Annotated in this window: 61 protein-coding genes and 3 tRNA genes (2 of these 64 running past the window's edge); 19 read left to right on the top strand and 45 right to left on the bottom strand. The window is 62.7% G+C overall.

Translation table 11 applies throughout. The features are described 5' to 3' along the window. Positions 1–903, bottom strand: partial view of a DNA primase gene (gene dnaG, locus C6V82_RS01280; RefSeq protein WP_102589088.1) — the start only. Its footprint begins 930 nt before the window's first position; only the first 903 of its 1,833 coding nucleotides appear in the window; its start codon is at positions 901–903; its stop codon lies off the left edge, out of view. A gap of 155 nt (positions 904–1,058) precedes the next feature. Continuing rightward, positions 1,059–1,274 (bottom strand): 30S ribosomal protein S21, encoded by a 216-nt coding sequence (gene rpsU / locus C6V82_RS01275; RefSeq protein ID WP_086622362.1) that lies wholly within the window; start codon positions 1,272–1,274, stop codon positions 1,059–1,061. 280 nt (positions 1,275–1,554) lie between these two features. Between rpsU and tsaD the strand changes: the two genes are divergently transcribed. Further along, entirely contained in the window at positions 1,555–2,583 is a 1,029-nt protein-coding gene (gene tsaD, locus C6V82_RS01270; protein ID WP_102589087.1) for a tRNA (adenosine(37)-N6)-threonylcarbamoyltransferase complex transferase subunit TsaD, read from the top strand. Positions 2,584–2,623: 40 nt separating this feature from the next. Here tsaD and plsY read toward each other — a convergent pair whose 3' ends face one another. Beyond that, the gene (gene plsY / locus C6V82_RS01265) at positions 2,624–3,211 is read right to left on the bottom strand and encodes a glycerol-3-phosphate 1-O-acyltransferase PlsY (protein ID WP_180978322.1); all 588 of its coding nucleotides are present in this window, start codon (positions 3,209–3,211) and stop codon (positions 2,624–2,626) included. 143 nt (positions 3,212–3,354) lie between these two features. Here plsY and folB point away from each other — a divergent pair, with 143 nt between their 5' ends. Beyond that, positions 3,355–3,720, top strand: coding sequence for a dihydroneopterin aldolase (gene folB, locus C6V82_RS01260; RefSeq protein WP_102589086.1), 366 nt, complete (start codon positions 3,355–3,357; stop codon positions 3,718–3,720). Continuing rightward, a complete protein-coding gene (gene folK / locus C6V82_RS01255; protein ID WP_102589085.1) occupies positions 3,720–4,235 on the top strand; it encodes a 2-amino-4-hydroxy-6-hydroxymethyldihydropteridine diphosphokinase in 516 nt (171 codons plus the stop codon). The genes folB and folK overlap by 1 nt, the downstream gene beginning before the upstream one ends. Positions 4,236–4,241: 6 nt before the next feature. Here folK and C6V82_RS01250 read toward each other — a convergent pair whose 3' ends face one another. The 8 genes from C6V82_RS01250 to C6V82_RS01215 form a co-directional block, all read right to left on the bottom strand. Next, positions 4,242–5,396, bottom strand: coding sequence for a tRNA nucleotidyltransferase/poly(A) polymerase-related protein (locus tag C6V82_RS01250; protein ID WP_102589084.1), 1,155 nt, complete (start codon positions 5,394–5,396; stop codon positions 4,242–4,244). A 3-nt stretch (positions 5,397–5,399) separates the two neighbouring features. Next, on the bottom strand, positions 5,400–5,729 hold the full coding sequence (gene glpE, locus C6V82_RS01245; protein WP_102589083.1) for a thiosulfate sulfurtransferase GlpE: 330 nt from the start codon (positions 5,727–5,729) through the stop codon (positions 5,400–5,402). Positions 5,730–5,736: 7 nt separating this feature from the next. Further along, positions 5,737–6,567: a symmetrical bis(5'-nucleosyl)-tetraphosphatase gene (locus C6V82_RS01240; protein ID WP_102589082.1), complete on the bottom strand. Its 831-nt coding sequence runs from the start codon at positions 6,565–6,567 to the stop codon at positions 5,737–5,739. Positions 6,568–6,602: 35 nt separating this feature from the next. Beyond that, a complete protein-coding gene (gene apaG / locus C6V82_RS01235) occupies positions 6,603–7,001 on the bottom strand; it encodes a Co2+/Mg2+ efflux protein ApaG (protein WP_180978321.1) in 399 nt (132 codons plus the stop codon). Continuing rightward, positions 6,998–7,819, bottom strand: a complete 822-nt coding sequence (rsmA, locus tag C6V82_RS01230; protein WP_102589081.1) for a 16S rRNA (adenine(1518)-N(6)/adenine(1519)-N(6))-dimethyltransferase RsmA — start codon at positions 7,817–7,819, stop codon at positions 6,998–7,000. The genes apaG and rsmA overlap by 4 nt, the downstream gene beginning before the upstream one ends. 188 nt (positions 7,820–8,007) lie before the next feature. Beyond that, positions 8,008–9,105 (bottom strand): 4-hydroxythreonine-4-phosphate dehydrogenase PdxA, encoded by a 1,098-nt coding sequence (gene pdxA, locus C6V82_RS01225; RefSeq protein WP_102589080.1) that lies wholly within the window; start codon positions 9,103–9,105, stop codon positions 8,008–8,010. Continuing rightward, the gene (locus C6V82_RS01220) at positions 9,105–9,761 is read right to left on the bottom strand and encodes a SurA N-terminal domain-containing protein (RefSeq protein ID WP_102589079.1); all 657 of its coding nucleotides are present in this window, start codon (positions 9,759–9,761) and stop codon (positions 9,105–9,107) included. Before C6V82_RS01220 ends, pdxA begins: the two co-directional genes overlap by 1 nt. Positions 9,762–9,811: 50 nt before the next feature. Next, positions 9,812–12,244 (bottom strand): LPS-assembly protein LptD, encoded by a 2,433-nt coding sequence (locus tag C6V82_RS01215; protein ID WP_102589078.1) that lies wholly within the window; start codon positions 12,242–12,244, stop codon positions 9,812–9,814. A gap of 115 nt (positions 12,245–12,359) precedes the next feature. On the opposite strand from C6V82_RS01215, the gene C6V82_RS01210 reads away from it, so the two are divergent. The 3 genes from C6V82_RS01210 to C6V82_RS01200 all read left to right on the top strand — a co-directional run bounded on the left by C6V82_RS01210 (position 12,360) and on the right by C6V82_RS01200 (position 14,676). After that, positions 12,360–13,382, top strand: coding sequence for an aminoglycoside phosphotransferase family protein (locus C6V82_RS01210; protein ID WP_102589077.1), 1,023 nt, complete (start codon positions 12,360–12,362; stop codon positions 13,380–13,382). Further along, entirely contained in the window at positions 13,379–14,041 is a 663-nt protein-coding gene (gene murU, locus C6V82_RS01205; RefSeq protein ID WP_102589076.1) for an N-acetylmuramate alpha-1-phosphate uridylyltransferase MurU, read from the top strand. Before C6V82_RS01210 ends, murU begins: the two co-directional genes overlap by 4 nt. Positions 14,042–14,256: 215 nt before the next feature. Continuing rightward, positions 14,257–14,676 carry an OsmC family protein gene (locus tag C6V82_RS01200; RefSeq protein WP_102589075.1) on the top strand — a complete coding sequence of 140 codons (420 nt, stop codon included), beginning with the start codon at positions 14,257–14,259 and terminating at the stop codon, positions 14,674–14,676. Between the two features lie 19 nt (positions 14,677–14,695). Here C6V82_RS01200 and coq7 read toward each other — a convergent pair whose 3' ends face one another. The 6 genes from coq7 to phaR all read right to left on the bottom strand — a co-directional run bounded on the left by coq7 (position 14,696) and on the right by phaR (position 19,181). Beyond that, on the bottom strand, positions 14,696–15,340 hold the full coding sequence (gene coq7 / locus C6V82_RS01195; protein ID WP_102589074.1) for a 2-polyprenyl-3-methyl-6-methoxy-1,4-benzoquinone monooxygenase: 645 nt from the start codon (positions 15,338–15,340) through the stop codon (positions 14,696–14,698). A 154-nt stretch (positions 15,341–15,494) separates the two neighbouring features. Beyond that, positions 15,495–15,836: a histidine triad nucleotide-binding protein gene (locus C6V82_RS01190; protein ID WP_102589073.1), complete on the bottom strand. Its 342-nt coding sequence runs from the start codon at positions 15,834–15,836 to the stop codon at positions 15,495–15,497. 39 nt (positions 15,837–15,875) lie between these two features. Then, positions 15,876–16,748 (bottom strand): phosphoribulokinase, encoded by an 873-nt coding sequence (locus C6V82_RS01185; protein ID WP_102589072.1) that lies wholly within the window; start codon positions 16,746–16,748, stop codon positions 15,876–15,878. Then, a complete protein-coding gene (locus tag C6V82_RS01180) occupies positions 16,748–17,188 on the bottom strand; it encodes an acyl-CoA thioesterase (protein ID WP_102589071.1) in 441 nt (146 codons plus the stop codon). Before C6V82_RS01180 ends, C6V82_RS01185 begins: the two co-directional genes overlap by 1 nt. 45 nt (positions 17,189–17,233) lie before the next feature. Continuing rightward, the gene (purD, locus tag C6V82_RS01175; RefSeq protein ID WP_102589070.1) at positions 17,234–18,526 is read right to left on the bottom strand and encodes a phosphoribosylamine--glycine ligase; all 1,293 of its coding nucleotides are present in this window, start codon (positions 18,524–18,526) and stop codon (positions 17,234–17,236) included. Positions 18,527–18,692: 166 nt separating this feature from the next. Next, a complete protein-coding gene (gene phaR, locus C6V82_RS01170) occupies positions 18,693–19,181 on the bottom strand; it encodes a polyhydroxyalkanoate synthesis repressor PhaR (protein WP_102589069.1) in 489 nt (162 codons plus the stop codon). Positions 19,182–19,310: 129 nt separating this feature from the next. Here phaR and C6V82_RS01165 point away from each other — a divergent pair, with 129 nt between their 5' ends. Beyond that, positions 19,311–20,024, top strand: a complete 714-nt coding sequence (locus C6V82_RS01165; RefSeq protein WP_102589068.1) for a 16S rRNA (uracil(1498)-N(3))-methyltransferase — start codon at positions 19,311–19,313, stop codon at positions 20,022–20,024. Between the two features lie 60 nt (positions 20,025–20,084). On the opposite strand, the gene rloA3 is transcribed toward C6V82_RS01165, so the two are convergent. From rloA3 to C6V82_RS01105, 12 genes are all read right to left on the bottom strand, one after another. Next, entirely contained in the window at positions 20,085–20,651 is a 567-nt protein-coding gene (rloA3, locus tag C6V82_RS01160; RefSeq protein ID WP_229843077.1) for a retropepsin-like aspartic peptidase RloA3, read from the bottom strand. An 18-nt stretch (positions 20,652–20,669) separates the two neighbouring features. Next, positions 20,670–21,986, bottom strand: coding sequence for a lytic murein transglycosylase (locus tag C6V82_RS01155; RefSeq protein WP_229843078.1), 1,317 nt, complete (start codon positions 21,984–21,986; stop codon positions 20,670–20,672). 96 nt (positions 21,987–22,082) lie between these two features. Beyond that, positions 22,083–22,535 (bottom strand): DUF3429 domain-containing protein, encoded by a 453-nt coding sequence (locus tag C6V82_RS01150; protein WP_102589067.1) that lies wholly within the window; start codon positions 22,533–22,535, stop codon positions 22,083–22,085. 34 nt (positions 22,536–22,569) lie between these two features. Then, positions 22,570–23,979, bottom strand: coding sequence for a DASH family cryptochrome (locus tag C6V82_RS01145; RefSeq protein WP_102589066.1), 1,410 nt, complete (start codon positions 23,977–23,979; stop codon positions 22,570–22,572). Then, entirely contained in the window at positions 23,976–24,152 is a 177-nt protein-coding gene (locus tag C6V82_RS01140; RefSeq protein ID WP_180978320.1) for a DUF2256 domain-containing protein, read from the bottom strand. The genes C6V82_RS01145 and C6V82_RS01140 overlap by 4 nt, the downstream gene beginning before the upstream one ends. A gap of 121 nt (positions 24,153–24,273) precedes the next feature. Beyond that, positions 24,274–24,678: a monovalent cation/H(+) antiporter subunit G gene (mnhG, locus tag C6V82_RS01135; RefSeq protein ID WP_102589064.1), complete on the bottom strand. Its 405-nt coding sequence runs from the start codon at positions 24,676–24,678 to the stop codon at positions 24,274–24,276. Then, positions 24,671–24,940: an MrpF/PhaF family protein gene (locus C6V82_RS01130; protein ID WP_102589063.1), complete on the bottom strand. Its 270-nt coding sequence runs from the start codon at positions 24,938–24,940 to the stop codon at positions 24,671–24,673. Before C6V82_RS01130 ends, mnhG begins: the two co-directional genes overlap by 8 nt. A gap of 24 nt (positions 24,941–24,964) precedes the next feature. Further along, a complete protein-coding gene (locus C6V82_RS01125) occupies positions 24,965–25,438 on the bottom strand; it encodes a Na+/H+ antiporter subunit E (RefSeq protein WP_102589062.1) in 474 nt (157 codons plus the stop codon). Then, complete coding sequence (locus C6V82_RS01120) at positions 25,435–27,009, bottom strand: Na+/H+ antiporter subunit D (protein WP_102589061.1); 1,575 nt, start codon at positions 27,007–27,009, stop codon at positions 25,435–25,437. Before C6V82_RS01120 ends, C6V82_RS01125 begins: the two co-directional genes overlap by 4 nt. Further along, positions 27,006–27,353: a Na+/H+ antiporter subunit C gene (locus tag C6V82_RS01115; protein ID WP_102589060.1), complete on the bottom strand. Its 348-nt coding sequence runs from the start codon at positions 27,351–27,353 to the stop codon at positions 27,006–27,008. Before C6V82_RS01115 ends, C6V82_RS01120 begins: the two co-directional genes overlap by 4 nt. 60 nt (positions 27,354–27,413) lie before the next feature. Next, positions 27,414–27,845 (bottom strand): Na+/H+ antiporter subunit B, encoded by a 432-nt coding sequence (locus tag C6V82_RS01110; RefSeq protein WP_102589059.1) that lies wholly within the window; start codon positions 27,843–27,845, stop codon positions 27,414–27,416. Beyond that, on the bottom strand, positions 27,838–30,168 hold the full coding sequence (locus tag C6V82_RS01105; protein WP_102589058.1) for a putative monovalent cation/H+ antiporter subunit A: 2,331 nt from the start codon (positions 30,166–30,168) through the stop codon (positions 27,838–27,840). Before C6V82_RS01105 ends, C6V82_RS01110 begins: the two co-directional genes overlap by 8 nt. 250 nt (positions 30,169–30,418) lie before the next feature. Here C6V82_RS01105 and C6V82_RS01100 point away from each other — a divergent pair, with 250 nt between their 5' ends. The 6 genes from C6V82_RS01100 to C6V82_RS01075 are packed head-to-tail and all read left to right on the top strand — an operon-like array spanning position 30,419 to position 36,272. Further along, the gene (locus C6V82_RS01100) at positions 30,419–33,253 is read left to right on the top strand and encodes a monovalent cation/H+ antiporter subunit A (RefSeq protein ID WP_102589057.1); all 2,835 of its coding nucleotides are present in this window, start codon (positions 30,419–30,421) and stop codon (positions 33,251–33,253) included. Next, entirely contained in the window at positions 33,253–33,597 is a 345-nt protein-coding gene (locus C6V82_RS01095) for a Na+/H+ antiporter subunit C (RefSeq protein ID WP_102589056.1), read from the top strand. Before C6V82_RS01100 ends, C6V82_RS01095 begins: the two co-directional genes overlap by 1 nt. After that, positions 33,594–35,117: a monovalent cation/H+ antiporter subunit D gene (locus C6V82_RS01090; RefSeq protein WP_102589055.1), complete on the top strand. Its 1,524-nt coding sequence runs from the start codon at positions 33,594–33,596 to the stop codon at positions 35,115–35,117. The genes C6V82_RS01095 and C6V82_RS01090 overlap by 4 nt, the downstream gene beginning before the upstream one ends. Next, a complete protein-coding gene (locus C6V82_RS01085) occupies positions 35,114–35,611 on the top strand; it encodes a Na+/H+ antiporter subunit E (protein WP_102589054.1) in 498 nt (165 codons plus the stop codon). Before C6V82_RS01090 ends, C6V82_RS01085 begins: the two co-directional genes overlap by 4 nt. Beyond that, the gene (locus C6V82_RS01080) at positions 35,605–35,874 is read left to right on the top strand and encodes a K+/H+ antiporter subunit F (protein ID WP_102589053.1); all 270 of its coding nucleotides are present in this window, start codon (positions 35,605–35,607) and stop codon (positions 35,872–35,874) included. The genes C6V82_RS01085 and C6V82_RS01080 overlap by 7 nt, the downstream gene beginning before the upstream one ends. Positions 35,875–35,882: 8 nt before the next feature. Beyond that, positions 35,883–36,272: a Na+/H+ antiporter subunit G gene (locus C6V82_RS01075; protein WP_102589052.1), complete on the top strand. Its 390-nt coding sequence runs from the start codon at positions 35,883–35,885 to the stop codon at positions 36,270–36,272. Between the two features lie 33 nt (positions 36,273–36,305). Here C6V82_RS01075 and hemH read toward each other — a convergent pair whose 3' ends face one another. Then, positions 36,306–37,379, bottom strand: coding sequence for a ferrochelatase (gene hemH, locus C6V82_RS01070; protein WP_102589051.1), 1,074 nt, complete (start codon positions 37,377–37,379; stop codon positions 36,306–36,308). A 138-nt stretch (positions 37,380–37,517) separates the two neighbouring features. On the opposite strand from hemH, the gene C6V82_RS01065 reads away from it, so the two are divergent. Continuing rightward, positions 37,518–39,116, top strand: a complete 1,599-nt coding sequence (locus C6V82_RS01065; protein ID WP_102589050.1) for a cryptochrome/photolyase family protein — start codon at positions 37,518–37,520, stop codon at positions 39,114–39,116. After that, a complete protein-coding gene (locus C6V82_RS01060) occupies positions 39,113–39,508 on the top strand; it encodes a thiol-disulfide oxidoreductase DCC family protein (RefSeq protein WP_102589049.1) in 396 nt (131 codons plus the stop codon). Before C6V82_RS01065 ends, C6V82_RS01060 begins: the two co-directional genes overlap by 4 nt. A 53-nt stretch (positions 39,509–39,561) precedes the next feature. Here the strand turns inward: C6V82_RS01060 and C6V82_RS01055 are convergent, their stop codons facing one another. From C6V82_RS01055 to rnr, 9 genes are all read right to left on the bottom strand, one after another. Beyond that, positions 39,562–39,864: a DUF6482 family protein gene (locus C6V82_RS01055; RefSeq protein WP_102589048.1), complete on the bottom strand. Its 303-nt coding sequence runs from the start codon at positions 39,862–39,864 to the stop codon at positions 39,562–39,564. A 144-nt stretch (positions 39,865–40,008) separates the two neighbouring features. Further along, complete coding sequence (locus tag C6V82_RS01050; RefSeq protein WP_102589047.1) at positions 40,009–40,302, bottom strand: hypothetical protein; 294 nt, start codon at positions 40,300–40,302, stop codon at positions 40,009–40,011. Positions 40,303–40,393: 91 nt separating this feature from the next. Next, entirely contained in the window at positions 40,394–41,782 is a 1,389-nt protein-coding gene (gene dnaB / locus C6V82_RS01045) for a replicative DNA helicase (protein ID WP_102589046.1), read from the bottom strand. 258 nt (positions 41,783–42,040) lie between these two features. After that, positions 42,041–42,487 (bottom strand): 50S ribosomal protein L9, encoded by a 447-nt coding sequence (gene rplI, locus C6V82_RS01040; RefSeq protein WP_102589045.1) that lies wholly within the window; start codon positions 42,485–42,487, stop codon positions 42,041–42,043. A gap of 15 nt (positions 42,488–42,502) precedes the next feature. After that, entirely contained in the window at positions 42,503–43,354 is an 852-nt protein-coding gene (locus C6V82_RS01035) for a hypothetical protein (RefSeq protein ID WP_102589044.1), read from the bottom strand. Between the two features lie 12 nt (positions 43,355–43,366). Continuing rightward, entirely contained in the window at positions 43,367–43,594 is a 228-nt protein-coding gene (gene rpsR, locus C6V82_RS01030; protein WP_023004506.1) for a 30S ribosomal protein S18, read from the bottom strand. Positions 43,595–43,627: 33 nt separating this feature from the next. Continuing rightward, entirely contained in the window at positions 43,628–43,996 is a 369-nt protein-coding gene (rpsF, locus tag C6V82_RS01025; RefSeq protein WP_102589043.1) for a 30S ribosomal protein S6, read from the bottom strand. A 428-nt stretch (positions 43,997–44,424) separates the two neighbouring features. Next, on the bottom strand, positions 44,425–45,237 hold the full coding sequence (gene rlmB / locus C6V82_RS01020; RefSeq protein WP_102589042.1) for a 23S rRNA (guanosine(2251)-2'-O)-methyltransferase RlmB: 813 nt from the start codon (positions 45,235–45,237) through the stop codon (positions 44,425–44,427). 103 nt (positions 45,238–45,340) lie between these two features. Continuing rightward, a complete protein-coding gene (gene rnr / locus C6V82_RS01015) occupies positions 45,341–47,752 on the bottom strand; it encodes a ribonuclease R (RefSeq protein WP_102589041.1) in 2,412 nt (803 codons plus the stop codon). 233 nt (positions 47,753–47,985) lie between these two features. Here rnr and C6V82_RS01010 point away from each other — a divergent pair. The 3 genes from C6V82_RS01010 (at position 47,986) to C6V82_RS01000 (ending at position 48,438) form a co-directional block, all read left to right on the top strand. Then, positions 47,986–48,072: transfer RNA gene (locus C6V82_RS01010), tRNA-Leu, on the top strand. Between the two features lie 114 nt (positions 48,073–48,186). Then, positions 48,187–48,273, top strand: a tRNA-Leu gene (locus C6V82_RS01005). Between the two features lie 78 nt (positions 48,274–48,351). Continuing rightward, positions 48,352–48,438: transfer RNA gene (locus C6V82_RS01000), tRNA-Leu, on the top strand. 93 nt (positions 48,439–48,531) lie between these two features. On the opposite strand, the gene C6V82_RS00995 is transcribed toward C6V82_RS01000, so the two are convergent. The 3 genes from C6V82_RS00995 to C6V82_RS00985 all read right to left on the bottom strand — a co-directional run bounded on the left by C6V82_RS00995 (position 48,532) and on the right by C6V82_RS00985 (position 50,416). Beyond that, positions 48,532–49,392, bottom strand: coding sequence for a DNA/RNA non-specific endonuclease (locus C6V82_RS00995; RefSeq protein WP_102588410.1), 861 nt, complete (start codon positions 49,390–49,392; stop codon positions 48,532–48,534). A gap of 127 nt (positions 49,393–49,519) precedes the next feature. Beyond that, a complete protein-coding gene (locus tag C6V82_RS00990) occupies positions 49,520–49,795 on the bottom strand; it encodes an Lrp/AsnC family transcriptional regulator (RefSeq protein WP_102588411.1) in 276 nt (91 codons plus the stop codon). 156 nt (positions 49,796–49,951) lie between these two features. After that, positions 49,952–50,416, bottom strand: coding sequence for a methylated-DNA--[protein]-cysteine S-methyltransferase (locus C6V82_RS00985; protein ID WP_102588463.1), 465 nt, complete (start codon positions 50,414–50,416; stop codon positions 49,952–49,954). Between the two features lie 251 nt (positions 50,417–50,667). On the opposite strand from C6V82_RS00985, the gene C6V82_RS00980 reads away from it, so the two are divergent. Beyond that, a complete protein-coding gene (locus tag C6V82_RS00980; protein WP_102588412.1) occupies positions 50,668–50,982 on the top strand; it encodes a high-potential iron-sulfur protein in 315 nt (104 codons plus the stop codon). A 152-nt stretch (positions 50,983–51,134) separates the two neighbouring features. Here C6V82_RS00980 and C6V82_RS00975 read toward each other — a convergent pair whose 3' ends face one another. The 3 genes in view from C6V82_RS00975 to C6V82_RS00965 are tightly spaced (at most 29 nt apart) and all read right to left on the bottom strand, a layout consistent with a single transcriptional unit that may run on beyond the window. Then, positions 51,135–52,685 (bottom strand): SpoVR family protein, encoded by a 1,551-nt coding sequence (locus tag C6V82_RS00975; protein ID WP_102588413.1) that lies wholly within the window; start codon positions 52,683–52,685, stop codon positions 51,135–51,137. Positions 52,686–52,712: 27 nt separating this feature from the next. Then, a complete protein-coding gene (locus C6V82_RS00970; RefSeq protein WP_102588414.1) occupies positions 52,713–53,999 on the bottom strand; it encodes a YeaH/YhbH family protein in 1,287 nt (428 codons plus the stop codon). Positions 54,000–54,028: 29 nt separating this feature from the next. After that, positions 54,029–54,350 carry the 3' end of a PrkA family serine protein kinase gene (locus C6V82_RS00965; RefSeq protein WP_102588415.1) on the bottom strand. The gene runs 1,601 nt beyond the window's last position, so only the last 322 of its 1,923 coding nucleotides appear in the window; its start codon lies beyond the right edge, outside the window; it ends in the stop codon at positions 54,029–54,031.

Here is a 54,350-nt window from a genome sequence, read left to right as displayed (position 1 = left end):
ACGGAACAGGCGACTCAAGTGATCTTCACTGGTCGAGGTGCCGAGCGTTGCCACGGCATTACGAATGCCGAACTGCGCCAGCGCTACCACATCCATGTAGCCTTCGACGATCACCAGGCGCTCCAGGCGATGATCCGCCTGGCGCGCCTCATGCAGCCCGTACAGCTCGCGCCCCTTGTGGAACACCGGCGTCTCGGGCGAATTCAGGTACTTGGGTTTGGCATCGCCGAGCACCCGGCCGCCAAAGGCGATGGTGCGTCCCTTGATATCGCGTATCGGGAACATCACCCGATCGCGAAAGCGATCGTAGGTACGCCCGCTCTCCTCGCGATGCACCAACAGGCCGTATTCCACCTGCACCGCCTCGCTGACACCCCGCTCGGTCAGGTGGCGCTTCAGCGCCTCCCAGTCATCGGGGGCATAGCCAATACCGAATATCTGCTGCACATCCGTCGAGAGGCCGCGTGTTGCCAGGTATTCCCTGGCGCCGCTGGCTTCCGGCATCTTCAAACGCTCGCGAAAGAAAGCGGCCGACAACTCGAGCAGGTTGACCCCTTCCTTGCGCTTGCGCTCGCGGGCCTGGGCCTGGGGGTCATCGGCCCCTTCACGAGGCACCTCCATCGCCAGGCGAGCCGCCAGTTGCTCCACCGCCTCGGGGAAACGCAACTTGTCGTACTCCATCAGGAAGCGCAACGCGTTGCCGTGGGCCCCACAACCGAAGCAATGATAGAACTGCTTGTCGGCACTTACCGTGAACGACGGTGTCTTTTCCTGGTGAAAGGGACACAGCCCCGAGTAGTTGCGCCCGGCCTTCTTGAGCTGCACGCGCTCACCCACCACCTCGACCACATCGACACGGGCGAGCAGGTCATCGACGAAACGCTGGGGGATTTGTCCGGCCATGCGGGTGAATCACCTCGTAAGGCTGCGACATCCAGGGGAGATGCGCAGTGACAGGCGCTTGCCCCTTCAATAAACAAGCGGCCACCTGATGGCGGCCGCTTGGCATCCCTCTTGAGGCCGCCTGGGCAAATCACCCAGGCTGCCCCCAGTACGGATCAATAGAGCCGTTCGAAACGCTTGCGCTCACGCTGGAGCTTCTTGGCGTGACGCTTGACGGCAGCCGCCGCCTTGCGCTTGCGCTCCGCAGTCGGCTTCTCGTAGTTCTCGCGACGACGAACTTCGGAGAGAACACCGGCTTTTTCACAGGAACGCTTGAAGCGACGCAGTGCGACGTCAAACGGCTCGTTATCACGTACTTTGACAGAAGGCATTAAGCACTCACCTACCTTAGGTAACTAGAGTTCGGTTAGTACGCACACCCCTGCGGGTGGCAGTGACCGAGAAACGACACATCACCCGATACTCGTCTGGCGAGCAGGGCGAAAGGCATTTCACGGGATTCGCCACCTGGGTGCACGACCCAGTGTTGCAGCGCACAGAATTCTAGACGTGACACCCTGGCTTTGCAAACTCTTTCGAGCCCCCTGACCCTGCCGTCGCACCGGCAAAAGGCGTAGGATAGGCGGTTTAACGCACTACGAGCCTCCCCTTATGCGCGTATTGGGCATCGAGACTTCCTGCGACGAGACCGGCGTCGCCCTGTTCGACAGCAAACGCGGCCTGCTGGCCGATGCACTCTACAGCCAGATCGCCATGCATGCCGAGTATGGTGGCGTGGTGCCCGAGCTCGCCTCCCGCGATCACACAAGGCGGCTGCTGCCACTGATCCAGCAGGTGCTGGACGAGGCCGGGCTAGCCCGTGGCGATCTCGACGCTATCGCCTACACGGCAGGCCCGGGGCTGGTCGGCGCCCTGATGGTTGGCGCAAGCACCGCCCATGGCATGGCCCGCGCGCTGGGAATCCCGGTGCTTGGCGTACATCACATGGAAGGCCACTTGCTTGCGCCGATGCTCGAGGAAAGCCCTCCCGATTTCCCCTTCGTGGCGCTGCTCGTATCGGGTGGGCATACCCAACTGGTGGAAGTCAGCGGCCTCGGGACATATCGCCTGCTGGGGGAGTCGGTGGATGACGCCGCCGGCGAAGCCTTCGACAAGGCGGCCAAGATGCTCGGCCTGGATTACCCTGGCGGACCGCATGTGGCGCGCCTGGCGGAAAGCGGCGACCCCGCCCGGATGCGCTTCCCGCGCCCGATGACCGACCGCCCGGGGCTGGATTTCAGCTTCTCGGGGCTCAAGACCCACACCCTGACGGCCATCCGCCAGCTAGAAGCGTCCGACGAGCTGGATGACCAGGCTCGCGCCGATGTGGCGCGGGCGTTCGAAGAAGCGGTGGTGGACACGCTGGTGATCAAGTGTCGTCGCGCGCTGGATCAGACCGGCCTTAAGCGCCTGGTGGTGGCTGGCGGGGTAAGCGCCAATTCACGGCTGCGCGAGCGCCTGGCCCATGAAACCGCCAAGCGGGGCGCTCGCGCTTTCTATCCGCGCGGCAGGTTCTGCACCGACAACGGCGCGATGATCGCTTATGTGGGCGCCCTGCGCCTGCTGGCCGGCGAGCACGACGAGGTCGGCATCATGAAGGCGGTACCGCGCTGGCCGATGGATACCCTGCGGGAACCGTGAGTCGTGAGTCGTGAGTCGTGAGTCGTGAGTCGCGATGGTGTCATAAACCCGGCTCATTGCCCCGGCCCAGGCGCTGGATATTGAGCACATGGCGGGCCAGCACCAGTGCGGTAAAGGCGATCACCACGCCGGTGTACTCGGGGGCCAGCCACACACTGGCCAACGGTGCCAGGGCGGCGCTGACCAGCGAGGCCACGGCCGCGGTTCGCACCCGCCAGGCCAACAACGCCCAGCAGGCGGCACATACCAGCGCCACCCAGGGGGCCAGCACCAGCATCACCCCGAAGGCGCTGGCCACCGCCTTGCCACCACGAAAGCGGTGCCACACTGGATAGCTGTGGCCCAGCAGCACGCCAAGCCCCACCACGCCCTGCGCCCAGGGAGGGAATCCCAGGCCCATGGCCAGCCACAGTACCGGCATGCCCTTGACGGCATCCAACAGCAGGGTGGCAAATGCCAGGCGCAGGCCATACAGCCGCAGCACGTTCGAGACCCCTGGATTGCAGGAGCCTGCCAACCGCGGATCACCCCGGCCCGCCAGCCGACACACCGTCAGCGAACCCAGCCAGCTGCCGCTGAGATAGCCCAGCGCCACCAGTGGCAGCAGCAGTTCCAGTGGTACCGCCATCGCTGACCTCCATGAATGAATGCCCTATTCTGACAGCGGACAACTGACGCGCACAGTCGGTATCGGTGTCGTCATTGCGGTGTCAAGCGCCGTGGTGCTCGCGTACAATCGCCGCCACACCCGTCTACTGCCCGGATGTTTGCATGGATCTTGTGCTGATCGAGTCGCTTGGCGTCGACACCGTGATCGGAGTCTACGACTGGGAACGTACCATCACCCAACGGCTGGTCCTCGACCTCGAACTCGCCACCGACATCCGCCCTGCCGCGGCAAGTGACGATATCGCCCAGACGCTGGACTACGCGGCGATCAGCCAGCGTATCGCAGGGTTCGCCACCGAACACGCTTTCGCGCTGGTCGAAACCTTTGCCGAACGCCTGGCGACCACCCTGCGCGAGGAGTTCGGGATCGCCTGGCTGCGTCTTACCGTGAGAAAGCCGGGCGCGGTGGCTGCCGCCGCCGCGGTCGGCGTGACAATCGTGCGTGGCACTCGCCCGGAGGCAACCTGATGGCCACCGTCAGCGTCAGCATCGGCAGCAACATCGACCGCGACCACCACGTTCGCACCTGCCTGGATGCGCTTGCCGCAAGCTTCGGTGAGCTTGCGATTTCACGCGTATTCGAGAGCGAACCCGTGGGGTTCGAGGACGGACGAAATTTCTACAATCTGGTGGTGGTGTTCGAATGCGGCTGGCCGGTGGGAGAGCTGCAGGCATGGTGCAAGCGCCTGGAATTCGCCAATGGACGCCGCAAGGATAGCCCCAAGTTCAGTCCGCGCACCCTGGACATCGACCTGTTGACGGTAGGCGAACTCACCGGCATGCACGACGGCGTCGAACTGCCGCGCGACGAGATTCTCCATCACGCCTTCGTGCTTCAGCCCATGGCGGAATTGCTGCCCAAGGCTCGCCATCCGCTCACCGGCGACACCTATGCCGACCTCTGGGCAGCCTTCGATGCCACCGACCAGATCCTCTGGCCGGTGGCTTTCCGCTGGTCAGGAAAGCTGATCTCGCGGGCCTGACCCACTTCAGCGTTCGCCCGCCACCAGTGCCGCCTCGATCGCCGACAGGCGCCTGTGGGCGAGCTCTTCGCCCAGCGCCTTGCCCTTGAAGCCCTCATCGACCAGCGTGCTGGCCAGCACTTGCTGAGCCAGCCGCCAGGCAAGAGCGAGGTCGGCGGCCAGGGTCGCATCGTCCAGGCTGACCAGGCTGATCAACGGGGCCACCCGCTCACTACGCCGCCACGCGTCGATGGTATCCAGCCAGGCCAGCACCTGCCGTCCATCGAGCCCTTGAGACTCGCTCGTCAGCCGCAAGGTGCGCGTCACTGCCGCCTGCCTTGCCAGTGCCGCATGCGCCTTGGGCAAGCGCAGCCGCTCACCCAGTGCCGCACGGGCCTCGTCATCGAGGTGCTCAAACAGCCTGGCCAGCCGCCAGCGCACCGTGGCATCACTGTGGATGTCCTCAGGCAGGCGGTGCAGTCGGCCCAGAGCCTCGTCCAGGGCTTCACGATCCACGACCAGCTCCGGCATCAGAACCCCCAGCGCACCGCATTCATCGAGCGCCTGGAAATAGACTTCCGGCCAAGGCTCACTCAGGGCCTTCTCGGTCTCGACCCATACCCGTTCGGCGACCAGGTGAGCGAGTTCACCACTGTCCGAAAGCTGCGTCATCAGCGCCCGGGTCGCTTCACAGATCACGAAACCAAGCCCTGCATAGCGCGCCAGGAACCGCGCGGTACGTAGCACCCGCAAGGGATCCTCGACGAATGCAGGTGAGACATGTCGCAACACCCTTGCGTCCAGGTCGGCCATGCCGCCGTAGGGGTCGACCAGCTCGCCTTCCGGTGTCTCGGCCATGGCGTTGATCGTCAGGTCACGACGGGCCAGGTCTTCCTCGAGAGTCACCGATGGATCGGCATGCACCACGAAGCCCGTGTAGCCATGCCCGGCCTTGCGCTCGGTACGCGCCAGAGCATATTCCTCATGGGATTGCGGGTGCAGGAACACCGGAAAATCGCGGCCAACGGGCTTGAATCCACGCCGCCGCATGGTCTCTGGAGTAGCGCCCACCACGACCCAATCGTGGTCGTAGACCGGCCAACCCAGGGCCGCATCGCGAACCGCGCCCCCCACCCGGTAGACCTCGAGCCCGGCGATGGCCGGATCACGCGTACACGCCATGATTCAGCGCTCGACCCGATCCGGGTAACGGTTCTGCCACTCGGTGAAACCGCCATCCAGGCTGTAGACCTCCTTGAACCCCTGGCCAGCAAGCCAGGCGGCAGCCTGCTGGCTGGAATTACCGTGGTAGCAGACCACCACCAGCGGCAACTCTCGTGAGGCTTGCTCGAGCAGTGTCGGCACGCTCTCGTTGTCGAGGTGCCGACATCCTGGAAGATGGCCCATGGCGTAGCTTGCGGGATCACGGATGTCGACCAGCGTCATCGCTCGCTGGTCGGCAAGCCAGCCGTCGAGCGTCGGGATATCGAGATGTTGAAACGTCGCGGAGATCATAAGACCTCTAGGAATCTGTCGTCAATCGATGGCTTTGCACATGCGTTCGCTCACCACTATCGAGATTCAAGGCAGTGAGCGAGCCACCCCACACGCAGCCGGTATCCAGTGCCTCGGCGTTGACCCGGCTGCCGGGCACCCGGCCCTCCAAGGCTGCCCAATGGCCGAACAGCAGGCGAACCCTGTCGCCACGTGGGTAACGGAACCAGGGCGCGAACCCCGCGGGTGCGCTGTCGAGCCCCTCCTTGGCGGCGAAATCGAGACAACCATCAGCATCGATGAAGCGCATGCGCGTCAGGACATTGACGATCACTCGCAGGCGGTCGATGCCTTCGAGATCATCATGCCAGCAGGCTGGTGCGTTACCGTACATGCGCTCGAGAAAGGCGCCGGAACGTTCGCTCGCCAGACACGCCTCGACTTCTGCGGCGAGTCCTGCGGCTTTATCAAGCGTCCACTGGGGCAACAGGCCCGCATGGGTCATCACGGTAGGTGCCTGGCCAGCCTCACGCACCAGCAGCGCTCGGGCCTGAAGCCAGTCGAGCAGTCTCTCTCGATCGGCAGCGGCGAGAATGTCGTCCAGCGTATCCTTGCGGTTCAGACGCGCCCCGCCACGCGCCACGGCAAGCAGATGCAGGTCGTGGTTGCCAAGTATCACCTTGGCGGCGTCACCCAGCGCCATGACCTCGCGCAGACAGGCAAGCGAACCGGGACCGCGATTGACCAGATCACCGGCCACCCACAGCGTATCGCGGCGTGGGTCGAATGCCAGTCGCTCGAGCAATTCGACGAATTCGGCGTGGCACCCCTGAAGATCACCGATGGCATAACGGGTCATCCTGGTCTCCTGTGTGGCTGGGTGAACCGAGACGCTCAATGCACCTGATTGGGACTCGCCAGGCGAAACGGCGCGATGGGCACTTCAAAGGGGCGCTGGCTGGCGGTATCAATGCAGGTGTAGTCACCTTCCATGACGCCCACAGGGCCATCGAGAATCGCCCGACTGGTGTAACGAAAGCTCTGTCCCGGGGCGATCAACGGCTGCTGCCCCACGACCCCCTTGCCGCGCACCTCCTGCACCTTGCCACTGCCCTGGGTGATCTTCCAGTGGCGTGCCATCAACTGGATGCTGTTGGGCGACGTGTTGAGAACGGTGACGGTGTAGCTGAACACATAGCGCTGCTCGGCGGGTGCCGACTCCTCCTCGCGAAAGGCCGGCTCGACTTCCACGCGAACGCTGTCGATGAGCGCTTCCGGCGGTGTATGCGTCATGTCGCCACTCCCGGCTGCGGGTCGCCACTAGCCAGATGATTGGCGATACGCACGAACTCGGCGACTGACAGGGTCTGGGGACGCCGGGCCGGGTCGATGCCGAGTGCCTCCAGCGCCGCCGAATCGATACGCCCCTTGAGGTTGTTGCGCAGGGTCTTGCGGCGCTGCCCGAAGGCTTCGCGCACCAGGGCGAACAGCAGCGCCTCGTCGACGGCGGTCTCGGGCAACTCGCCGTGCGGGGTCAAGCGCACGATGGCGGAGTCGACCTTGGGGCGCGGCACGAACGCCTCGGGCGGCACCACGAACAGGGAGTCCACGCGGCAGCGATATTGCGCCATTACCGACAGACGCCCCCAGTCCGGGCCGCCCGGTTCGGCGGCCAACCGGTCGACCACTTCCTTCTGCAACATGAAATGCATGTCGGCAATGGCATCGCCCGCCTGCAGCAGGTGCGCGATCAGCGGCGTGGAGATGTTATAGGGCAGGTTACCGACGACCCGCAGGCGTTCACCTTCACCGCGCAGGGCCTGAAAGTCGAACTTGAGTGCATCACCCTCATGGATGACGAACTCGGGGTAATTGAAAAACTGTACCCGCAGGCCGGGGATCAGGTCGCGGTCCAGCTCGATCACCTCGAGCCGGCCGGTGGCCTCGAGCAACGGCTCGGTCAGGGCCCCCTGACCGGGGCCAATCTCCACCAACCGTTCGCTGGGGCGAGGCCCGATGGCGCGCACGATACGTGAAATGATGCCCGGATCACGCAGGAAATTCTGGCCGAAACGCTTGCGGGCCTGGTGAACCGGTGAGCGGGATGCCATTCAGGGGTGTCCTTTTTGTCGCTGGGGTCTTCTATGCATCGCATAGCCGCTGATTCGGGGCTGATCCGGCGATAGACCATTCGCGGAGGCGCAGTGAATACGTCCCAGTACGCTACCGATTCCTTCCCTGGAATCGGACCTTCGCTTCGGTCTATTCCCGGCGCCCCTTGAGCGGCCCGAATTCTGGTTCAGTTGCCACCGCCGCGGGCGGCCATCTCGGCGGCCAGGGAAACCGCGACCCTCAGACTGCCCGGGTCGGCGCTACCGTGGCCAGCCAGGTCGAGCGCCGTGCCATGGTCCACCGAGGTGCGTACCAGCGGCAGGCCAAGGGTAATGTTGGCGGCGCGCCCGAAACCGGCATACTTGAGTACCGGCAGCCCCTGGTCATGATACATCGCCAGCACCGCATCGACCCCGGCCAGATGGCGTGGAGTGAACAGGGTATCGGCGGGTAGCGGGCCATCGAGGCGCATGCCGGTGGCGCGCAACCGGTCCAGCACCGGTGAGATCACCTCGATATCCTCATGGCCGAGATGTCCCTCCTCACCCGCATGGGGGTTGAGGCCGCAGACCGCGATGCGGGGATCGGCCACCCCGAACCAGCGCGAGAGATCGGCATGCAGGATATGCAGCAAGCGCTCGAGACGCGGCCCGGTGATGGCGTCACTGACCTCACGCAGGGGCAAGTGGGTGGTGGCCAGCGCCACACGCAGTGCCGAACTGCCTTGCCAGTCGGGTCGATCGCCATGCAGGGCATGATCGGTGGCCAATACCATCACCACCTCATCGACCCCACAAGCATCGCGCAGGTATTCGGTATGGCCGGTGAAACCGGCGTGCCCGGCCTCGAGGATGGCGCCCTTGTGCAAGGGTGCGGTGACCATGCCGGCAGCATGGCCGGCAAGGCAAGCCCGCACCGCGACGTCCAGGGTCTCGAGCACGTAATCGGCATTGGCCGCCTCGAGCACACCCGGACGCGAGGGGCGGCGCAAGGCGACCGGCCATACCGGCAGCTGGCCACGCCGCGGTGGGGGCAACGACTCACCGGGAGCGAGTTCAATGATCGTGAGCGACAAGCCGAGCAAGTCTGCCCGCTCGGCCAGAAGCCGCGGATCACCCACCGCCACTATTCGAGCACCGACACTGGCATCCTCACCTGCATCGCCGCTTGCATCGACAGGGATATCCAGCGTCCCACCGGCGGCCAGCATCACCACCAGCTCAGGTCCGATACCGGCGGGCTCTCCGGTGGTCAGCGCCAGAACCGGCATAGCGGCGTCATGCATCAGCGAGCGTTGAGCCGGTTGTCGACGAAGGCCTGGGCGCGAATCTCCTGCAGCCACACCTCGAGCTCCTCGTTGGCCTTGCGCTGGAACACGGCCTGCTGAGCCTCTTCGCGGCTGACGTTTTCCTGCTGCATGAAACGCTCGACTTCACGGTCGGAGAGAGAGACGCGGCCGCCAATCTGGCGCTGGTGCAGTTCGCGCAGCACCAGCTCGCGGCGGATCTCTTCGCGCACCGACGACAATGCCAGGCCATCGGCCTCCAGCGCATCGGCGAATTGTTCGAGGGTCATGCCGTTGTTCTCGGCGATGGCGCGAACCTGGCGATTGAGCTCGGTGTCATCGACCGAAAGGCCTGCTTCGCGCGCCATCTGCATCTGCACTTCCTCGACGATCATGCGCTCGAGCACCTGCTCGCGCAGTTCGCGCTCCGGCGGCAGATCGGCACCACGCGCGCCAAGCTGGCTGCGCGCCTGAACGACTCGTTCCTGGAGCTCACTTTGCATGATCGCACTGTCATTGACCACCGCGACAATACGGTCCAGCGCCTGGCGCTCGGTGGACTGGAAGTTCTGGGCATGGCTCGCGAGCGGCACGGCTCCAAGGCACAGGGCGAGCATCAGGCTGGCGCCCAGGGTGGCGGTACGTCGGGTCCGCATGGTGTGTAGTCCTCTCATCATCCCTCTCTGAACGGGTCATCCGGTCGGGCTCAAAACGCTGTGGAGCGATAGCCCGGGATGGCCTCCTCGAAATAGCTGTCGGCATTGCGGCCCACACCGCCAAGGCCCTTGAACACGAAGCGCAGGAAAATTCCCCGGTCGTTGAAATCATCTTCGACCCGCGCGGTGTCGTTGTCATCGACCCACTCTCGCCAGACCAGTTGCAGACCATAACAGCAGTCGTTCCACTGCACACCCGCCAGCTGCTCCAGCGGGCGGTCGTTGGTGTTGTCGTACAGGAAGCGACCGATCAGGTCGACACGTGGACTGGCCTTCCAGGCGAAAGAGACATTCGCCTCCTCGCGGTTGAAGTTGCGGAAGGCGTCGTCCCCCGGCTCGAGCGAAGGGTCGAAGCCTTGGAGCTCCCAACGGTAGCCAAGGTTCAGCACATGGCCGACCGAAGAACGGTACTGCAGATCGAGGCCGGTGCGCTCGGTACGCTCGCGCTGGTCGTCATACAGCCACTCCCAGCGGGTACGCCATTGCTCGGTGATCCGCCAGTCAACATGACTGACCAGCGGCGAGCGGTCGCGGGTCGCACGGTACCAGGCCTCCGGGTCGGTGTCGCGGTTGGGTAGCGTGTCGGGGTCACCATTGATGTCGATATGGCGGTCATCGAAGTAGGCGGACTGACCAATGCCCACCGAGAGACGCTCGCGGCCCTGCTGATCATCGAGTAGCCGTGATTCGACCCCCAGCGAAATTCGATTGAGATCCCCTACCCGGTCGGCGCCGGAAAAGCGCCGTGGTGACCACAACTGGTTCCAGGAGAAGGGACGCTCGCTGGCATCGAAGTCGGGAAACTCCGATTGGTCGCGTGCCGGCACGAACGCGTAGTTGATACGTGGCTCGAGGGTCTGACGATACCCTCGACCGCCAAGATCCAGTTCACGATCGAACACCAGTCCGCCATCGATGGAGGCCACCGGTACATTACGCTGGAGGCTTTCGGAACGCTCGGTCTCGCGGTCGCCGTAATCGAGGTCGTAGGCCGTGGCGAGCCACTCCACGCGGGGTTCCAGATGCCCCCACATGGCCTCGGCGCGCCAACCGACCGCCGGTGAGAGATGCACCCTGGTACCGGTGGCCGCTTCGCGCAGCGGCACGCGATTCTCATCGACGTCCCGCCAGAAGTAGGTCGCATTCGAGCGCCACTGCTGATACAAGCCGGAGGGTTGGTCCCAACGCGCGCTGGCCGAGAGGCTTGGCAGCCGGTAGAACGGTTTGTCGCGATCGGCGAGCGGATCATTGAGGCGCTGGAACCCTTGGGCACGGGCATCCAGGAGCCAGCGATCACCGCGATAGTCGACCTGCGCCAACCTCGCCATGGCGTTGGTGGTCTGCTCGCCAAAGTCGCTGCCGAAATCCTCGAAGTAACGCCCGTCACTGGCCGCCCCATAGCGCAGTTGATAACGGGTCCGCGCATCGAAGCGTCCGGCATGCCGATAATCCAGGTACCAGCGATCCTCACCCTCGTAGCGACGCGAGGGGGCATCCCGGCTATCCAGCCCGCCATCGTCGCCCGAAAGAAACGCCCCTTCTATCTGGCCGGCGTCACTTGGCAGCAGGTAGCGATATTCACCGCCCAGCAAAAGGCCACGATCCGTGATCCAGCGTGGCGTGATGGTGGCATCCTGATTCGGCGCGATGTTCCAGTAGAACGGCTGGGCATAGTCCAGCGACTCATCGGAGAAGCCGACACTGGGCCAAAGAAATCCGGTCTGGCGACGGTCATCGATGGGGAAACGCACCCAGGGCCAATAGAAGACCGGTACGTGACCGACTTCCAGGCGGGCATGACGAGCGGTGCCGAAACCCTGTTCACGGTCGAGCAGCACGTCGCCACCCACCAGACGCCACAGCTTGCTGCCCGGGTCGCAGGTGGTGAAGGTGGCATCGGAGAGCCGATAGCGGCCGTCCTCCAGGCGCTCGAGGCGCGAAGCATCGCCGCGCAGATGCTGATCGTGAACCACATAGTGCGCGCCGTCGATACTGGCGGCATCGCTGTTCAATGCCAGTTCCGCGGCATCACCGCGAACCAGCAGATTCTCGTCACGCAGCGCCAGCGGCCCTTCGGCAAAGGCGCGATCGCGGCTGCTGGGCACCCGCACATTGGGGGACTCGAGCTGGGCAGTATCACGACGCAGGATGACTTCGCCGGCAAGAATGGTTTCACCGTCAGACCCGTAGTTGGCCAATTCCGAAACACTTGCCACCTTGCCTTGCTCGGGAGCCGCCACGCGATAATCCGGCATCACGTAGATCCCCCGGCACAGCGCGTCGGCCGGCCGATCATCGCCCCATGGGCGAAAATCCAGGGATTCGGCCGGCAGAGGCGCAGGCGGTGCCGCCGCGAGCGGACCGCTGGCCAGACCGATGGCCGCAAGGCCAGCCAGAGCCGTCCATGAGTGTTGCTTGCCCATGTTCCTCGATGTCCTTGGCGGGGTGAATCGGTATTATACAAGCTCGGCGCTCAGCATGCGGCGCTACCAACAGGCCGTCAACCGGCCAGACCTCTAACCGGGAGCCTCTCGCACCATGTCAGACGCCGCCACCACGCGCCTTGCCCGACTGCACCATTGGACTGCCGATCAGCACCGGCTGCCCGCGGACGCACTGGATCTGCGGCTGGCCGCGGGCGATGCCAGCTTTCGTCGCTACTTCCGGCTGACGCTGCCCGACGGCACTACGCGCATGCTGATGGATGCACCACCTCGCAAGGAAGACAGCACGCCCTTCGTGGCTATCGCCCGTGCCTGGGCCGACGCCGGCCTGCCGGTGCCGGGGCTTCATGCGGTGGATCTCGAGGCTGGCTTTCTCGAGCTCGACGACCTTGGCGATACGCCGCTGCAACACCATTTCCGGGATGTCGATGCCGGCGAGACACTGGATTGGCACGAACGCGCCATGGCGCTGCTGCATACCCTTCAGAACCAGGCACCCTCCGCCGCCCTGCCGGCCTATGATGCGGATCTGCTGGGTCGTGAGCTCGACTTGTTCCCCGAATGGTGCCTCGATGGCTGGCTCGAGATGCCCGTACCCGCTGGATGGGCGGCACTGCGCGATTCGCTGATCGCGTCGGCGCTGGCCCAACCGGTGGTGGCCGTGCATCGCGACTTCGACGCCATGAACCTGATGGTGCATGACCAGCAACTGTTCCTGATCGACTTCCAGGATGCCGTGGCGGGCCCGATAAGCTATGACCTGATTTCGCTGCTGCGCGGTCGTTACTGCCGCTTTCCGGCCCGCCGCTTCAACGCTTGGGTCGAGGCCTTCCGCCGCCAAGCGGTGACCGATGGCCGCCTGCCGAACGGCATTGACACCGCGACCTTCCTTGGCCAGGTGCAAGCCATGGCCGCGCAACGCGCCCTCAAGGTGCTTGGCATCTTCTGCCGCCTGACCCTTCGCGATGGCCGCACCGGCTACCTCGAGCGCCTGCCGCATTTTCTCGATCACCTGGAAGACAGTCTGGCGGGCATTGCCGGCCACGCGGATTTTCGCCAGTGGCTTGCCGAAACATTTCGCCCGTCCCTGACGCGTCGGCTGGAGGCTCACCAATGAAGGCCATGATTCTCGCCGCCGGCCTCGGCACGCGAATGCGCCCGCTTACCGACCATTGCCCCAAGCCACTGCTCCGGGCCGGGGGGAACCCCCTGATCGTTCACCATCTCGAGCGCCTGCGCGCCGCGGGTATCCGCGACGTCGTGATCAATGTCAGCTATCTGGCCGAGCAAGTCATCGAGGCACTGGGTGACGGCAGCGAATTCGGCATGGCCATCCACTGGAGCCACGAGACGACACCGCTGGAGACCGGCGGCGGCATCCACCAGGCCTTGCCGCTGCTCGGTGAAGCGCCCTTCGTGCTGGTCAACGGCGATATCTGGTGCGATCTGGACCTGGCAACGCTGCCGGGGCTTGGCCACGACCTCGCCCACCTGGTGCTGGTCGACAACCCGGCGCATCACGCCACGGGTGACTTCCACCTCGACCGGCATGGCCGGGTGCATGAACACGGCGAGCCACGCCTGACCTACGCCGGGCTCGGCGTCATCGACCCTGCGCTTGTCGCCAACCAGCCACCCGGCGCCTTCGCCCTGGCCCCGCTGCTGCGTGCGGCGATGGCCTTGCATCGCGTCAGCGGCCAGCACCATCGTGGCGCCTGGGTGGATGTCGGCACGCCCGAGCGGCTGGCCGACCTCGACCGCCGCCTGCGGAGCTGAGCCGCAAGCTATTCGCAAGTAGCGGGATCGCTCGAAGCTGTTCCGGCGACAGGCTCTCGAGGGGGCGCTGTGAATACGTCCATGTACGCTACCTCGGCCATCCCTGGTCCTCGGACCCCCTCTACGACCTGTCCCCGGCGCCTCTCGCTTTGGGCAACTGCGATACCCCTGTATGCTGGCCACCTTTAACCGTCAATCGAAAAGGAGCCCTTGCCATGAAAGCCAGCATCAAGTGGACCGATGGTCGTCAGTTCGTTGCCGAGAGTGGTAGCGGCCACAGCCTGGTGATCGACGGCCCGCCCGATCACGGTGGCCGCAACACCGGCCCGCGCCCCATGGAGATGATGCTGATGGGGCTGGGCGCCTGCACCTCCTTCGATGTGCTGGAGATACTCGAGAAGTCACGCGCGCCGGTCAGCGACTGCGTGGCAACCCTCGAGGCCGAGCGCGCCGACGAGGTGCCGAGCGTATTCACGCGCATTCACGTGCACTTCACCGTCAGTGGCCGTGGCCTGAAGGAAAAGCAGGTGCAGCGCGCCGTGGAGCTTTCCGCCGAGAAGTACTGCAGTGCCTCGATCATGCTGGGCAAGGGCGGTGTCGAGATCAGCCACTCGTTTACCATCGTCGAGGGGTAAGCCGTCGGGCGAAGCCCAGTTATAACTTGTAGACGCTGCTGGTCATCACCTTCGACATCAGCGTCATACCGGCCTTCACCGGAGCGGGGAAGCGCGCACCACCGGCCTCGAGGGCCAACTGGGCGTGATGCGCCTCGTCGATCACCATCTGCTTGAGCACCGCGCGTGAACGGCGATCCCCGGACGGCAGGGTCTCGAGATGCTTGTCGAGGTGCTTGCCGACCTGCTCTTCGGTGGCCGCCACGAAACCCAGGCTGACACTGTCGCCGACCGCTCCCGCCACCGCCCCGATACCGAAGGATGCCGCATAGAACAACGGGTTGAGCAGGCTCGGCCGGTCATGCAGCTCCTGCAGCCGCTCGTCGCACCACGCCAGGTGGTCGACCTCCTCCTGAGCGGCTTCTTCCATCTGACCGCGCACCTCAGGCAGCTTGGCGGTCAAGCCCTGACCCTGGTAAAGCGCCTGGGCGCATACCTCGCCGGTATGGTTGATGCGCATCAACCCCGCGGCATGGCGGCGTTCGTCATCATCCATCGGCTCATCGACGATCTCCGGCGTGGCGGGAGATGGCCGCGAGGGCTGGGCGGCGTGGGGCACCAGGGTGCGAAGCACGGTATCGAACTGATGGATAAGTTGGTCGGTACGGGTAAGCGTGCGGTTCATGTCGACCTCATCACTGGACTCGCCACAGTGTAACCGAGCAGGCACCTGACCAGAAGTTCCCGGCGTGCGGCATGACGCCGCCCGAAGGCGGCGTCACAGATGCACCCGATGCGCCGAGCGCTGATAGTCGCGCGGTTTACCCGCAAAGCGCCGGCTACCCAGCCGGCCACGTGAAGCGTCGACCGCCCATCAGGTGCATATGAATATGATAGACGGTCTGCCCACCATGGTCATTGCAGTTCATGACCACGCGGTACCCCTCCTCGGCGAAGCCCCGCTCGCGGGCAAGTCGCGCGGCGGTGCCGGTGAGTCGCCCGACCAGGGCATCGTCGCCCTCGCCGAGGTCGTTGAGGGTCGCGATATGGCGCTTGGGGATGACCAGCAGATGGGTCGGCGCCTGGGGGTTGATGTCCTCGAAGGCCAGTACCTGATCGTCCTCGAAGACGATCTCGGCGGGTATCTCGCGATTGATGATCTTGCAGAACAGGCAGTCCATGGGTGTTGGCTCCTGATAGACGTATGGGGGTCGCCACGCTCAACGGAAGCGGCGCTGTGCCAGCAGATGGCGAACCAACGGCGCCAGGATAAGCTCCATGGCCAGCGACAGCCGTGAGCCCGGCACCACCAGGGTGTGCGGACGGCTCATGAAGGCATCCTGGATCATTGCCAGCAGGTAGGGAAAATCCACCGTGGCCGGGTCTCGAAAGCGAATCACCACGAAGGACTCGGCATCGGTGGGGATGTCTTGCACTTCGAAGGGGTTGGAAGTGTCGACCGTCGGCACGCGCTGGAAATTGATGTGGGTACGCGAGAACTGCGGCTGGATATAGCGCACGTAATCGTCCATGCGCCCCAGGATGGTGTCGATCACCGCCTCCTGGGAGTAACCGCGCAGCTTGGTGTCACGGTCGATCTTCTGGATCCATTCGAGGTTCATGGTCGGGGCCACACCCACCAGCAGATCGACATGGCGAGCGATGTCGTGCTGGGCGGTCACCAACCCCCCATGCAGCCCTTCGTAGAACAGCAGGTCGGTGCCGAACGGCAACGGCTGCCATTCGGTGAAGGTGCCGACACGGTAGCCGGCCTCGATCATCTGCTTGTCTTCGGCATGGATGTAATGCCGGTAGGTGCCGCTGCCGCCGTCGCCGTACTCCATGAACAGCGCCTCGAGCTCCTCGAGCAGGTTGGCTTCCACGGCAAAATGCGACAACTCGTCCTTGCGGTCGGGCTCTTCGCGGAAGATTCGCCCCAACTCCTCACGGGTATAGCGATGGAAGGCATCGCCATCGACAAAGGCGGCATGCACGTCTTCGCGGGCGAACATGCGCTCGAAGGTGCGCTTGACCGTGGTCGTACCGGCACCGGAAGAGCCGGTCACCGCAATGATCGGATATTCCCGTGACATCAGGTGCCTCCCGCCTCGGCAATGGCCTGGCGCACGGGCTCGGGTACGCTGACGGGGCGGCCGCTGCTGGTATCCACCAGCACCAGGTTGAGCCGGGCGGTGGCCACCACCCGGTCGTCATCGGCCTTGAGCAGGCGATGATAGATGCAGATCGCGCGGCCCTGCGGTACTGGAATGGCCGTTTCCACGACCAGCGCATCGGGCCAACGCGCCTCGGACTGATAGGTCACGGCGAGATCGGCGACCACACTGGGATAGCCTGCCAGGTTCCACTCATCGAAGCCCAGTGCCGCCAAGGCATGTTTACGCCCCTCGTGCATCAGCGACAACAACGCATCATGACCCAGATGGCCGCCGTAGTTCATGTCGGATACACGCACGCTCAGCGGGTGACGATGCACCCGGCGAGCCTCGGGAAATTCCAGCCTGACGCGCTCCATGCTCGCTCCTTGGTGGTGGTCTGTTACCCAGTTGACCAGGCGGGATCAACTCTCGTCCCGCTCCCGGGCGATCGCACGGTGGGCAATATCGCGGCGATACAGGGCCTGCGGCCACTGGATCGCCGCCACGCCCCGATAAGCCAGGTCGCGCGCGGCACCCACGCCTTCGCCAAGTGCCGTGACACACAGCACCCGACCGCCGGCGGTGACAAGCTTGCCATCGCGCTCACTGGTACCCGCATGGAAGACCTTGCAGCCGGTGCCTTCGGCGGCCTCGATGCCTTCAATGACGTCAGCCTTGCGGTAGCTGCCGGGGTAGCCACCGGCTGCCATCACCACGCCCACCGCGACACGCGGGTCCCATTCACAGGCTAGGCCGGCAAGCTCTCCCCGGGCACCCGCCAGGCACAGCTCGGCAAGATCCGACGTCAGGCGCAACATGATCGGCTGTGTCTCGGGGTCACCGAAGCGGCAGTTGTACTCGATCACCCTGGGGTTGCCGGACGCGTCGATCATCAGGCCGGCATACAGGAAACCGGAGTAGGCATGGCCTTCCTCTGCCATGCCCCTCACGGTGGGCAGAATCACCTGGTCCATGATGCGCTGGTGCACGTCGTCGGTGACCACAGGCGCGGGCGAATAGGCGCCCATGCCACCCGTATTGGGGCCGGTATCGCCTTCGCCCACTCGCTTGTGATCCTGGCTGGTGGCCATCGGCAGCACCGTCTGGCCATCCACCATGACGATGAAACTGGCCTCCTCCCCCTGGAGAAACTCCTCGATCACTACCCTGGCCCCGGCATCGCCGAAGGCATTGGCCTCGAGCATGTCGCGGATTGCCGCCTCGGCCTCGGCCTGATCCATGGCAACAATCACCCCCTTGCCGGCCGCCAGACCATCAGCCTTGATGACGATAGGAGCACCTTGCTCGGCTAGATAGGCAAGCGCCGGGGCAACCTCGGTGAAGGTCTGGTAGTCGGCGGTGGGAATGGCGTGACGGGCCAGGAAGTCCTTGGTGAAGGACTTGGAGCCCTCGAGCTGGGCGGCGCCGGCGGTGGGGCCAAAAATCGTCAGCCCCGCCTCGCGGAAACGATCCACCACACCTGCCACGAGCGGGGCTTCGGGACCGACGATGGTCAGGTCGATGGCGTTGTCACGGGCAAAAGCCACCAGGCCGTCGAGGTCATCCACTGTGATGTCGACATTGGCAATCCCCGACTCACGAGCGGTTCCGGCATTGCCGGGGGCCACATGAACCGACGTGACCCGAGGTGAGCTTGCGACCTTCCAGGCCAGGGCATGTTCGCGGCCACCGCCGCCAATGATCAGAACCTTCATCCGTCAAACCTTGTGTCACAGCGCGTTAGACGTTTCAACGCGCGAGATGGGCTACTCGAAACGTCGCGGCATTATGTCAGAAAGTGCCCTCGGCCGCCCCCATCGGCGACAACGGTCCAGGGCTATCGCAGTTGGCAATTCCACTCGGTGCTGAACCGGAGACAGGTCACTGCTTCTTGCCATCGCCATCGTCGCCACCTTTGCCATCATCCTTGCCTTCCCCCTGGGAGCCGGTCGGGCCGATGGTCTGCTGCCAGAAGCGCATGTTTTCCTCGGCAAGTTCGCGCATCAGCTCCATCGGCGAGTGGCGCATGGCCTGCTGCCACTGGTCCTGCATGCGCTGCTGCTGCTCCAGCATCAGCTTGGTGCCTTGCTCCAGGTAACGCGCCAGGGGCAGCGGCTGGGCCATGTCGTAGACACGGATGAACTGGGCCAGCAGGTCATTGGAGAACACCTCGGCCTCCCCATCGCCCTGTTCCTGCTCGATGATGATCGACAGCAGGATGGTGCGGGTCAGGTCCTCGCTGGTCTTGGCATCCTCGACCCTGAACGGCACTTCCTCGAGAATCAGGCGACGAAGATCCTCGAGAGTCACGTAGCGGCTCTGTTCGGTATCATAGAGCCTACGGTTGGCATACTTGCGAATCACGCGCACGGCGCTGCTCCTTGTCATGTCGTCGGTCACCGAAAAGTATCGGTGCCGGCTGGGCAACTGCCCTCGTCTACTGGAGTATTGTGCACCGCGACACCATCCATGCAAGGGAAGTGGCATCAACGAGGCCCAATGAACCTGATTCTTCTGTCTCCCGACGACATCGAACACGACCATCTGGCGCGAGTGCGTGACCCGCGACGCGTGACTCACCTGCGCGAGGTTCACCGCGCACGCGTGGGTGATGCCATGACCCTGGGTGTCGCGGGGGGCGGTATCGGGCGTGGCGAGCTGCTGTCCCTCGATGCTGACGAGGCCCGCTTCGCCATCGACACCCTGGACCAGGCGCCGCCGCCCGCGTTACCGGTACACCTGGTACTGGCACTGCCCCGTCCGCGAATGCTGGCGCGCACACTGGAGCATGTCACGGCGTTGGGCGTGAAGCAGTTGACCCTGCTGCACACGCGACGCGTCGAGAAGAGTTACTGGCAATCGCCGGAGCTTTCACCCGCCAAGATTCAGGCCCACCTGACACTCGGCCTGGAGCAGGCGCGTGATACCGTGCTTCCGGATGTCACCCTGGCGCGTGGCTTTCGTCCATTCGTCGAAGACCACCTGCCGGAGCTCCTGGCCGCACGTCGTGGATTGCTTGCTCACCCGGGCATGCCGATCAGTTGTCCGCGTGGCATCGACGCCCCCACCCTGTTGCTGGTGGGGCCAGAAGGGGGCTTCATCGAGTGGGAAGTAGAGCGGTTGCTGGCAGCGGGCTGCGAGGGCATTCATCTCGGCCCTCGTATCCTGCGCGTGGAAACGGCGGTAACGGCACTGCTTGCCAGGCTATTCTAGTCCGGAGCCGTAGCGAAATGGGCAGGCGCTGGACGCGTCCGCGTGCCGTCAGCCGTAGGATCAATCCGACTCGTGTTCCACCACCTCGGCATCCTCGCCACATTCGGGGTCATTCAGGAAGGTGTCTCGGACATCGAGCAGCCCCAGGTGGGAAATGGTGCGCCGACCCAGCAACAGCGGATAATTCATCTCGCCACGGTCGCGCAGGCTGAACTGCTCTTCATAGATGGTATCGCCCATGCAGATATTCATCAGTACCACTGGGCGCTCATCGCGGCCTCCAGCGCCGCGCACTCTCAGGTCTCGGTACAACGGCAGCTCCATCTCTTCACTGACGGTTTCTCCGTTGCCTTCATCCTCGAGCTTGAGACGAAAGCGCACCCACTCCTCGCCGTCCTGCTCGAACGTTTCGATGTCGCGCGCATCCAGAGAGGACGTCAGCGCACCGCTGTCGAGCTTGGCCTTCACCTGGATGTCCAGTGCTGGCAATGTTGCCATCTCGACCCAGCCAAATACCTTCTCCTCGCGCTCGTCTCCCTCTTCGGCCAGTGCCGGTAGCGTGGCGATGCTCAAAAGTCCCACCATCAACGCCTTGCCGAAGCTGGAAGGCCAAACGGATAACTTCATCAATGACTCCTCAAGAGATTAGCGTTGCAACCGTTCAAGCAGACTTACCGTGGCGAAACCATCGGGAATCACCCCGATGTCGCGCTGGTAGTCACGCAGCCCACTGCGGGTATTGGGCCCCATGATTCCGTCCGGCGTGCCGACATCGAATCCTCGCGCGTTGAGCGCGCGCTGCATGTCGCGCATCTGGCTGCGCGACAAGGGCTGTTCGTCACGTGGCCAGCCCTGCTGAATGCCATCTCGACCGGCAATCTGATTGGCAAGATTGCCGACAGCCAACGCATAGCTCGTGGCATTGTTGTAGCGCAGGATGGCCCGGTAGTTCGGGCCCACCAGGAAAGCCGGGCCACGGGCCCCGGCCGGGGCGATCACCGAGGACTGTTCGAAGGCTGGCAAGGCGCCGCCAGCCACGCCACGAACGCCTTGATCAGCCCACTCGGCAGCGGTGCGACGCGTCGAGAGCTCGGTCTGGGCGTAATCGAAACCTTCGGGGAGTTGCACCTCCATGCCCCACGGCTGCCCTGCCCGCCAGCCGGCACGCGCCAGGTAATTGGCGGTGGATGCCATCACATCGGGGATGCTGCCCCAGATATCCCGGCGTCCATCGCCATCGCCATCCTCGGCGTAGGCTTCGAAGCTCGAAGGAATGAACTGGGTATGACCCATGGCGCCCGCCCAGGAACCGATCATGCTGTCGGCGGCGATGTCGCCAGCCTCGATGATGCGCAGCGCCGCAAGCAATTCGCCTCGGGCAAAGTCGCTTCTACGCCCCTCAAAGGCCAGTGTCGCCAGTGCCTCGAGCGTCGAAAAGTCCCCGAAGTTGCCGCCATAGTTGCTCTCGATCCCCCAGATCGCCACCACCACCTCGGCGGGCACGCCATAACGCTGTTCCATACGGCGCGCGGTGTCACGATGCTCGGCGAGCCTGTCACGCCCCTGAGAGACACGCTGGGCGGATACCGCACTGTCGAGATATTGCCAGATCGGCCGGACGAACTCCGGTTGCGAGCGGTCGAGCTCGATCACGCGTTCGCGGTAGCGCAGGCCATCCAGCGCGCTGGAAAGGGTCGCTTCGCTGATGCCCTCGGCACGAGCCTCTCGCCGAAAGTCCGCCAGCCAGGAGGCAAAATCCTCAAGCTCAGACTCGGCGTCACGCGTAGGCTCGGCGTCACGCGCAGGCTCGGAATCTCGATGGTCTGTCGCTTGGCTCGTGGAGGCTTCACTGGCAGATGGCTCGGCGCCCTCGTGGTCGGCGGCACTGGCATTTCGAGCAGGGCCGCTCTGGCAACCGGCCAGCAGCGCCAGCATCAAGGTAGTGGTCAACATCCTGCGCATGGTCAAACGGCTCTCCTTGGCGAATAGGCAGCAACGATCATCGCGCAGTTTGCCGCGCCCCGCCACCCGCAAGGCACCGGCAATGCGAAGGCGGCGTCACACCACCATGAAGCGCCAGATCACCGCCGCATGACAGATGAGCACGACCAGAGTCAGCAGGGTACGCAAGCGCTGGTACCAGGCCGGCAGCGGTTGCCGGCCTTCACGGCTGAGCTCGTACAGCCTCATCACCACGAACCCGGCGGCCAGCGCCCAGGCACCACTCAACGGGTGGAGCATCAGGGCGGGCCAGGCGATCAGGCTGGGGGCCATGCTCACGACCAACCTGGCCATGACGTCGTGACCGCTGCTTGGCCATGACATCGCCACTCCCCACTGCACGCCGCCCAGAAACGACAGGATCACCGCGCTGTAGGCAAGAAAGGCATTGATGGCCACCCCCTGCCAGGCCACCGGGGCAAGCCAGGTGGCCATGGCGGCGCCAACGAAAGGCAACAATCCGGCGAAGCCAAGCGCCAGGGCCAGGCGGGAGAAACCAGTGGCAAACATCGTGTCTCCTGTGAAAAAGGCTTGAATTGATGACTCATTCGTCGGGCTCGACCGCCTCATGGATCGCCAGCAACCGGTCTTCCCAGGCCTTGGGGATCATGATCGGGGGCGGGTAGCGATCGGGGTCGACTCGCCACGGTTGATGACGCGCCCTGCCGGCCGGCAGGGCGCGCAGCGAAGGCTGCCAATGGGTGACATACCTGCCCCAGGGGTCATACTGCTCGGCTTGCCTGAGCACATGAAACCAACGATCACGGGTATCCCGTCCCACGCCCGCGACATAACGCCAGTTCCCCCAGTTGCTGGCCACATCGAAGTCGACCAGGCAATGCTCGAACCAGGCCGCCCCAAGCCGCCAGTCACCTCCCAGGTCCTTGACGAAGTAACTGGCCACGTTCTGGCGTGCGCGATTCGAGAGCCAGCCGGTCGCGGCCAGTTCGTGCATCGCCGCATCGATGAACGGCACCCCGGTGCGCCCTTCGGCCCAGCACCGGAAGGTGGCATCCGCTGTCGGAAGCTCACGCCGCCCGAAAAGCCCGCTGCCCTCCTGGCGGGCGGCCCAGTGGAAGTAGTCTCGCCACAGCAGCTCGAAAATTATCCAGTAACTCGATTCATTGGGGCCATGCTCGGCCTCCCACTGGCGCACCGCCTGGTGGACCTGACGCGCCGATAGGCAGCCGTGTGCCAGCCAGGCCGAAAGCCGCGTGGAAAAATCGGCCCCCAGCAATCGGTTGCGGGTCTGCTTGTAGCGCATTGCCAGCCGGCTCTGCCACAGCACATGCTCGAGCCTTTCATGACCCGCCGCCTCCCCGCCTTCGAAGTGGAACTGACCGCGAGGATCGGTTTTCCAGGCGGCAGCATACTGACAGACGCCACGCAGTGCGGGAAGGCCTCGTGACACGGCGTCGGGCCACGGCGGCAGGGTCACGGGAGCGAGCAGCGGGTCATTGATGCTCCCATTGCGCTCGGCACGCCGTCGAAACGCCGAAAAGGTAGGCGGCAACGACTCGACGTCAACCGGCAGCGTCAAGGTATCAAACAGTGTGCCACTGTCATGCTCGCTGAGTCGGATCCGGCCATCCAGACGCGTCCTCAGCGTCCTGACATCACGCATCTCGTCATGGCCCGCATCACGGCGCACACGAATTTCACTAGCACCATGGCACTCCGCAAGGCTTGCCACCTCATCAACGGGGTCGCCCACGCGAATCAACAGGTCACTGCCCCGTTTCAACAGCTCGCCGCGTAACGCCATCAGGCTCTGCCAGATGAATTTAAGCCTCGCCGGCCCCACGCGTGGCACGCCCAGCGCGGGTGTCGGGGATAACCACTGGCGATCAAGCACATGAAGGCAGACCAGGTTCTCGGGCATGCGGTCGAAGGCAAACAGCGGATTGTCGGCCAGACGCAGGTCGTGTCGCAGCCACACTATGCAAAGGCTCATGTCAGGCCTCCTGCACAACGATGGGCTCGACGCGCCTGGCGCTTCGACTCGCGCCGGCAACGCTCACTGCAGAATCGTACCGCCTCCCAACAACGCGCCCATTTCTTGCGCCAGGAGAAGGGGCGTCCGCAGAGGATGCAGGGTTTCGTGGGCAGGTCGGCCTTGCGCTGCATGGCAGCACCTCGACTCATTATTAGTGGACATGTACAAGATTATCGTACAGTTCTTGTACATGCACCACTCCCCAACGCAAGAGACCACCCGAAGGTGGTCTCTTGCGTAAGGCCAAGTCGTTCAGGGGGCATCTGTTTCACGAGGCTGGCGCCGAGCATTGGCCTCGGTTTCCATGCCACTCTTGAGCTCATGGGTCAGCGGGTCATAGTTCGGACGCAGCTCGTCCTTGACCGTACCGCTCCACAGCTTCGAGCCGACGAAGTAGCCAGCGCGTCCCAGCACGTGAGCGGCAACTGGAGCGGTCATCAGAATGAACACGATAATGGCAAAGGCCCTGGCGACAACACCCACTTGAGCAAAGTGCAGCGCCACCGCGAGCATTATCAGAATGACGCCCAGGGCGGCGGCTTTAGTCGTGGCATGCATGCGGGTGAGCAGGTCGGGAAGTCGCAGAATGCCAAGCGCCGCGAGCAGCATGAATATGGCTCCGGAGAGGATGAAAATACCCTTGAAAACATCAATCATCTCGCGGCCCTCCACGCTCGAGAAAACGCGCGAAACCAATGGCTGCCAGAAACCCCATCAAGGCAATGACGATAGCCGCATCGAGAAAGCTTGGCACCCCAGTCTGGATGGCAGTAACACCAACCAACCCCACCACGATACTGGCGAACAACTCCAGTGCCACCACACGATCAGGCAAGCTTGGGCCGCGCACGACCCTGACGAAAGCGAGGATCAGAGCAAGCGCCATCACCACCTGGCTGATCAGGATCACAGTCTCCATGGTGGCACCTCTTGAAGGCAGGTTTCAGCGAAACAGTTCCAATGCACGGGATTCCATTTCCTTGAGATTGCGCCGCAATTCATCTTCGTTGTCGAGGAACATGGCGTGAATGTAGAGCACCTTGCGGTCATCGGAGACATCAAGACTCAGCGTTCCGGGTGTCAGCGATATTAGGTTGGCTACCATAGTGATTTCGAGCTCACTGCGCGCCTCCAACGGCATGGCGATCACCCCTGGCTTCATGTGCCATGGAGGCGTCAGGATGTCGAAAGCCACCTTCAAGTTGGCCAGAAGCAGCTCTTTGATGAAGAAGCCTAGAAAGCGAAGGATGCGCGGCAGCCGCACCGAATAGCCCCCTAGCGCCGGGACCTGAGGCTCGATCAGTACCAGGGTGATGTAGCCGAATACCAGGCCGACCATCAAGTTCAGCCCGGTAAAATCGCCACTGAGAACCACCCAGGCCAAGGCAAGAAGCAGATTCCAGATGGCGCCGGTCATGGACTTGACTCCTCAAGCTGCGACTCCAGAAGCATGTCACCGACATCCACTCCTGGCCCAAGCACAGCCTCGATATAGCCCTGCGGGGTCATCAATTGATCACCGATCACCTGCATGGTCACCATCAGAGGCTGGGCGAAGATACCAATCAACACAGCGCAGAACGCCAAGCCAGCTACCGGGAGGTACATGAGCCACAGGTTAGGCTTGACCATTCGCGAATCATCTCCACTCGCCACACCCAGTTCAGGAACCAGGTTATCCTCAGGTAACGATTTCCAGAAAACCTCGTTCCATATCTTGACCATGGAATATAGCGTCATGAGACCCACTGCAAGCGCGATGCCTGTGACTACGTAGGCTTCGGCCTCGATACCGGCCCTGACGATCACGAACTTGGCAAAGAACCCGGACAGGGGCGGCACCCCAGCCAGTGAGAAAGCTGAAATAAAGAAAGCCACTGCCAACCAAGGGTGCTCCTTGTAGAGCCCCCCCATCTTCTTTAACTGGTAGGTGCCCTGCAAGCGGCGAGTTATCCCGCTGACCAGAAACAGGTTGGTCTTGACGACGATATTGTGCATGACAGCGAAGATCCCGCCGGCAATGGCCAACGGTGTAAACAGCGCCAGCCCCAGAATCATATAGCCGATCTGACTGACGATATGAAACGACAGGATTCGCCTGAACTCGTACTGCGCAGCTGCGCCCAGTACACCAGTCACCATGGTGAAAGCGGCCCCCCAGATAAGTAGGTCCTGAGTGTAATCAAGCGTGTCGTTAAACATCAGAGTGAATACCCGAAACAACGAGTAGACACCGACCTTGGTCAGCAGCCCTGCAAACAAGGCAGAAACTGCCACCGGTGGGGTGTGGTAGGACGCTGGCAACCAGAAGAACAAAGGGAAAGCCGCCGCCTTGATACCAAAGGCCACCATGAACATCACCGCCAGTACCTCGACCATACCGCGGTGTTCTGCCTCGGCCAGGCGCAGGGCAATGTCGGCCATGTTCAGAGTGCCAACCATGCCATACAACAACCCGATGGCTGTCAAAAAGATCACCGATGCCAGCAAGTTGAGGGTAACGTACTTGATAGCCCCTTCCATCTGCGGCTTTTCGCCGCCAAGGATCAATAGCCCGAAGGAGGCTACCAGCATGACCTCGAACCACACGTAGAGGTTGAAGATATCCCCGGTCAAGAAGGCGCCAGCCACACCTGCCAGCAACAGATGCATCAGAGGATAATAGCCAAACTTTTCATGATCCGGCCCCGTCGAAGCCAAGGAATAGATCGACAGGGCAAGTCCTATGATGGCTGTCAGAACGATCATCACCGCGCTGAGCATGTCGGCAATCAGGGTAATACCGAATGGCGCCTCCCAACCTCCCATCTGGATGCTGACGTAACCATCACGACTGACGGAGGCCATCAACCATAACGAGACGACCAGCAAGGCAAGGTTACCGGCCACGGCCACGAAGCGCTGCATGGGTCGCGCACGCCAAAACAGTATTGAGATGGAGCCAGACAACAGCGGCAACAATACGGGTAGAGCGACTTCGGGCCTCACGTGTCGGTATCCTTCATCTTGTCCAGGTCATCGGCCTTGACGATCTCATAGGCACGGCGGATCAGAACCACTGCGAAGGCCAGCACACCGAATGCGATCACGATAGCCGTCAGCACGACCGCCTGCGGAAGAGGATCAGCGATAGTGCCGAGTGGTCCAGGCATACCATCTGGAATCAGTGGCGGGGCACCGCGTGTCATGCCCGCCGAGGTAAAGATCAACAGATTGGCAGCATTCGAGAGCAGCATCAGGCCGATCACCAACTTGACGATGGAGCGCCGCAGCATCAGAAAAATGGCCGCCGCATAGAGCAGTCCGATGGCCACTGCCATCAAGGGTTCCATGAATCACCTCCCCCTGAGGGTTTTGCCAGCGTGGGGTTATCATGCCTTATCGTCATTGGTTCATGGCTCATCCTTGTCGACCTCCATCAACGTCATCACCATGGCCAGTACCGAGCCCAATACCGCCAGATAGACACCGATGTCGAAAATCAGCACGGTCGATGCCTTGAAATCGATGATCGGTATAGTCCACCACTGAGCAGTCAGGAATGCCTGCCCCATGAACCACGCCGGGAAGACCGATACCATTCCCAGCAATAGCCCCACACCGATCAGATCACGAGGATCGACCATGCGAAGCACTTGCTTGGTAGCCGAGACGCCAAAGGCGAACAGATAAAGCGTGAAGGCGCCCGCTGCCACCAATCCGGCAATGAAGCCACCACCAGGCTCGTCATGACCGCGCAACAGCAGAAATACCGAGAACAACAGTTGCAGTGGCATCATCAGCCGCGCAGCAGTATTGAGAATGATGGTACCGGACTTAACCATCTGCATTCTCCTTGGCTGCAGCGCCCTGTTTCACTGATCTCTCCGGGGCACGGAACTTGAGCATCGCGAAAACGCCAATCGCAGCCAGTGCCAGCACGAAGATTTCACCCAAGGTGTCCAACGAGCGATAGTCGACCAGTATGACGTTGACAATGTTGCGGCCGTGCGCCAATGGCACACTGTTCTCGATCATATAACCGGAAATTGGCACGAACTGATCGATACTCCACGAAGTGAGCACCAGCAGGGTGATCATGCCTCCCATGCAGCCTGCAACAATGACGTCGCGAACTCGCTCCAGTGGATTCGACAAGGTAGAGAAGCGAGGTAAACGGAACAGCACAAGTACCAGCAGTATCACTGTCAGGGTCTCGACCAGCAACTGCGTGATACCCAGGTCTGGAGCGCTGAACTGAATGAAAGTCAGGGCTATGGAGAATCCCATTATGCCCACAGAGACCACCGCCCCAAGTCTTGAGCGAGCGATGGTGGCGAACAATGCCCCCATCACCATCATGCCCACCACAACCGCTTCGTGGAACTGTACATCCAGGTGAAAAGCCAACTGTGGTGCATGCCGCAGCAACAATGAATTGCCGATCAAGGCAATCAGCGTGAGGATCATCACAAGAATATAGTTGCGCATATAGCCGTTCTGCAGCACGCGGGTCTGCCACTCGGAGAACACCACCACCCAGGCCATCAACGCCTCGTAACCGGCTTCTGGCCCCCGCGCCAGCAGCGGATCAAGTCGTGCCAAACGGGCACGCACTCGATCCCAGTGGCGGTAAACAAGCGCCCCCAATGCCAGGCTCACAAGCGACAGGATGAGCGGCAGGTTAATGCCATGCCAGAGTGCCAGGTGCACGTCTGGTCCAGCAACGCCCATCTGCTCTACCGTCGCGGTTACCAGGGAGTCGAGAACCCCAGGCATCAGGCCCAACAGTAACGATAAGGTGGCAAGCATGGCAGGACCTGCCAGCATGCCTGTCGGGGCTTCATGTGGTGTCTTGGGTGTCTCGCGACGTTTGCCAAAGAACGGTTTAAGCACCATGACAGCCGCCACCGCCAGGGTAAGGAAGGCCGCGATGAAGGCCAGCATCAGTATCAGCATGTCAAAGTGATCAGCAGCGAGCACTGACTCCAGCATCAGCTCCTTGCCGACGAAGCCAAGCAGCGGCGGCAGGCCCGCCAGCGACAACGCCGCGATACAGGCCACCAGGGTGGTTTTGGGCATCACGTGGCGCAAACCACCCATCGCAGTGACATCCTTGGTGCCGGTCTCATGATCCAGGATACCGGCAACCATGAACAGCGCGCCCTTGTACAGCGAATGAGCCAGCAGGAAGGTAACGAAGGCAATCAGCGCGCCTTCGGTGCCGATCCCCAACAGCATCGTCAAGGTTCCCAGGGCCATCACCGTGGAGTAGGCAAGCAGCTTCTTGACGTTGGTATTGCGAATGGCCAGGAAGGCACCAGTGAACATGGTGAATGCCCCAACAACCGAGAGGATAATAATCCACATCTCGGTACCGCCAAGGCTTGGCTGCAGTCGCGCCAGAAGATAAATCCCTGCCTTGACCATGGTGGCGGAGTGCAGGTAGGCCGAGACCGGCGTGGGCGCAGCCATGGCATTGGGTAGCCAGAAATGAAACGGAAACTGAGCCGACTTGGTAAAGGCACCGAGCAACACACAGATCAGCAAGGGGGTGTAGAGATCATGCTCACGCAGGACATCACCCATGGCGTTCAGCTCGGACAATGACCAACTGCCGCCGGCAACACCCAACATCACCAGTCCTGCCATCAGCGCAAGACCGCCAGCCACCGTGACGAACAGGCCTTGCTGTGCCGATTTTCGCGCCGTGAGATCGGTGTGGTTGAACCCGATCAACAGGTAGGAGGTGATACTGGTGAGTTCCCAGAAGACGAACAGGGTTACCAGGTTATCGGACAGCACCAGGCCGAGCATCGACATCATGAAGGCGACGATCACCACCAGAAAGCGTGGCAGATCACGATGGCCTTTCAGATAGTCGCCGGTATAAATCAGCACCAGTGCGCCGATCACGGTGATCAGCATCGCGAAGAGCCAGGCCAGGCCATCGATCAGGAAGGTCAACGTAATACCGAGCGCGGGTACCCAGGCCCACTCCAGCAGCAGCACGTCGCCGGCCGCAATCGTTGGCCACTGCCCCATCAACCACATCGCCATGGACAACGGCAGAATCGCCATGACCAACGGTGTCCTGGCACCAAACCAGTGGTGCAGCAGTGGCGCCATTCCCGCCAGGATGAAGCCACCCATTACGGCAAGCTGCATGTCACGCCCTCCCCGTTACTCTCTGCCCCTGCTACCTTCATCTTCGGGCTTGGCCGGATCAAGCAACTACTCTATAGAGCCAAGGTGTTGAAAGGCAAGGAAGGGGCGACCAACAAATGTTTACGGTAGAGTAGACAGGGCAAGATCATGGGTGGGCGCGTTGGCCAAGGGATGGCAAAAGGCGACAAGCCGCTCACAGATCCCGACAGCAACATGCCCCTAATTCAGACCCGCGCAGGATGACCGTTCAATGACATTGCTGTGGATAGCCCTGTTGCCGCTGCTGGGTGTCATCGTACCCGTGCTGACCTCGGGGCGTGGAAGGCGATTCTGCTCGCTTGCCACCGCTGCGCTCCCTGCCCTTGGGCTGTTACTGACCCTTGCCCAGCTACCCGGAATCGCCGCTGGAGAATCGCTACGCTTCGCCGCCGCCTGGATACCAAGCCTGGGGCTCGACCTGGCGCTGAGACTGGATGGCCTGTCGGTGCTGTTCAACCTGCTGATCCTCGGCATCGGGCTGCTCATCCTGCTGTATGCCCATTTCTACCTGTCGCCAGAGGAACCCTACGGCCGCTTCTACGCCTACCTGATCCTGTTCATGGCCTCGATGGTCGGCATCGTGATGTCCGACAACCTGTTACTGCTGTGGCTTTATTGGGAACTGACCAGCATTTCTTCCTTCCTGCTGATCGGCTTCTGGTCGCACCGCAGCGACGCCCGCAAGGGTGCACGCATGGCGCTGACCGTGACCGGCGCTGGTGGCCTGGCGCTGCTCGCCGGCCTGCTGCTGCTCGGCGACATGGCCGGTAGCTTCGACATCGACGTGGTGCTGGCCAGCGGCGATGCGATCCTCGCCGACCCACGCTATCCATTGATGCTGGGCCTGGTGCTGCTTGGCGCCTTTACCAAGTCGGCACAGTTCCCCTTCCAGTTCTGGCTGCCCCACGCCATGGCCGCGCCCACCCCGGTGTCGGCCTATCTGCACTCTGCCACCATGGTCAAGGCCGGCATCTTCCTGATGGCCAGGCTCCACCCTGCGATCGCTGGCAGTGAACTGTGGTCGGTGGTGGTGTCGCTGGTGGGCATGGCGACGCTGCTCTATGGTGCCTGGTTCGCGCTGCTAAAGACCGACCTCAAGGCCATCCTGGCCTTTTCCACGGTCAGCCACCTGGGCCTGATCACCGTACTGCTGGGCATCGGCAGCCCAATGGCTGTGCTTGCCGCGCTGTTTCACGTTCTCAATCATGCCACCTTCAAGGCGGCGCTGTTCATGAGCGCCGGAATCATCGACCATGAAACCGGCACCCGTGAACTGGGAAGGCTCGGCGGACTTCGCCGCGCCATGCCGGTCACCGCCGTGCTGACCACGGTGGCCGCCGCCGCCATGGCCGGCGTGCCCCTGCTCAACGGCTTTCTCTCCAAGGAGATGTTCTTCACCGAGAGCCTTTCGACCCCGGTACTCGGCGGCTTGAGCTGGGCGATGCCGGTGCTGGCCACCCTGGGGGGTATCCTCTCGGTGGCCTACTCGTTGCGCCTGGTGCATGCGGTCTTCTTCAAGCCTGCCCGCGAAGCACCGCCATCCCCTCCCCATGAACCACCACGCCTGATGCGAGCGCCGGTGGAACTGCTGGTCGCCTTGTGCGTGCTGGTGGGCCTGTTCCCTGCGGCGCTGGCCACCGGCCTGCTCGACATGGCCTCCCAGGCGGTCCTTGGCGAGTCGCTCGACTTCCATCTGGCGATCTGGCACGGCGTGAACCTGCCCCTGGCCATGAGCGTGGTGGCACTGATGGCCGGCATTGCCACCTATTGGCGCCATGGCGACCTGCGACGCTATCTCAAGGGATTTCGCTCGGTGGACTCGCGCCTGGTCTTCGAGGACTCGGTCCAGTCGCTGAACCGGCGCGCCGAAAAGGTACTCACCCGCTTCGAGGGCGGCTCGCTGCAGCGCTACATGGCTTGGCTGCTGCTCGCATCACTGGTCATGGGGGGAATCGGACTCGCCGGCATGGGGCCGCTGACCGGCAGCAAGGGCAACCAGCCCATCGACGGCGTGCTGCTGCTCGGTGCGGCGCTGCTGATCTTCGGGGGTGTGGGCACCGCCGTCACGCATCGCTACCGGCTGGTGTCGTTGATCCTGCTATCCGTGGTGGGTCTGATGGTATCGCTGACCTTCGCGCGCTTCTCCGCGCCTGACCTGGCCCTGACCCAGCTGTCCGTGGAGGTGGTGACGATGATCCTGCTGATGCTGGCGCTGTTCTTCCTGCCCCAGAAGACACCGCGCGAATCCTCTCCACGACGTAACCTGCGTGACGTGGTGCTGGCCGGCACCCTGGGCTTCGTTGTCGCAAGCCTCAACTACGCGGTACTGACCCGCGACAACGCGCCAATTTCGGGCTTCTTCCTCGACAACAGCATCCCCGGCGGCGGTGGCCATAATGTCGTCAACGTGATTCTGGTCGACTTTCGTGGCTTCGATACGCTGGGCGAGATCACCGTACTGGCTCTTGCGGGGCTGGCCATCTTCAAGTTGCTCAACCGCCTGAGGCTGTTCATGCCCCACAGTGACGGCGAAGGGCGCGTGTGGTCACCGGATCGTTATCCGGCCATCCTGACGTCGATCTCCATGGCGCTGCTGCCACTTGCCTTGTTGGTGTCCGCCTTCATCTTCCTGCGCGGCCACAACCTGCCCGGCGGCGGCTTCATCGCGGGGCTGATTACCGCCGTGGCGTTGATCCTGCTCTACATGGCTCGCGGCGTGGAATGGGCCCAGCAGCGCCTCGACTTCCCCTACCAGCCTGTCGCCATCATCGGCGTGGCCATCGCCACCCTCACCGGCCTCGGCAGTTGGCTGTTCGGCCACCCCTTCCTGACCTCGGCATTCGGACACTTCCACCTGCCACTGGTGGGCGAATTTGAACTGGCCACGGCCATGCTTTTCGATCTGGGCGTCTACCTTGCCGTGGTGGGCGCCACGTTGATGATCCTCGCCAACCTCGGCAAGGTCACCACGTCCCACCGCCCAACCAAGGAAGCTTCGCAGACAAGCGCCGCTGCCAACAAGCGGCTCACCAAGGAGAATCGCTGATGGAAAGCCTCTATGCCATCACCACCGGGGTATTGACCGCCTGCGGGCTCTACCTGACCCTGCGTGGCCGCACCTTCCCGGTGGTGGTCGGCCTGACCCTGCTCTCCTACGCGGTGAACCTGTTCCTGTTCTCGATGGGCGGTCTTACCACCGATGGCGCCGCGATACTCGATGGCCCAGGGACCTATGCCGATCCATTGCCCCAGGCGCTGGTGCTGACCGCCATCGTTATCGGCTTCGCCATGACCGCCTTCGTGGTGATCCTGGCAATGCGTGCGCGCAGCGAGGCGGGCAACGACCATGTGGACGGTCGCAAGCGTGAAGATGGGGAGGGTCGGGCGTGATCCAGCATCTGATCGTACTGCCGGTGGTACTACCGCTGGTGGCGGGCATCCTGCTGTTACGCAGCCGCCAAGGGGTGACACGCACCAAGCGCCTGATCAGCGTGGCGTCCACCGCGCTGCTGGTGCTGATCGGCATCGCGCTGGTGGCAAAGGCGGCCGGCGGCGAGGTGACCTACTACGCCCTGGGTGACTGGCAACCTCCGTTCGGTATCGTGCTGGTGCTGGACCGACTCTCGGCCCTGATGGTGCTGCTGACCGGGGTGCTGGCGTTGGGTGCTGTGGTATTCGCCTGCGCGGGGGATGACGAGAAGGGCAGCAACTTCCATGGCCTGTTCCAGTGGCAGCTGATGGGCATCAACGGTGCCTTCCTGACCGGCGACCTGTTCAACCTGTTCGTATTCTTCGAGGTGCTGCTGCTGGCGTCCTATGCCCTGCTTCTGCATGGCGGTGGCAAGGCGCGTATCCAGTCAAGCGTGCACTATGTGGTGCTCAACCTGGCCGGTTCCTCATTGTTCCTGATCGGGGTGGGCATACTGTACGGTGCCACCGGCACGCTCAACATGGCGGACATGGCGGTGCGCCTGGCCGAGCTCCCCGCCGAACGCGACGGGCTGGTCAAGGCTGGTGCCCTCATACTGTTGGTGGTGTTCGGCCTCAAGGCGGCCATCCTGCCGCTCTACTTCTGGTTGCCGCGGGCCTATGCCGCCGCCCCGGCACCGGTGGCGGCACTCTTCGCGATCATGACCAAGGTCGGCATCTATTCGATCCTGCGTGTCTATTCGTTGGTATTCGGTGAATCGGCCGGCGGTCTCGCCAACCTGGAGCAGGCCTGGATATGGTGGTTCTCGCTTGCCACCCTAATTGCCGCCGGCGTTGGGGTGCTGGCAGCGCGCGACCTGCGCCTGCTGGTCGCCTACCTGGTGCTGGTATCGGTGGGCACGCTGCTGGCGGGCATCGGCATGGGCTCGGTCGAGGCCGTATCCGCACTGCTCTACTACCTGATCCACACCACCCTGGTCACGGGTGGATTGTTCCTGCTCGCGGAACTGATTGGCGTACAGCGCGGCAAGGCCGGCACGCGCCTGGTCAAGGGACGCCCGCTCAAGCAGGGTGGCTGGCTTGCCGGACTGTTCTTCGTCGGTGCCGTGGGGGTGGCAGGCCTGCCCCCCATGTCGGGCGCGCTAGGCAAGGTACTGGTGATGGCCTCCGCCGAAGGCAGCCAGCAAGCCTGGTTGTGGCCGATCCTCCTGGCGACGGGCCTTGCCGCCACTGTGGCACTGTCACGCGCTGGCTCGACGCTGTTCTGGCGCAGCCAGGGAGATGCCATGGGCGAGGCGCTGCCACGTCGTCAGTGGTTTGGCGTGATGTGGTTGCTGGGCGCCTCACCGCTGCTGGTATTGCTGGCAGGGCCGATCACCGGATACACGCTTGCCACCGCCGAGCAGTTGGCCAACCCCGAGGCGATGATCCACGCGCTTTTCGATGCCCCGATGATTAAAGTCGACGGAGCGACCCCATGATGAAGCCTCGTTCCTGGCTCCCCACACCGTTGATGTCGATCCTGCTGCTGGTGGTGTGGCTGCTGCTGGTGCGCAGCGTGGCCTTCGGCCATATCCTGCTGGGGAGTGCGCTTGCCATCGCCATACCGCTGTTCACCCACCGCTTCTGGGACGCCCAGCCACACGTCGCCAAGCCATGGACTCTGCTGCGCTTCGTGCTGCGCGTGCTCGGCGACATCATCATCGCCAATCTCGAGGTGGCCTGGCTGATCGCCAACCCCTGGAGCAAGCTGAGGCCCCACTTCGTCGAGTATCCATTGATGCTCCAGGATCGCTTCACCGTGACGCTTTTGGCCAACACCATTAGCCTGACTCCGGGCACCGTCTCGGCCAACCTGCGCATGGATGGCAAGACCCTGCTGATCCACGCCTTGAACGTCGATGACGAGGAGGCGCTGATCACCCACATCCGCGAGCGCTACGAGCAGCCCCTGAAGGAGATCTACGAATGCTAGATATCGCCCTTTCGATCACCCTCGCGCTGGTGGTGATAGCCCTGCTACTCAACGTTTATCGCCTGGCGGTGGGTCCGGACATGCCGGATCGGCTGCTGGCACTGGACACCATGTACATCAACTCGATCGCGCTGATCGTGCTGATGGGGCTATGGCTCAATACCAAGACCTACTTCGAGGCGGCGCTGTTGATCGCCATGCTCGGTTTCATCAGCACCGTGGCGGTCTGCAAGTACCTGCTGCGCGGCGACATCATCGAATAGGAGGTCTCATGCTCTACGTGATTCTCGAAGGGGTGATCGCCTTTCTGCTGGTGGCCGGCGGCACCTTCGTGTTCATTGGCTCATTGGGGATGGCGCACCTGCGTGACTTCTACATGCGCCTGCACGGCCCCACAAAGGCCACCACCCTGGGCATCGGCTGCATGCTGATCGCCTCGATGCTGTACTTCTGGGTCATTGATGGAAAACCCGATATCCAGGAGATGCTGATTGCCCTGTTCTTGTTCATTACCGCACCGGTCAGTGCCCACCTGCTGGCCAAGACCGGCCTGCACATGCAGTTGCGCCACGAGGACCACACTGGCGGCAAGCCACCGGAACTGCGGGATGAGGAGATTGGTGAGCGCCCGGTGCCCCACCCGGACCGCGGCCACGGCTGAGCGCTTCCTCCCCAGCCGCGGCAGATACAGCGGTTAAATCCAACCGCCGAGCTCGTTCTCGATCACCGAGAGCAACGCGGCGATATGGTCATCGCGCGCGTTGAGGCAGGGAATGTAGGTGAAGGTCTCGCCGCCTGCCTCGATAAAGCTTGAGCGGATCTCCTGCTCGATTTCCTCGAGGGTCTCCACGCAATCGGAGGAAAACGCCGGCGACACCACCGCAATGTGCTTCTTGCCCTGGCGGGCAAGCTCGGCCACGTGCTCCACCGTCGCCGGCCCCACCCACTCCTCGGGGCCGAACTTGGACTGGAAGGCGGTGACGATCTCGTCGTCCTTCCAGCCCAGGCGCTCCTTCAGCAGGCGCGTGGTCTTCTGGCACTGGCAGTGGTAGGGGTCGCCCTCGAGCAAGTAGCGCTTGGGCACGCCGTGATAGGACGCCACGAGGACGTCGGGACGTGATTCGGTCGCCGCATAGGCCTCGCGCACCGAATTGGCCAGTGCCTCGATGTAGGCGGGCTGCTCGAAGTAGGCAGGCACCGTCCGCACGGCCGGCTGCCACTTGAGCTTCATCAGCGTGCGAAACGCCTGATCATTGGCGGTGGCCGTGGTCGGTGAGGCGTACTGTGGATAGAGCGGAAAGAACAGGATGCGCTCGCAACCCTCGGCCTGCATACGTCTGAGCACGCTGTCGGTGGATGGGTTGCCATAGCGCATGCAAAAATCCACCACCACCTGATCACCCAGCCGTTCTTTCAGGCCCGCGGACACCTTGCGGGTCTGCTCGCGAGTGATGGTCAAAAGCGGGCTCTCGTTCTGCTCGGTATTCCAGATGCTGCGGTAGGCCTCGCCGGACTTGAAGGGGCGGCGCGAGAGAATGATCAACTGCAGCAGGGGCTGCCATTTCCAGGCCGCGTAGTCGACCACCCGCCGGTCGGAGAGGAATTCGCTCAGGTAGCGGCGCATCGACCAATAGTCAGTGGCGTCCGGGGTACCCAGATTGGCCAGCAGCACCCCGACCTTCTTGCGCGGCACCGCCGGATGGTCGGTCGGGGCATGGGCCAGGCGCCCGCTCCCGGGCTGATCCTGCTCCAGATTGGCTGATGTCATGAACAAGACTCCTGCTGTGCGTTCGATACGGGTGAGGGCAAACATGCCGAATACATGAGCACAGTCTATCAGGGCTCGAGACGACAGCAGGAATGAAGTTGTACTATTGGGTGAATTTGTACAGCTTGAGGTACATGCATGATGCGCCCCCTGACGCTGGTGCTTGGCGACCAGCTGAGCCTCGACCTGCCGAGCCTCGTCGGCCTGCCCGACGGCGGCGTGGTGGCGCTGTGCGAGGTTGCAGCCGAGGGGACCTACGTCGCTCATCACCCCCAGAAGATCGCGCTGTTTCTCTCGGCCATGCGCCATTTCGCCGAGTCGCTTCGCAAGCGTGGGGTCAAGGTGCACTACAGCGCGCTGGACGACGCCGACAACACCCACGACCTGCTCGACGAGGCCGAGCGGCTGGCCGGGCTCTATGATTGCGACGAGATTCGCGTGGTACGGCCGGGAGAGTGGCGGCTGTTGGAGGAGATTCAGGCGCGCGCCAACGCCCCGCTCCCCTGGCGAATGATCGAGGATGATCGCTTCTTCACCACGCCAGCCGATTTCGCCGCCTGGGCGCAGGGCAAGAAGCAGCTACGGCTCGAATACTTCTATCGTGAGCAGCGCAAGCGCACCGGCCTGCTGATGGAGGGCAACCACCCGGCCGGAGGGAAGTGGAACTACGATCATGACAATCGAGAGCCCCTGGCGAAAGACGCCGTGTTCCCGGCGCCCCCCAGCCATCGGCGTGATGCCATCACCGACGATGTCCTGAGGTTGGTTGCCGAGCAGTTCGGCGACCATTTCGGCACCCTAGATGGCTTCAACTGGCCAGTGACCCGACGCCAGGCACTGGTCGACCTTGGGCATTTCATCGAGCATTCGCTCCCTGACTTCGGGCGTTTCCAGGACGCCATCAGCGATGCCGAGCCATGGCTCTACCACTCACGCCTCTCGGCGGCGCTGAACATCGGGCTATTGTCGCCCCACGAGGTCTGCGAAGCGGCCGAGGAGGCCTGGCAGAATGGCGCGGCGCCACTCAACAGCGTCGAGGGTTTCATACGCCAGATCCTTGGTTGGCGCGAGTACGTTCGAGGGCTCTACTGGACACGCATGCCCGATTACAAGCGCGGCAATCGATTGAATGCCGGGCGTGGTCTGCCCAGCTGCTACTGGAGCGGCGACACCGAGCTGCGCTGCCTCAAGCGCGCCATCGAGATGACCCGCGACAATGCCTACGCGCACCATATCCAGCGCCTGATGGTCACCGGCAACTTCGCGCTGCTGTGCGGCGTGGCGCCGGAAGCCCTCTGCGACTGGTACCTGGCGGTCTATGCCGATGCCAGCGAATGGGTGGAGTTGCCTAACACCCTGGGGATGGTGCTGCATGCCGATGGCGGTTTGATGGGCTCCAAGCCCTACTGCGCCTCCGGCAAGTACATCGACCGCATGTCGGACCACTGCCGACACTGCCGCTATGACCCCAAGCAGGTCACCGGTACTCGCGCCTGCCCACTCAACAGCCTCTACTGGCATTTCCTTGAACGCCATGCCGATACGCTGTCCACCAACCCACGCATGAAGTTGATCTACGGCTCGCTGTCACGCATGAGCGATGAAAAGCGTAACGCCATGCACCAGCAGGCCGAAGCGTTTCTGGCTTCCCTCGATTTTGCCCCCGCCTATGGCCGCGGTGGACAGCACCATGCGCATAGAGCCGGCTATCAGGCCGCCAAGGAGAGCCACGAATGAGTCGCCACACCGCCATGGACGCCCAGGCTCCGATCACTCTCTACCACGATGGTCACTGTCCCTTCTGCCAGAAGGAAGTCGCCTGGCTTTCCCGCCACCCAAACCATGAACGTGTCGTGCTGGTGGATATCCACGCACACGGCTTCGATGCCCAACGGCTGGGAACCACCTTCGAGGCCATGATGGGCAAACTGCACGTGCGCGACGATGAGGGACGCTGGTTCATCGGCATGGACGCCAGCCGGGCGCTGTATGCGGTACTGGGTTATCGCCGGCTGGTATGGCTCAGCAGCCTGCCGGGGCTTCACGGGATGATGAATGCAGGATACCGCTGGTTCGCTCGCCGCCGGGTGCGCCTGGGGCGCTGGTGGGAAAATCGGCGGCGAAGTTGATGAAGCGCTTGAGTGCTTGAATGGTGGGTGGTGGGTGGTGATAGTGAGCGGTGCTAAAAGACTAGCGGCATGCGTGAGGTCAACGGGTCCTGATAGTGGGCATCACGCCCGATCACTTCGTCGTGTGGCACCTGCTGAACCAGGTAGGCACGGTGAACCCCGGCACGTTTCAGCTCCAGGTAGACATCGTCCAGAGACCGGAACAACACCGGTTTGCCACGCTGGGTGAGCATATGCCGTGCCCCTTCGATGTCTTCCAGTTCGACCTGGTAAAAATGACTGCCGGCATGGCTGATCACTCGGATCTCGAAATTGTCGTGATGTTCGACAAACGCCTTGATGTCCTTGAATTCCATGGTTCCCTCCCTTCATATGTTCAGATGACCATTGGGCACAGCGTGGACCTGCCCAATGACAACTGAGTTACCCTACTGCTTCACGTTTGTGACCACGGCTGATGCAGGGGGTTCCAGGTGTGGGAGTGAACGAGCATCAGCCGATCATTGATAGGTCGAGGGATCGATGGCCTTGCCAAGCGAGTTGCGATCGATCCATTTGCCAGCCTTGGTCTCCTTGTAACGAAACACCACCTGGTCACCCACCTGTACCGGCAGCTCGGCATCCTCGGTCTGGTAACTGTAGTGTTCGCCCTCCACTACCAACTGGTAACGGTAGAGGTCGGGCATGCCGAGCCACTCCTTGAAGGGCCCTTCCCGCTCCATCGACTGGAGCTCACCTCGAGCCTGAAGCTTGGGAGTTCGCTGTCGATTGCCGCGTCGGAATCCGCCTGCCATGCTGCCTCCTTCCTGTTGTATCGGGCCGCTCTCGAAGGGTCGGCATTATACGGGCCTGTGCGAGTGGCTCAAGCGCAGTGTCTTGCCTTCGCTACTCGCCAAACGTATCGCGGTAACTATCCGGTGCCAGATCCTCGAATCGCGTGTACTTGCCGATGAACGCCATATGTACCGTGCCAATGGGGCCGTTACGCTGCTTGCCGATGATCAGCTCGGCGAGGCCTTGGTTGTCGGGGTTATCTGGATTGTAGACCTCATCCCGGTAGACGAAGGCAATGACATCGGCATCCTGCTCGATGGCACCGGATTCGCGCAGGTCCGACATCACCGGACGCTTGTTCGGGCGCTGCTCCAGCGAGCGGTTGAGCTGGGAGAGTGCCACCACCGGACACCCAAACTCCTTGGCCATGCCCTTGAGCGAGCGTGATATCTCGGAAATCTCGCCGGTACGGTTCTCGGAAAACCCCGGGATCTGCATCAACTGAAGGTAGTCGATCATGATCAGCCCCATGTTGCCGTGCTCACGCACCAGGCGCCGAATACGAGAGCGCATCTCATTGGGCGAAAGGGCTGCCGTGTCATCGATGAACAACTGCTTGTCCTTGAGCAGGTTGACCGCCGAGGTCAGGCGCGGCCAATCCTCGTCCTCGAGCTGGCCGGTTCGCACCCGCGTCTGGTCGATACGTCCAAGTGATGACAACATGCGCAGCATCAACGATTCGGCGGGCATCTCCATGGAGAACACCATCACCGGCTTGTCACTGGCGATCACCGCATGCTCGACAAGGTTCATGGCGAAGGTGGTCTTGCCCATCGAGGGGCGCCCGGCGATGATCACCAGATCGGAGGGCTGCAGGCCCGAGGTCATGTCATCCAGATCACTGAAACCAGTGGACAGACCGGACATCTCGCCCTGCATGTTGAAAAGCTCGTCGATGCGGTCAACGGCCTTGGAGAGCAACTCGCTCATGCCGATCGGCCCACCCGATTTGGGTCGTTCCTCGCTGATCTGGAAGACCAGACGCTCGGCTTCCTCGACCAGCTCATCAGCCGGGCGACCCTGGGGGCTGAAGGCACCGTCGGCGATCTGGCTTGAAGCCCGAATCAACTTGCGCAGGGTGGCGCGCTCGCGAACGATATCGGCGTAGGCGCGAATGTTGCTGGCCGAAGGCGTATTGCGCGCAAGCTCGGCCAGATAGGCAAGTCCACCCACGGTATCGAGCTGGTCACGGCCTTCCAGGGCCTCGGAGAGGGTGACCACGTCCATCGGCCGCCCGCCTTCGGCGATGGCGGCCATCACGTTGAAGATCAGGCGATGCTCATAGCGATAGAAGTCGTCGGCGACCAGGCGATCGGCGACGTTGTCCCAGGCCTGGTTGTCGAGCATCAGGCCACCCAGCACCGACTGCTCCGCCTCGAGTGAGTGCGGGGGCACCTTGAGGGCAGCGGTTTCCTTGTCGTGCTCGATCATTTCGTTCATGGCGCGGCGAACCCTGGGCGAAACTGGGCAAACATTCTACCCCAGGCCGAGCCTCTGCCCCTACCGACCAGCTCGGCTCCTGCCCACGTAGATTCCATCGACGTAACCCCCACCAGAAAAATCCCCACCAGTGCCGCCTCCTCTCACCAACGTTACGCCATCGTCACACAAAGGAAAGGGGCGTGGGAATCCAATCCCCACGCCCCCTTGTCCGCTGCATCGACCCTGGCAGGCCAATACGGCGCAGATGAGACGACCTTACTCGGCCACCACCACCACGCGCACGGTGGTGTCGACTTCCGCGTGCAGATGCAGCTGGATGTCGTATTCGCCGGTGTGGCGAATCGGACCTTCCGGCATGCGCACTTCGCTCTTGGCGATATCGATACCGGCAGAGGCGATCGCTTCGGCCAGGTCACGCGGGCCGATCGAGCCGAACAGCTTGCCTTCGTCACCAGCCTTGGAGACCAGCGACAGTTCGATCTCGGAAAGCTGAGCGGCACGCGCCTCGGCCTCGGCCTTGCGGTCGGCTGCCTGGGCTTCGAGCTCGGCGCGCTGGGATTCGAACGCGGCGATGTTGTCCTTGGTGGCCGGCACGGCGAGGCCGTAGGGCACCAGGTAGTTACGGCCATAGCCGGGTTTGACGGTGACCTGGTCACCCAGACCGCCCAGCTTGCCAATATTGTCGAGCAGAATGACTTCCATCTCGTAAACCTCTTGTCAGTTGCGGCTAGCCAGACGCCCGCGGAAATCCGCGAATACGTCGATCAAGGCCAGCAGCAGCACAATCAGAATCATGGGCCAGGTGGTGATCAATAAGACATAGAAAGCCACCAACCACAGCCCGTTCATCCCCTTCAATCCGATAACACCATGTACCAGCGCAATGCCGGCGACCATCAGCGGCACCCACATCAGCATGCCGAGTGCCACAATACCCAGCAGCATGCCAGCGCCCCCGAGCACGACCAGCACGGCAAGCTCACGCGGGGCCATGCGCAGCGCATGGAACTCCTCGCGAAAACCGCCGGGGTTGTAAAGCCCCGCTTGCCAGCCACGCGCCAGAGCCAGGCACGTCACGGCCGCCACCAGCACGACCAGTCCGGTCACTCCGCCAATCACCATCGCCGCCAGTTGCTCGGTATCGAGCCCCTGGTTGGCGAACTCGGTGAGCATGCGGTCGACCTCGGGCGCGCTCTGGCGAAGCTGCTCGAGCATCGGCCCCGCCCCACCCGGGGGCAGGAAGATGCCGATCTGGATCATCACCGCCCCGGCCAGGGCGCCGATGATCAGAGCCTCGCTCCAGCGCAGCCGTGAGCGCAGCACCACCGCCATCAGGGTGACCAGCAAAAGACATGCCAGCGGGATTACATCACCCTGCGCCCACCACCAGCCGGAAGGCACCGCCGCCGCAACGATCACCGGCAACGCGGAAGAGAGCCCGCGACGCAAGGTGACCAGGGCGGCAATGCCCGCCCCCAGCCAGAACAGCCAGGGAACCAGCGTAGCCAGGGCCGCCCCGCCAGCGGCATGGGGCGTGCCGCGCATCACGAAGCGGGCAATCGGCAACATCACGCCAGCAACTTACTGGTGGCTATCGGTGTAGGGCAGCAGCGCCAGGTAGCGGGCACGCTTGACAGCGGTGGCCAGCTGACGCTGGTAACGGGCCTTGGTCCCGGTGATACGGCTGGGAACGATCTTGCCGGTCTCGGTGATATAGGCCTTGAGCGTGTCCAGATCCTTGTAGTCGATCTGCTTCACGCCTTCAGCGGTAAAACGGCAGAACTTGCGGCGACGGAAAAAACGTGCCATGTGAAGACTCCTTCAAACGTGCGATGGGTGGGCTCAGGCAGATTCGGCGCGCGGCTTCTCTTCACGACGAGCGCGCTTTTCTTCCGTCGGCTTCATCATCGGCGACGCCTCGGTGACGGCTTCCTTGCTGCGCACCACCAGGCTGCGAATGATAGCGTCGTTGAAGCGGAAGATGTTCTCGATTTCCTCGAGAGTCTCGCCCTTGCACTCGACGTTCATCAGCACGTAGTGAGCCTTGTGGATCTTGTTGATCGGGTAGGCCAGGTGACGACGGCCCCAATCCTCCAGACGATGCACGGTTCCACCGTTCTCGGTGACGAGGCTGGTGTAGCGCTCGACCATGGCGGGAACCTGCTCGCTCTGGTCCGGATGGACCATGAAAACGATTTCGTAATGACGCATGGGATCTCCTTGCGGTTTGACAGCTTCCTCGGACCGCTCTGGTTCACGGGAAGCAAGGAGTGGCTGTCGACATGCCAACGTGGCAAGCGACATTGGCTGACATAGCCAGTGGCTGAGGGCAAGACTGAATCGCAACAGACCTTACAAACAACCGCGCCCGCTCGACAGGCGAACGGGCGCAGGTATTCTAAAGACTGGGCGCCGGTTGCGCAAGCGCCGACTGCCACCACGGGCGCAAGCAACGTCTCGTATTGAATCCGCGGCTTTTCCGGTGAAAGGCCTTCGAGGAGGCGCTGTGAACCCCTCCCTGGGCGCTACCTCTGCCATCCATGGCAGAGGACCTCCTCTACGGCCTATCCCCGGCGCCGCTCACCGAGGCGGCTCACCGATCGTCGCCTTGATGAGGTGTCTTCCCGGCGTTCTTAAGCTTAAAGCTTATGGCTTACAGCTCCCGGCGAAGCCGAGCCCCGCTGGCGCACCGCTTCAAACAGGCAGATTCCCGTCGCCACCGAGACGTTGAGGCTCGAGACACTGCCGGCCATGGGCAACTTGACCAGGGTATCGCAGGCTTCGCGCGTCAGGCGCCGCAACCCCTTTCCCTCGGCGCCCATCACCACGGCTAGCGGTCCTTGCAGGTCGACATCGAACACCAGGCTCTCGGCCTCCCCGGCGGTACCGGTGATCCACACGCCCAGTTCCTTGAGCCGGGCGAGCGAACGCGCCAGGTTGGTGACTTGATAGACAGGCACGCTCTCCGCGGCGCCACAGGCCACCTTGCGCACCATGGCATTGAGAGGCGCCGACTTGTCCTTGGGCACGATCACCCCGTGCACCCCCGCGGCGTCGGCGCTGCGCAGGCAAGCGCCGAAGTTGTGCACATCGGTGACGCCATCCAGCACCAGCAACAGCGGCGGTGACGGGTGCGGCCAGGCCTCGAGCTTGAACCACAGCTCCGCCTCATTGCCGAAGGCGAGCGGTGCGGTGAACGCGACAATGCCCTGATGGGCCGCCCCCCTGGCCAGCCGGTCGAGCTCAACGCGGGGGCGCGGCGTGATGCGCGCCCCCCCTTGGCGGGCAGCCTCGAGCAGCTCGGCAAGCCGGCTACCGGCACTGCCTTCCTGTACCCACACTTGCTTGGGCGTCTCGCCGCGTTCCAGCAATGCGCGCACCGCATGCACACCAAACACGGCATCCAGGCCTGGGGGGCCTGGTTCGCTCCGGCGGGGCTTGTTCTGTTTCATTTACGCGGTTTCAATCCTGGGCAATACGTTCAGGTCATGTCTCAAGGCCGGGCGATGGCGCCACCTGGCGGGAGAACTCCCGGCAGATGTCGGCACCGAGGGGTCAGCGGCGCGAACGGCGACGGCCGCCGCTTCGCTTCTTGCCACCCTTGTCATCGGCCTTGCCGTCCTTCTTGCCATCGGCCTTGGGCGGCTCGCTTCCGGCACGCGCACGACCGCGGTCAGGCGCATCGTCGACGGCCCGCCGGCGGCGCGGCTTGCGCTGGGGGCGCGGCTTGTCATCGGCCAGCTCGAAATCAATCTTGCGATCGTTCAGGTCGACCCGCGCCACCTGCACGGTCACCCCGTCGCCGAGCCGGTAACTCATCCCGGAACGCTCACCCTTCAGGCGGTGCTTTTCCGGCTCGTAGTGGTAGTAGTCGGAGGGTAGCGAGGTGACGTGTACCAGGCCCTCGACATACACCTCGTCGAGCCGCACGAAGATCCCGAACTGGGTCACCGAGGCAATCGTGCCGTCGAAGATATCGCCGAGCTTGTCGGACATGAACTCGCACTTCAGCCAGTCCTCGACGTCCCGTGTGGCATCGTCGGCACGGCGCTCGGTCATCGAGCAGCGCTCGCCGAGTTCGAGCATCTGCTCGAAGGTGTAGGGGCACCATTTGCTGGGCGGCTCTACCTTGGCGCCATCGGCGCGCAGCACCGTGTTGGTCTGGCGTGGGCCACGAATCACCGAGCGGATGGCGCGGTGCACCAAAAGGTCCGGGTAGCGTCGGATCGGCGAGGTGAAGTGCGCATAGGCCGGATAGGCAAGGCCAAAGTGGCCTTCGTTGTGCGGCGAGTACACCGCCTGGCTCATCGAGCGCAGCATCACGGTCTGGATGACGTCGGCATCGGGGCGGCCGCGCACCGTCTCGGCCAGCGTCCGATAATCCTGAGGCGTCGGCTCGTCCCCACCCCCCAACGACAAGCCCAGCTCGTTGAGGAACAAGCGCAGCTTGTCGAGACGCTCCGGCGAGGGGCGCTCGTGGATACGGTAGAGCGCCGGCAGATCGTGCTTGTCGAGAAAGCGCGCCGTGGCCACGTTGGCAGCCAGCATGCACTCTTCGATGATCTTGTGGGCGTCGTTGCGCGAACGCGGCACGATCTTCTCGATCTTGCGCTCGTCGTTGAAGATGATAGCCGTCTCTGTGGTTTCGAAGTCGATGGCGCCACGCGCCACGCGAGCTTCGCGCAATACCGTGTAGAGGTCCTTGAGGCCGTGCAGCGACGGTACCAGGTCGCGATACTCCTCGCGCAGCGCATCACCTTCGGTGTTCTCGTCATCGAGAATCGCCGCGACCTTGTTGTAGGTCAGACGTGCATGGGAGCGAAATACCGCCTCGTAGAAGCGATAGCGGCTGATGGTGCCGGTCTTGGAGATATTCATCTCGCAGACCAGTGCCAAGCGATCAACATCCGGATTCAACGAGCACAAGCCATTGGAAAGCAGTTCCGGCAGCATTGGCACCACCTGCCCCGGGAAGTACACCGAGTTGCCACGGCGTATCGCCTCCTGATCCAGGGCGCTGCCGGGACGCACGTAGTGAGAGACATCGGCGATCGCCACCAGCAGCTTCCAGCTACCGGACTTGGTCTTCCAGGCACATACGGCGTCGTCGAAGTCCTTGGCCGACTCATCGTCGATGGTCACCAGCGGCACGTCGCGCAGGTCGATGCGATGCTGCTTGTCGCCCTCGGCGACCTCGGCGGACATCTCGCTGATCTGGTCATTTACCTCGGGCGGAAATTCGGCGGGAATCTCGTAACTGCGGATGGCGATGTCGATCTCCATCCCCGGATCCATACGCTCACCGAGCACTTCGACCACCTCCCCCACCGGCTGCTGGCGAGTGGCCGGCTGCTGGACGATCTTCGCCGAGATCACCTGGCCATCCTTCGCCCCCCCACAGGCGCTGTGGGGAATGATCACTTCCTGGGTGATGCGCGGGTTCTCGGGGATCAGCACGCCGAACTCGGGGGTATTCTCGCGGTACACACCGACGATGGTCTGGGTATTGTGCGACAGCACCTCGACGATGGTGGCCTCGTCACGCCCGCGGCGGTCGCGGCCACTGACCCGCACCAACACGTGATCACCATGGAAGGTACGGCGAATCTGCCGCGGAGGCAGGACCAGATCAGGCTTCTTGCCATCATCGCGCAGCAGGAAACCAAAGCCGTCACGATGCCCAAGCACCTTGCCCTTGATCAGGTCGAGCTTGTCGATCAGCGTGTAGGCATTGCGGCGGTTGCGCAGCACCTGACCGTCCCGCTCCATGGCGGCCAACCGCCGCCGCACCGCTTCCTGAAGGTCTTCGTCCTCGAGGCCCAGCAGACGGCTCATTGCCTCATGGGTGAGCGGTTTGCCGGCGTCTTCCAGGCGTTTCAGCAGATATTCTCGGCTGGGCGCGGGGTTGTCGTACTTGTGGGCTTCGCGGCTCGCGTGGGGGTCGTCGCTGAGCGTCCAGTGAGTCATGCTGGGAGCATCCTTGGCAGGGTCGGTGACGGCATGCGGGAGAGGGCGCGCTGGCGCCGCGGGCATGAGGTGTTGCTTTGGGAGTCTTTTGTCATGGGCGCAGTATAGCGCCGTGCTGGCCCGTACCCAACCATCTGACCCGCCGGGGCTTGCCGAAAGGGGCAAAAAAACCCTCGCAAGCGCCTGCCGAGGCCTTGCATTGACAATGGAATCGGGTACCATACGCGTCGCTTGCCCAGATGGCGGAATTGGTAGACGCGCTAGCTTCAGGTGCTAGTATCCTTACGGATGTGGAGGTTCAAGTCCTCTTCTGGGCACCATCGATACCCTTGTGAACATCATGATCCGTTTCGGTGATGCGTGTCGCGGGATATCGAGAGGCAAGCACCGGGACCCGTTCCCACGCTCTTTGTCAGCTCGAATCGCTCGTGTTAGCCCAGGTGGCGGAATTGGTAGACGCGCTAGCTTCAGGTGCTAGTATCCTTACGGATGTGGAGGTTCAAGTCCTCTCCTGGGCACCATCATCGTCTTCGACGATGACACCAGAACACGCAGTGAATCAGCATACCCAAACGCAAGAGCACACAATTGCATGATGCGCCCAGGTGGCGGAATTGGTAGACGCGCTAGCTTCAGGTGCTAGTATCCTTACGGATGTGGAGGTTCAAGTCCTCTCCTGGGCACCACCGCCTCGACAGGCGTAGCCCGCGTCATGCAACCCCGATATCAATGAGAAAAACCGCGACTCAAGCTCGCGGTTTTTTGCGTTTGCATGTCGTTCAGAAGCGCGAAGGAAGACGGGCGACCTCTTCGAGCGCCCAGCCCTGAGTCGCCACCTGCCCTTCCAGTGCCTGTGCCGCTTCGTCTGGCAATCGCGGGAAGAAATCGAGACCACTACGCGCCTCCACCTGGTCGATGGGTACCAGGAAGTCATCCAGCGGCTCATCGCCACGCGCCTGTTGCGGCATGATGAAGGCCAGCGCCATGGGCGACTCGCCTGGCACCACGATGATCTTGTAGAACGCTTCGGGTATCTCGACGAACCCCACCCGATTGAGCACGTTGTCGGCGAAGGTTTCCGGAAACAGCGGGCCGGTGATCACCTGCACCACGCCGAAGCGCGGCACGAAGTGGTCGATCACCACCTCTTCGAGGCGCTGCCAGAGCTTTCGATTCAGGTCGGGGCGTTGAGGCGTCATATTGCTCATGCGAAAGGTCTGGCGCTGCGCCTCACGGCCATGCACCGCGGCAATCGCATAATTCGGCGCCAGGTGGCCCCGGTCATAACCACTACCGAAATAACTCTCGGTGCCGACAGGCCACAGGGTCCGCCAGTCGCGCTGGAAGCCTGGGCGCGGCCCGGCACTGGGCTCGTCGACCTCATGCAACTGGTAGCTGACCCATAAAGGATTGACCCGCACATCGGACCAGCCCACCAGAAACCCCTCGTTGCGCAGCACCCTATGAAATGATGTCGGCGTGAGAGACTGCCACTCCGGCACTCCCATCCAGACCAGCTGGTCACGGACGCGGCGCTCCTGGCTATACCAAAGGCCACTGGTCACTACCACGAACAGCAGAGTCACCCCGAAACGACGCCCGTGCCGGCGCCAGCGAGGAATAGTACGTCGACGCGTCATCCTTGAACTTCCTGTCCTTGAAAATCCTGTCCTTGAAAACCCTGTCCTTGAAACCCGTTGCCAGCACCATTTGGCCTAGTGCCTACCAAATTAGTGCTTGCAAGATTAGTGCCTGCCAAATTAGTGCCTACCACCCCAGCGAAAACATGGTCTCGAGATCATGGCGAGAGTGTACCTGCATGGCATTGAGGGTCTCGGTGTCGCGAATGCCCTCCACGGCATTCAGACGCTCGGTGACAAGATCGGCCAGGCTCTCGAAGTCACGGGTGCGGGCGATCGCCACCAGATCATAGCGGCCGCAGGTGGAATAGACTTCACTGATGCCTTCCACATCGGCCAGGCGCTCGGCAACGGCCTTGACCTGCCCCTTCTCGGTGTTGATCAGGATCACGGCATTCTGCATCGGGCTCTCCAAAGCGTTGAGTCATGACATGCCAGGCGGTGGCCCGGCAGATCGACGGGCCTCCCTGGTGGGCGAACCGGAACTGACACGAGTATACCAGCGCGACACCCTCGGCAGAATCGCCAGGCATGGTCGCAACGACTCTCAGACACCCTCTCAGGCAAGGCTGCCTTCCAGCGCCAATAGCTTGCGCTTGAGCTGTGGGCCGCCGCTGTAGCCACCCAATCCATCGGCAGCCACCACACGATGACAGGGAATCAGCAGTGGCAGCGGATTGGCGCCATTGGCCGTGCCGATCGCTCGCGCCGCGCCATCGCGACCAAGGCGCCGGGCAAGCTCACCATAGGTGCGGGTCTGACCGTAGGGTATGCGCAGCAACGCCGCCCACACCTCGCGCTGAAACTCGCTGCCTCCGGGCGCCAGCGACAGGCTGAAGTGCTGGCGGCGCCCGGCGAAATAGCCCATCAGTTGCTCACGGGCATCGGCCAGGGCCGCGTCGTTGCGCTTCGCATCCTCTGGGTCTGGCTGATCATCGGCGGCGAGGCACAGGCGGGTCAGCCCTTGCTCATCGGCGGTCAGCAGGATCTCGCCGAGCGGCGAATCGAATCGAGTAAAGAACATCCCACCCCCCTGTAAAATGAAAACCACCGGTGTCCATTCACGCGACAGATTGCCGCACTCGCCACGCGCGAATCGCATCAACCCGGACACTCCACTAGCATGGTATAGCAAGCCAAGCACAGAGTATCGAACTCACCGGTCCAGTGCCGGTCCGAGTATAGAGGTGGTCAACCACCCGAAAAAAGAACATGCGGGCAATGTGAAATGCCCAACCGTGATATGCACGTCGACCGTGACGACAAGGAGATTCCATGGCCAATCAAAGCCGTCGTGACTTCATGCGCAACAGCCTGATGGGCGTCGCCGCCCTGCCGCTGGGCGCCGGCATTCTTTCCAAGAGCGCCTTCGCTCAGGACCTGCCACCACTGGACCCGAATGCCGAGCAGGCTCAAGCGCTGAACTATGTCGAGGATGCCGCCGACGCCAGCGATCACCCCGCCTATGAAGAGGGAGAGCGCTGCGACAACTGCATGTTCTGGCAAGCGGACAACCAAGGCTGCCAGCTGTTCCCGCAGAACAGCGTAGCCGCTGCCGGCTGGTGCCAGTCGTGGGTCGCCCAGGGCTGATCAATCCTCCATACCCAATCGCCCGTCGCCTGGCACGATGACCACGCATCACCGCCGAGACCCGCGCCATCGAGCTCCGTTCGATGGCGCGGGTCTTCTCGTTGTGTTTCCCTCTCGGTTGTGCCCCCTCTCAGTTGAGTCCCTCTCAGGCGCTAGGCCTGGCGCGCCTCATCCGGCAGCGGCCATTGATAACGTCTGACCACCTCGTCGTCCTCCACCGACTCCAGGTGCACCGGAAAGCCCCACAACTGGTGAAGATGGCGAATCACTGGATAGACGCTACGCGCCAGCGGGCGTCGACTGTCCTGCACGTGGCGCAAGGTCAGTGAGCGGTCACCGCGAATATTCGCCGAATAGATCTGGATGTTGGGCTCGCGAACCGAGAGCGCATACTGAGTCGACAACGCCTCGCGCACCCGGTGATAGCCGCGCTCGTTGTGAATGGCCGCCACTTCCAGCATCTCTTCCTGGTCGTCATCCACCACCATGAACAGCTTGAGGTCGCGGATCACCTTGGGCGAGAGGAACTGCTGGATGAACGATTCGTCCTTGAAATTGCGCATGGCGAACTCGAAGGTCTCTCGCCAATCGCTGCCGGCGGTGTCCGGAAACCATTCGCGATCCTCCTCGGTGGGGTTCTCGCAGAGCCGCTTGAGGTCAGTGAAGATCGCAAATCCCAGCGCATAGGGATTGATGCCGTTGTACCAGGGGCTATCGAAGGCCGGTTGATTGACCACCGCGGTGTGCGACTGCAGGAACTCGAGAATCAGTCCTTCATCCACCAGGCCCTCATCGTACAAGCGGTTCATCAGGGTGTAGTGCCAGAACGTCGCCCAGCCCTCGTTCATCACCTGGGTCTGGCGCTGCGGATAGAAGTACTGGGCCAGCTTGCGCACGATGCGCACCACCTCACGCTGCCATGGCGCCAGCAAGGGCGCGTTCTTCTCGATGAAATAGAGCAGGTTCTCCTGGGGTTCGGCGGGGTAACGGCCACCGGCATGGAGTCCCAGCGGATCCTCTTCATCGGCATCCGAGGTAAGCAATTCATGGGACGAGGGCGTGGGGATGGTCCGCCACAGCGTGTTGACCTGCGCTTGCAGATACTCTTCACGCTCTTTCTGGCGGCGTGACTCCTCGGCGGCGGAGATCGGCGAAGGCCGCTTGTAGCGATCGACGCCATAGTTCTGCAGGGCATGGCAGGCGTCGAGCAGTTGTTCCACGGCGGTGACACCATGGCGCTGTTCGCACTCGGCAATGTATTTCCTTGCGAACACCAGGTAATCGATGATCGAAGTGGCATCGGTCCAGGTGCGAAACAGGTAATTGCCCTTGAAGAAAGAGTTGTGTCCATAGCAGGCGTGGGCCATCACCAGCACCTGCATCATCAGAGTGTTCTCCTCCATCAGATAGGCGATGCAGGGGTCGGAATTGATCACCAGCTCATAGGCAAGCCCCATCTGGCCACGCCGGTAAGCCTGCTCAACGGCCAGGAATTGCTTGCCGAACGACCAATGGTGGTAGCCCACCGGCATGCCCACGCTGGCGTAGGCATCCATCATCTGCTCGGTGGTGATGATCTCGATCTGGTTGGGATAGGTATCCAGCCGGTACTCGTCTGCCAGACGGGCGATTTCCCGCTCGAACTCGGTCAGGGTCTCGAAATTCCAATCGGAACCAGTGGCGATCGGCTTGCGTCGGGTCATCTTGCCTCCTGAGCCGTAGCCGGCGTATCAATTGCCGGTGATACGGCGCTTGAAAAGCTCACGGAATACCGGGTAGATATCCCCCGCCTCGACGATCTGGCGCATGGCAAAGCGTTCGGGAAACTCGGCGGCCACACCCTCGTACTCCTCCCACAGCGCCTGATGGGCGTGCGGAGTGATCTCGACATAGGTGAAGTACTGCAGGCGCGGCATCAGCTTCTTGATCAACAGGTCGCGACAGGTCACCGAGTCGTCATCCCAATTGTCTCCATCCGAGGCCTGGGCCACGTAGAGGTTCCACTGCCCTGGCGGATAGCGCTTGGTGACGATGTCATCGACCAGCGAAAGCGCGCTCGAGACGATGGTGCCACCCGTCTCCCGCGAGTAGAAGAACTCCTCCTCGTCGACTTCCTTGGCGGCCGTATGGTGGCGAACGAAGACCAGTTCGACCTTCTCGTAGTTGCGCTCCAGAAACAGATAAAGCAGCAGGAAGAATCGCTTGGCAATGTCCTTGTGGGCCTGGGTCATCGAGCCCGAGACGTCCATGACGCAGAACATCACCGCCTTGCTCGAGGGCTGGGGCTGGTTGATCAGATTGTTGTATCGCAAGTCGTAGGTGTCGATGTAGGGAACCGACTCCAGGCGCTTCTCGAGCCGCTCGATCTCCTCTTTCAACTCGCTGATGCGCGAGGGATTGCGCAGCACCGGGTCCTTGCGCTCTTCGGCCTCCAGTGCTTCGCGGGCCTCACGCAGCGCCCGACGAATCGGCGCGCGCATGGCGATACGGCGGGCATAGGCTTCGCGCATCGAACGCACGATATTGATGCGTGCCGGCACGCCATCCCGCGACACCCCGGCACGCACTGGCCTCACTTCATCAAGGTCGACCAGCGCCTTGCGCTCCAGGTTAGGCAGCTCGAGGCCATCGAACACGAAGTCGAGAAATTCTTCGCGAGACAGCGTGAAGGCGAACTCATCCATGCCCTCGCCCTGGTCGGAAGCACCACCCTCACCCGCGCCCCCGGCACCTGAGCCGCCCCCAGGGCGGCGCAAGCGATCCCCTTCGCTGAACTCCTTGTTGCCGGGAGTGACGATGGAGCGCTTGCCCCCCGGGCCGTGCTGAAACACCGGCTCGGAAATGTCCCGAGAAGGGATCGAGACCTTTTCGCCACGCTCCATGTCGGTGATCGAACGACGATTCACCGCCTCTTCCACGGAGCGCTTGATATGGGTGCGGTAGCGGTCCAGGAAGCGCTGGCGATTTACCGCGCTCTTGTGCTTGGCGTTGGCTCGCCGATCGATGAAATAGCTCATGGCGCTCACCTCGTCGCCCGAAAACCAGACTATTGCGACTTGCGTACCCGCAGATACCACTCGGAAAGCAGGCGTACCTGCTTCTCGGTGTAGCCGCGGTCGACCATGCGCGCCACGAAATCCTCGTGCTTCTTCTGGTCGGCCTGGGACGCCTTGGCGTTGAACGAGATGACCGGCAAGAGCTCCTCGGTGTTGGCGAACATCTTGTGTTCGATCACCCCGCGCAGCTTCTCGTAGGACTGCCAGCTCGGGTTCATGCCGTTGTTCTGGGCACGCGCCCGAAGCACGAAGTTGACCACTTCGTGGCGGAAATCCTTCGGATTCGAGATCCCGGCCGGCTTCTCGATCTTT

The sequence above is a fragment of the Halomonas urumqiensis genome, from assembly GCF_003028575.1.
Classification (GTDB): Bacteria; Pseudomonadota; Gammaproteobacteria; order Pseudomonadales; family Halomonadaceae; genus Halomonas; species Halomonas urumqiensis.
The sequence above is the reverse complement of the archived record's forward strand: the minus strand, read 5'-3'. Positions and strand labels throughout refer to the sequence as shown.

Bases quoted from the DNA above. Each gene is read 5' to 3' on its own strand.
- C6V82_RS01115 (WP_102589060.1), bottom strand. From the start codon at position 27,353: ATGGAACCCTTGATGGCAGTGGCCATCGGACTGCTCTATGCGGCGGCC.
- rpsU (WP_086622362.1), bottom strand. From the start codon at position 1,274: ATGCCTTCTGTCAAAGTACGTGATAACGAGCCGTTTGACGTCGCACTG.
- tsaD (WP_102589087.1), top strand. From the start codon at position 1,555: ATGCGCGTATTGGGCATCGAGACTTCCTGCGACGAGACCGGCGTCGCC.
- rsmA (WP_102589081.1), bottom strand. From the start codon at position 7,819: ATGGCATCCCGCTCACCGGTTCACCAGGCCCGCAAGCGTTTCGGCCAG.
- C6V82_RS01150 (WP_102589067.1), bottom strand. From the start codon at position 22,535: ATGTTTGCCACTGGTTTCTCCCGCCTGGCCCTGGCGCTTGGCTTCGCC.
- C6V82_RS01190 (WP_102589073.1), bottom strand. From the start codon at position 15,836: ATGGACTGCCTGTTCTGCAAGATCATCAATCGCGAGATACCCGCCGAG.
- rpsF (WP_102589043.1), bottom strand. From the start codon at position 43,996: ATGCGTCATTACGAAATCGTTTTCATGGTCCATCCGGACCAGAGCGAG.
- C6V82_RS01180 (WP_102589071.1), bottom strand. From the start codon at position 17,188: ATGGAGCGCGTCAGGCTGGAATTTCCCGAGGCTCGCCGGGTGCATCGT.
- hemH (WP_102589051.1), bottom strand. From the start codon at position 37,379: ATGACATCAGCCAATCTGGAGCAGGATCAGCCCGGGAGCGGGCGCCTG.
- rloA3 (WP_229843077.1), bottom strand. From the start codon at position 20,651: ATGAAGTTATCCGTTTGGCCTTCCAGCTTCGGCAAGGCGTTGATGGTG.
- mnhG (WP_102589064.1), bottom strand. From the start codon at position 24,678: ATGATTGATGTTTTCAAGGGTATTTTCATCCTCTCCGGAGCCATATTC.
- rlmB (WP_102589042.1), bottom strand. From the start codon at position 45,237: ATGAAACAGAACAAGCCCCGCCGGAGCGAACCAGGCCCCCCAGGCCTG.
- C6V82_RS00985 (WP_102588463.1), bottom strand. From the start codon at position 50,416: ATGTTCTTTACTCGATTCGATTCGCCGCTCGGCGAGATCCTGCTGACC.
- C6V82_RS01215 (WP_102589078.1), bottom strand. From the start codon at position 12,244: ATGGGCAAGCAACACTCATGGACGGCTCTGGCTGGCCTTGCGGCCATC.
- glpE (WP_102589083.1), bottom strand. From the start codon at position 5,729: ATGATCTCCGCGACGTTTCAACATCTCGATATCCCGACGCTCGACGGC.
- C6V82_RS01250 (WP_102589084.1), bottom strand. From the start codon at position 5,396: ATGGCGTGTACGCGTGATCCGGCCATCGCCGGGCTCGAGGTCTACCGG.
- C6V82_RS01200 (WP_102589075.1), top strand. From the start codon at position 14,257: ATGAAAGCCAGCATCAAGTGGACCGATGGTCGTCAGTTCGTTGCCGAG.
- C6V82_RS01165 (WP_102589068.1), top strand. From the start codon at position 19,311: ATGAACCTGATTCTTCTGTCTCCCGACGACATCGAACACGACCATCTG.
- C6V82_RS01110 (WP_102589059.1), bottom strand. From the start codon at position 27,845: ATGGTTAAGTCCGGTACCATCATTCTCAATACTGCTGCGCGGCTGATG.
- C6V82_RS01220 (WP_102589079.1), bottom strand. From the start codon at position 9,761: ATGCGGACCCGACGTACCGCCACCCTGGGCGCCAGCCTGATGCTCGCC.
- C6V82_RS01035 (WP_102589044.1), bottom strand. From the start codon at position 43,354: ATGTTGCCGATTGCCCGCTTCGTGATGCGCGGCACGCCCCATGCCGCT.
- plsY (WP_180978322.1), bottom strand. From the start codon at position 3,211: ATGGCGGTACCACTGGAACTGCTGCTGCCACTGGTGGCGCTGGGCTAT.
- C6V82_RS01095 (WP_102589056.1), top strand. From the start codon at position 33,253: ATGGAAAGCCTCTATGCCATCACCACCGGGGTATTGACCGCCTGCGGG.
- C6V82_RS00990 (WP_102588411.1), bottom strand. From the start codon at position 49,795: ATGCAGAATGCCGTGATCCTGATCAACACCGAGAAGGGGCAGGTCAAG.
- C6V82_RS01145 (WP_102589066.1), bottom strand. From the start codon at position 23,979: ATGAGCCTTTGCATAGTGTGGCTGCGACACGACCTGCGTCTGGCCGAC.
- C6V82_RS01155 (WP_229843078.1), bottom strand. From the start codon at position 21,986: ATGCGCAGGATGTTGACCACTACCTTGATGCTGGCGCTGCTGGCCGGT.
- folK (WP_102589085.1), top strand. From the start codon at position 3,720: ATGGCCACCGTCAGCGTCAGCATCGGCAGCAACATCGACCGCGACCAC.
- C6V82_RS01055 (WP_102589048.1), bottom strand. From the start codon at position 39,864: ATGGAATTCAAGGACATCAAGGCGTTTGTCGAACATCACGACAATTTC.
- C6V82_RS01140 (WP_180978320.1), bottom strand. From the start codon at position 24,152: ATGCAGCGCAAGGCCGACCTGCCCACGAAACCCTGCATCCTCTGCGGA.
- rplI (WP_102589045.1), bottom strand. From the start codon at position 42,487: ATGGAAGTCATTCTGCTCGACAATATTGGCAAGCTGGGCGGTCTGGGT.
- C6V82_RS00995 (WP_102588410.1), bottom strand. From the start codon at position 49,392: ATGACGCGTCGACGTACTATTCCTCGCTGGCGCCGGCACGGGCGTCGT.
- C6V82_RS01085 (WP_102589054.1), top strand. From the start codon at position 35,114: ATGATGAAGCCTCGTTCCTGGCTCCCCACACCGTTGATGTCGATCCTG.
- dnaB (WP_102589046.1), bottom strand. From the start codon at position 41,782: ATGAACGAAATGATCGAGCACGACAAGGAAACCGCTGCCCTCAAGGTG.
- C6V82_RS01185 (WP_102589072.1), bottom strand. From the start codon at position 16,748: ATGTCACGGGAATATCCGATCATTGCGGTGACCGGCTCTTCCGGTGCC.
- C6V82_RS01050 (WP_102589047.1), bottom strand. From the start codon at position 40,302: ATGGCAGGCGGATTCCGACGCGGCAATCGACAGCGAACTCCCAAGCTT.
- rnr (WP_102589041.1), bottom strand. From the start codon at position 47,752: ATGACTCACTGGACGCTCAGCGACGACCCCCACGCGAGCCGCGAAGCC.
- C6V82_RS01105 (WP_102589058.1), bottom strand. From the start codon at position 30,168: ATGCAGCTTGCCGTAATGGGTGGCTTCATCCTGGCGGGAATGGCGCCA.
- C6V82_RS01130 (WP_102589063.1), bottom strand. From the start codon at position 24,940: ATGGAGACTGTGATCCTGATCAGCCAGGTGGTGATGGCGCTTGCTCTG.
- C6V82_RS01060 (WP_102589049.1), top strand. From the start codon at position 39,113: ATGAGTCGCCACACCGCCATGGACGCCCAGGCTCCGATCACTCTCTAC.
- apaG (WP_180978321.1), bottom strand. From the start codon at position 7,001: ATGACGCATACACCGCCGGAAGCGCTCATCGACAGCGTTCGCGTGGAA.
- C6V82_RS01125 (WP_102589062.1), bottom strand. From the start codon at position 25,438: ATGACCGGCGCCATCTGGAATCTGCTTCTTGCCTTGGCCTGGGTGGTT.
- C6V82_RS01240 (WP_102589082.1), bottom strand. From the start codon at position 6,567: ATGACCCGTTATGCCATCGGTGATCTTCAGGGGTGCCACGCCGAATTC.
- C6V82_RS01065 (WP_102589050.1), top strand. From the start codon at position 37,518: ATGATGCGCCCCCTGACGCTGGTGCTTGGCGACCAGCTGAGCCTCGAC.
- rpsR (WP_023004506.1), bottom strand. From the start codon at position 43,594: ATGGCACGTTTTTTCCGTCGCCGCAAGTTCTGCCGTTTTACCGCTGAA.
- coq7 (WP_102589074.1), bottom strand. From the start codon at position 15,340: ATGAACCGCACGCTTACCCGTACCGACCAACTTATCCATCAGTTCGAT.
- C6V82_RS01080 (WP_102589053.1), top strand. From the start codon at position 35,605: ATGCTAGATATCGCCCTTTCGATCACCCTCGCGCTGGTGGTGATAGCC.
- folB (WP_102589086.1), top strand. From the start codon at position 3,355: ATGGATCTTGTGCTGATCGAGTCGCTTGGCGTCGACACCGTGATCGGA.
- C6V82_RS00980 (WP_102588412.1), top strand. From the start codon at position 50,668: ATGGCCAATCAAAGCCGTCGTGACTTCATGCGCAACAGCCTGATGGGC.
- C6V82_RS01075 (WP_102589052.1), top strand. From the start codon at position 35,883: ATGCTCTACGTGATTCTCGAAGGGGTGATCGCCTTTCTGCTGGTGGCC.
- purD (WP_102589070.1), bottom strand. From the start codon at position 18,526: ATGAAGGTTCTGATCATTGGCGGCGGTGGCCGCGAACATGCCCTGGCC.
- C6V82_RS01210 (WP_102589077.1), top strand. From the start codon at position 12,360: ATGTCAGACGCCGCCACCACGCGCCTTGCCCGACTGCACCATTGGACT.
- C6V82_RS01100 (WP_102589057.1), top strand. From the start codon at position 30,419: ATGACATTGCTGTGGATAGCCCTGTTGCCGCTGCTGGGTGTCATCGTA.
- C6V82_RS00970 (WP_102588414.1), bottom strand. From the start codon at position 53,999: ATGAGCTATTTCATCGATCGGCGAGCCAACGCCAAGCACAAGAGCGCG.
- pdxA (WP_102589080.1), bottom strand. From the start codon at position 9,105: ATGCATGACGCCGCTATGCCGGTTCTGGCGCTGACCACCGGAGAGCCC.
- murU (WP_102589076.1), top strand. From the start codon at position 13,379: ATGAAGGCCATGATTCTCGCCGCCGGCCTCGGCACGCGAATGCGCCCG.
- C6V82_RS00975 (WP_102588413.1), bottom strand. From the start codon at position 52,685: ATGACCCGACGCAAGCCGATCGCCACTGGTTCCGATTGGAATTTCGAG.